At 45.9% G+C, this 57,090-nt stretch carries 58 protein-coding genes; 34 read left to right on the forward strand and 24 right to left on the reverse strand.

What is annotated here, in order from left to right:
• Window positions 1-159 precede the first annotated feature (159 nt).
• A complete protein-coding gene (locus tag VF685_RS10130; protein ID WP_075166960.1) occupies window positions 160-378 on the forward strand; it encodes a hypothetical protein in 219 nt (72 codons plus the stop codon).
• A gap of 101 nt (window positions 379-479) precedes the next feature.
• Here the strand turns inward: VF685_RS10130 and VF685_RS10135 are convergent, their stop codons facing one another.
• Window positions 480-662 carry a hypothetical protein gene (locus tag VF685_RS10135; RefSeq protein WP_005179103.1) on the reverse strand — a complete coding sequence of 61 codons (183 nt, stop codon included), beginning with the start codon at window positions 660-662 and terminating at the stop codon, window positions 480-482.
• Window positions 663-1,321: 659 nt separating this feature from the next.
• Between VF685_RS10135 and VF685_RS10140 the strand changes: the two genes are divergently transcribed.
• Window positions 1,322-1,540, forward strand: a complete 219-nt coding sequence (locus tag VF685_RS10140; RefSeq protein ID WP_005179101.1) for a hypothetical protein — start codon at window positions 1,322-1,324, stop codon at window positions 1,538-1,540.
• Between the two features lie 42 nt (window positions 1,541-1,582).
• On the opposite strand, the gene VF685_RS10145 is transcribed toward VF685_RS10140, so the two are convergent.
• From VF685_RS10145 to VF685_RS10160, 4 genes are all read right to left on the reverse strand, one after another.
• Complete coding sequence (locus tag VF685_RS10145) at window positions 1,583-1,873, reverse strand: hypothetical protein (protein WP_005179099.1); 291 nt, start codon at window positions 1,871-1,873, stop codon at window positions 1,583-1,585.
• Between the two features lie 132 nt (window positions 1,874-2,005).
• A complete protein-coding gene (locus VF685_RS10150; RefSeq protein ID WP_163141620.1) occupies window positions 2,006-2,356 on the reverse strand; it encodes a hypothetical protein in 351 nt (116 codons plus the stop codon).
• 216 nt (window positions 2,357-2,572) lie between these two features.
• A complete protein-coding gene (locus tag VF685_RS10155) occupies window positions 2,573-3,268 on the reverse strand; it encodes a hypothetical protein (protein WP_163141623.1) in 696 nt (231 codons plus the stop codon).
• Between the two features lie 86 nt (window positions 3,269-3,354).
• Window positions 3,355-4,053, reverse strand: coding sequence for a putative quorum-sensing-regulated virulence factor (locus tag VF685_RS10160; protein WP_440203627.1), 699 nt, complete (start codon window positions 4,051-4,053; stop codon window positions 3,355-3,357).
• 251 nt (window positions 4,054-4,304) lie between these two features.
• On the opposite strand from VF685_RS10160, the gene VF685_RS10165 reads away from it, so the two are divergent.
• The 7 genes from VF685_RS10165 to ahpF all read left to right on the forward strand — a co-directional run bounded on the left by VF685_RS10165 (window position 4,305) and on the right by ahpF (window position 12,462).
• Window positions 4,305-5,564, forward strand: coding sequence for an alpha/beta hydrolase (locus VF685_RS10165; RefSeq protein ID WP_127799574.1), 1,260 nt, complete (start codon window positions 4,305-4,307; stop codon window positions 5,562-5,564).
• A gap of 175 nt (window positions 5,565-5,739) precedes the next feature.
• Complete coding sequence (gene glyA, locus VF685_RS10170) at window positions 5,740-6,993, forward strand: serine hydroxymethyltransferase (RefSeq protein WP_005179092.1); 1,254 nt, start codon at window positions 5,740-5,742, stop codon at window positions 6,991-6,993.
• Window positions 6,994-7,159: 166 nt separating this feature from the next.
• On the forward strand, window positions 7,160-7,564 hold the full coding sequence (gene rnk / locus VF685_RS10175) for a nucleoside diphosphate kinase regulator (protein ID WP_005179090.1): 405 nt from the start codon (window positions 7,160-7,162) through the stop codon (window positions 7,562-7,564).
• Between the two features lie 231 nt (window positions 7,565-7,795).
• Entirely contained in the window at window positions 7,796-8,584 is a 789-nt protein-coding gene (locus VF685_RS10180; protein WP_104470294.1) for a tellurium resistance protein, read from the forward strand.
• Between the two features lie 20 nt (window positions 8,585-8,604).
• Complete coding sequence (locus VF685_RS10185) at window positions 8,605-9,738, forward strand: toxic anion resistance protein (RefSeq protein WP_045794839.1); 1,134 nt, start codon at window positions 8,605-8,607, stop codon at window positions 9,736-9,738.
• Between the two features lie 43 nt (window positions 9,739-9,781).
• Window positions 9,782-10,696 carry a hypothetical protein gene (locus VF685_RS10190; RefSeq protein WP_168400247.1) on the forward strand — a complete coding sequence of 305 codons (915 nt, stop codon included), beginning with the start codon at window positions 9,782-9,784 and terminating at the stop codon, window positions 10,694-10,696.
• A gap of 200 nt (window positions 10,697-10,896) precedes the next feature.
• Window positions 10,897-12,462, forward strand: coding sequence for an alkyl hydroperoxide reductase subunit F (gene ahpF / locus VF685_RS10195; protein WP_163170263.1), 1,566 nt, complete (start codon window positions 10,897-10,899; stop codon window positions 12,460-12,462).
• Window positions 12,463-12,597: 135 nt separating this feature from the next.
• Here ahpF and VF685_RS10200 read toward each other — a convergent pair whose 3' ends face one another.
• The 3 genes from VF685_RS10200 to arsC form a co-directional block, all read right to left on the reverse strand.
• Window positions 12,598-12,852 (reverse strand): YfhL family 4Fe-4S dicluster ferredoxin, encoded by a 255-nt coding sequence (locus VF685_RS10200; protein WP_005179080.1) that lies wholly within the window; start codon window positions 12,850-12,852, stop codon window positions 12,598-12,600.
• Window positions 12,853-12,855: 3 nt separating this feature from the next.
• Window positions 12,856-14,247, reverse strand: a complete 1,392-nt coding sequence (trhP, locus tag VF685_RS10205; protein ID WP_160242989.1) for a prephenate-dependent tRNA uridine(34) hydroxylase TrhP — start codon at window positions 14,245-14,247, stop codon at window positions 12,856-12,858.
• A gap of 144 nt (window positions 14,248-14,391) precedes the next feature.
• The gene (gene arsC / locus VF685_RS10210) at window positions 14,392-14,820 is read right to left on the reverse strand and encodes an arsenate reductase (glutaredoxin) (protein WP_163170262.1); all 429 of its coding nucleotides are present in this window, start codon (window positions 14,818-14,820) and stop codon (window positions 14,392-14,394) included.
• A gap of 84 nt (window positions 14,821-14,904) precedes the next feature.
• Between arsC and VF685_RS10215 the strand changes: the two genes are divergently transcribed.
• The 4 genes from VF685_RS10215 to arsH are packed head-to-tail and all read left to right on the forward strand — an operon-like array spanning window position 14,905 to window position 17,457.
• Window positions 14,905-15,222 carry an ArsR/SmtB family transcription factor gene (locus VF685_RS10215; RefSeq protein WP_005179068.1) on the forward strand — a complete coding sequence of 106 codons (318 nt, stop codon included), beginning with the start codon at window positions 14,905-14,907 and terminating at the stop codon, window positions 15,220-15,222.
• 4 nt (window positions 15,223-15,226) lie between these two features.
• Window positions 15,227-15,700: an arsenate reductase ArsC gene (locus tag VF685_RS10220; RefSeq protein WP_016659186.1), complete on the forward strand. Its 474-nt coding sequence runs from the start codon at window positions 15,227-15,229 to the stop codon at window positions 15,698-15,700.
• A gap of 3 nt (window positions 15,701-15,703) precedes the next feature.
• On the forward strand, window positions 15,704-16,753 hold the full coding sequence (arsB, locus tag VF685_RS10225; RefSeq protein WP_127799995.1) for an ACR3 family arsenite efflux transporter: 1,050 nt from the start codon (window positions 15,704-15,706) through the stop codon (window positions 16,751-16,753).
• A complete protein-coding gene (gene arsH / locus VF685_RS10230) occupies window positions 16,753-17,457 on the forward strand; it encodes an arsenical resistance protein ArsH (protein WP_034598177.1) in 705 nt (234 codons plus the stop codon). The genes arsB and arsH overlap by 1 nt, the downstream gene beginning before the upstream one ends.
• Here the strand turns inward: arsH and VF685_RS10235 are convergent.
• Window positions 17,438-17,863 (reverse strand): MerR family DNA-binding protein, encoded by a 426-nt coding sequence (locus VF685_RS10235; RefSeq protein WP_005179057.1) that lies wholly within the window; start codon window positions 17,861-17,863, stop codon window positions 17,438-17,440. The genes arsH and VF685_RS10235 overlap by 20 nt on opposite strands.
• Window positions 17,864-17,937: 74 nt before the next feature.
• Here VF685_RS10235 and VF685_RS10240 point away from each other — a divergent pair, with 74 nt between their 5' ends.
• Window positions 17,938-18,555 (forward strand): cation transporter, encoded by a 618-nt coding sequence (locus tag VF685_RS10240; RefSeq protein WP_127799997.1) that lies wholly within the window; start codon window positions 17,938-17,940, stop codon window positions 18,553-18,555.
• A gap of 709 nt (window positions 18,556-19,264) precedes the next feature.
• A complete protein-coding gene (locus tag VF685_RS10245) occupies window positions 19,265-20,500 on the forward strand; it encodes a reverse transcriptase domain-containing protein (RefSeq protein ID WP_286385165.1) in 1,236 nt (411 codons plus the stop codon).
• A gap of 42 nt (window positions 20,501-20,542) precedes the next feature.
• Here the strand turns inward: VF685_RS10245 and VF685_RS10250 are convergent, their stop codons facing one another.
• The gene (locus VF685_RS10250) at window positions 20,543-21,322 is read right to left on the reverse strand and encodes a ferredoxin--NADP reductase (protein WP_005179053.1); all 780 of its coding nucleotides are present in this window, start codon (window positions 21,320-21,322) and stop codon (window positions 20,543-20,545) included.
• Between the two features lie 105 nt (window positions 21,323-21,427).
• On the opposite strand from VF685_RS10250, the gene tsaA reads away from it, so the two are divergent.
• Window positions 21,428-22,147, forward strand: a complete 720-nt coding sequence (gene tsaA, locus VF685_RS10255; RefSeq protein WP_005179050.1) for a tRNA (N6-threonylcarbamoyladenosine(37)-N6)-methyltransferase TrmO — start codon at window positions 21,428-21,430, stop codon at window positions 22,145-22,147.
• Here tsaA and VF685_RS10260 read toward each other — a convergent pair.
• On the reverse strand, window positions 22,134-23,399 hold the full coding sequence (locus VF685_RS10260) for an MgtC/SapB family protein (RefSeq protein WP_035363234.1): 1,266 nt from the start codon (window positions 23,397-23,399) through the stop codon (window positions 22,134-22,136). The genes tsaA and VF685_RS10260 overlap by 14 nt on opposite strands.
• Before the next feature lie 191 nt (window positions 23,400-23,590).
• Between VF685_RS10260 and VF685_RS10265 the strand changes: the two genes are divergently transcribed.
• The 4 genes from VF685_RS10265 (at window position 23,591) to VF685_RS10280 (ending at window position 27,941) form a co-directional block, all read left to right on the forward strand.
• Window positions 23,591-25,348, forward strand: a complete 1,758-nt coding sequence (locus VF685_RS10265; RefSeq protein WP_104988409.1) for a GspE/PulE family protein — start codon at window positions 23,591-23,593, stop codon at window positions 25,346-25,348.
• A gap of 111 nt (window positions 25,349-25,459) precedes the next feature.
• Window positions 25,460-25,816, forward strand: coding sequence for a NirD/YgiW/YdeI family stress tolerance protein (locus VF685_RS10270; protein ID WP_005179042.1), 357 nt, complete (start codon window positions 25,460-25,462; stop codon window positions 25,814-25,816).
• Window positions 25,817-25,934: 118 nt separating this feature from the next.
• The gene (locus VF685_RS10275) at window positions 25,935-26,600 is read left to right on the forward strand and encodes a response regulator transcription factor (protein WP_016659177.1); all 666 of its coding nucleotides are present in this window, start codon (window positions 25,935-25,937) and stop codon (window positions 26,598-26,600) included.
• Window positions 26,601-27,941, forward strand: coding sequence for a sensor histidine kinase (locus VF685_RS10280; protein WP_163141644.1), 1,341 nt, complete (start codon window positions 26,601-26,603; stop codon window positions 27,939-27,941).
• Between the two features lie 117 nt (window positions 27,942-28,058).
• Here VF685_RS10280 and hemP read toward each other — a convergent pair whose 3' ends face one another.
• On the reverse strand, window positions 28,059-28,229 hold the full coding sequence (gene hemP / locus VF685_RS10285; RefSeq protein WP_016659175.1) for a hemin uptake protein HemP: 171 nt from the start codon (window positions 28,227-28,229) through the stop codon (window positions 28,059-28,061).
• A gap of 138 nt (window positions 28,230-28,367) precedes the next feature.
• Here hemP and VF685_RS10290 point away from each other — a divergent pair, with 138 nt between their 5' ends.
• Window positions 28,368-29,291 carry a thiamine phosphate synthase gene (locus VF685_RS10290; RefSeq protein WP_168405739.1) on the forward strand — a complete coding sequence of 308 codons (924 nt, stop codon included), beginning with the start codon at window positions 28,368-28,370 and terminating at the stop codon, window positions 29,289-29,291.
• Here VF685_RS10290 and VF685_RS10295 read toward each other — a convergent pair.
• Together VF685_RS10295 and mrcB are read right to left on the reverse strand one after the other, a co-directional pair.
• On the reverse strand, window positions 29,288-29,842 hold the full coding sequence (locus tag VF685_RS10295) for a tetratricopeptide repeat protein (RefSeq protein ID WP_180074294.1): 555 nt from the start codon (window positions 29,840-29,842) through the stop codon (window positions 29,288-29,290). The two genes, VF685_RS10290 and VF685_RS10295, sit on opposite strands and share 4 nt — an antisense overlap.
• A 16-nt stretch (window positions 29,843-29,858) precedes the next feature.
• On the reverse strand, window positions 29,859-32,261 hold the full coding sequence (mrcB, locus tag VF685_RS10300) for a penicillin-binding protein 1B (RefSeq protein ID WP_286385166.1): 2,403 nt from the start codon (window positions 32,259-32,261) through the stop codon (window positions 29,859-29,861).
• 189 nt (window positions 32,262-32,450) lie between these two features.
• Between mrcB and VF685_RS10305 the strand changes: the two genes are divergently transcribed.
• Together VF685_RS10305 and VF685_RS10310 are read left to right on the forward strand one after the other, a co-directional pair.
• Window positions 32,451-33,359, forward strand: coding sequence for an NAD(+) kinase (locus VF685_RS10305; RefSeq protein WP_005179018.1), 909 nt, complete (start codon window positions 32,451-32,453; stop codon window positions 33,357-33,359).
• Window positions 33,359-33,628, forward strand: a complete 270-nt coding sequence (locus tag VF685_RS10310) for a YeaC family protein (protein ID WP_005179016.1) — start codon at window positions 33,359-33,361, stop codon at window positions 33,626-33,628. Before VF685_RS10305 ends, VF685_RS10310 begins: the two co-directional genes overlap by 1 nt.
• 69 nt (window positions 33,629-33,697) lie before the next feature.
• Here the strand turns inward: VF685_RS10310 and VF685_RS10315 are convergent, their stop codons facing one another.
• Window positions 33,698-34,699 carry a glycosyl transferase family protein gene (locus VF685_RS10315; protein ID WP_160241175.1) on the reverse strand — a complete coding sequence of 334 codons (1,002 nt, stop codon included), beginning with the start codon at window positions 34,697-34,699 and terminating at the stop codon, window positions 33,698-33,700.
• Window positions 34,700-35,127: 428 nt separating this feature from the next.
• Between VF685_RS10315 and VF685_RS10320 the strand changes: the two genes are divergently transcribed.
• Entirely contained in the window at window positions 35,128-36,477 is a 1,350-nt protein-coding gene (locus VF685_RS10320; RefSeq protein ID WP_005179011.1) for a dicarboxylate/amino acid:cation symporter, read from the forward strand.
• A gap of 152 nt (window positions 36,478-36,629) precedes the next feature.
• Entirely contained in the window at window positions 36,630-37,772 is a 1,143-nt protein-coding gene (locus VF685_RS10325; protein WP_104495098.1) for an acyl-CoA dehydrogenase family protein, read from the forward strand.
• An 81-nt stretch (window positions 37,773-37,853) separates the two neighbouring features.
• On the opposite strand, the gene VF685_RS10330 is transcribed toward VF685_RS10325, so the two are convergent.
• The gene (locus VF685_RS10330) at window positions 37,854-38,375 is read right to left on the reverse strand and encodes a type 1 glutamine amidotransferase domain-containing protein (RefSeq protein ID WP_163141659.1); all 522 of its coding nucleotides are present in this window, start codon (window positions 38,373-38,375) and stop codon (window positions 37,854-37,856) included.
• A 486-nt stretch (window positions 38,376-38,861) separates the two neighbouring features.
• On the opposite strand from VF685_RS10330, the gene pheA reads away from it, so the two are divergent.
• From pheA to VF685_RS10350, 4 genes are all read left to right on the forward strand, one after another.
• Entirely contained in the window at window positions 38,862-39,971 is a 1,110-nt protein-coding gene (pheA, locus tag VF685_RS10335) for a prephenate dehydratase (protein ID WP_005179005.1), read from the forward strand.
• A gap of 64 nt (window positions 39,972-40,035) precedes the next feature.
• A complete protein-coding gene (hisC, locus tag VF685_RS10340; RefSeq protein WP_075166937.1) occupies window positions 40,036-41,127 on the forward strand; it encodes a histidinol-phosphate transaminase in 1,092 nt (363 codons plus the stop codon).
• 3 nt (window positions 41,128-41,130) lie between these two features.
• The gene (locus VF685_RS10345; RefSeq protein ID WP_163141664.1) at window positions 41,131-43,377 is read left to right on the forward strand and encodes a bifunctional prephenate dehydrogenase/3-phosphoshikimate 1-carboxyvinyltransferase; all 2,247 of its coding nucleotides are present in this window, start codon (window positions 41,131-41,133) and stop codon (window positions 43,375-43,377) included.
• Between the two features lie 96 nt (window positions 43,378-43,473).
• On the forward strand, window positions 43,474-43,839 hold the full coding sequence (locus VF685_RS10350) for a hypothetical protein (RefSeq protein WP_016659168.1): 366 nt from the start codon (window positions 43,474-43,476) through the stop codon (window positions 43,837-43,839).
• Between the two features lie 114 nt (window positions 43,840-43,953).
• On the opposite strand, the gene VF685_RS10355 is transcribed toward VF685_RS10350, so the two are convergent.
• Entirely contained in the window at window positions 43,954-44,586 is a 633-nt protein-coding gene (locus VF685_RS10355; protein WP_005178998.1) for an alpha/beta hydrolase, read from the reverse strand.
• Between the two features lie 135 nt (window positions 44,587-44,721).
• On the opposite strand from VF685_RS10355, the gene yaaA reads away from it, so the two are divergent.
• Window positions 44,722-45,501, forward strand: coding sequence for a peroxide stress protein YaaA (yaaA, locus tag VF685_RS10360; RefSeq protein ID WP_005178997.1), 780 nt, complete (start codon window positions 44,722-44,724; stop codon window positions 45,499-45,501).
• Window positions 45,502-45,518: 17 nt separating this feature from the next.
• The gene (locus VF685_RS10365; protein WP_242911817.1) at window positions 45,519-46,163 is read left to right on the forward strand and encodes an HD domain-containing protein; all 645 of its coding nucleotides are present in this window, start codon (window positions 45,519-45,521) and stop codon (window positions 46,161-46,163) included.
• A 76-nt stretch (window positions 46,164-46,239) separates the two neighbouring features.
• On the opposite strand, the gene slyD is transcribed toward VF685_RS10365, so the two are convergent.
• The 3 genes from slyD to VF685_RS10380 all read right to left on the reverse strand — a co-directional run bounded on the left by slyD (window position 46,240) and on the right by VF685_RS10380 (window position 49,582).
• Complete coding sequence (slyD, locus tag VF685_RS10370; RefSeq protein WP_005178991.1) at window positions 46,240-46,722, reverse strand: peptidylprolyl isomerase; 483 nt, start codon at window positions 46,720-46,722, stop codon at window positions 46,240-46,242.
• A 134-nt stretch (window positions 46,723-46,856) separates the two neighbouring features.
• A complete protein-coding gene (locus tag VF685_RS10375; protein WP_163141670.1) occupies window positions 46,857-48,143 on the reverse strand; it encodes an NAD(P)/FAD-dependent oxidoreductase in 1,287 nt (428 codons plus the stop codon).
• A gap of 128 nt (window positions 48,144-48,271) precedes the next feature.
• The gene (locus VF685_RS10380) at window positions 48,272-49,582 is read right to left on the reverse strand and encodes a D-alanyl-D-alanine carboxypeptidase family protein (RefSeq protein ID WP_286385167.1); all 1,311 of its coding nucleotides are present in this window, start codon (window positions 49,580-49,582) and stop codon (window positions 48,272-48,274) included.
• A 179-nt stretch (window positions 49,583-49,761) separates the two neighbouring features.
• Here VF685_RS10380 and VF685_RS10385 point away from each other — a divergent pair, with 179 nt between their 5' ends.
• Window positions 49,762-51,465, forward strand: coding sequence for a M61 family metallopeptidase (locus tag VF685_RS10385; RefSeq protein ID WP_163170254.1), 1,704 nt, complete (start codon window positions 49,762-49,764; stop codon window positions 51,463-51,465).
• Between the two features lie 95 nt (window positions 51,466-51,560).
• Here the strand turns inward: VF685_RS10385 and paaI are convergent, their stop codons facing one another.
• Complete coding sequence (gene paaI / locus VF685_RS10390; protein WP_005178971.1) at window positions 51,561-51,953, reverse strand: hydroxyphenylacetyl-CoA thioesterase PaaI; 393 nt, start codon at window positions 51,951-51,953, stop codon at window positions 51,561-51,563.
• Between the two features lie 177 nt (window positions 51,954-52,130).
• Window positions 52,131-52,916, reverse strand: coding sequence for an rRNA large subunit pseudouridine synthase E (locus tag VF685_RS10395; RefSeq protein ID WP_045794865.1), 786 nt, complete (start codon window positions 52,914-52,916; stop codon window positions 52,131-52,133).
• A 406-nt stretch (window positions 52,917-53,322) separates the two neighbouring features.
• Between VF685_RS10395 and icd the strand changes: the two genes are divergently transcribed.
• Window positions 53,323-54,579: an NADP-dependent isocitrate dehydrogenase gene (gene icd, locus VF685_RS10400; RefSeq protein WP_440203628.1), complete on the forward strand. Its 1,257-nt coding sequence runs from the start codon at window positions 53,323-53,325 to the stop codon at window positions 54,577-54,579.
• 288 nt (window positions 54,580-54,867) lie between these two features.
• Here the strand turns inward: icd and VF685_RS10405 are convergent, their stop codons facing one another.
• Complete coding sequence (locus VF685_RS10405; protein ID WP_168379929.1) at window positions 54,868-55,038, reverse strand: hypothetical protein; 171 nt, start codon at window positions 55,036-55,038, stop codon at window positions 54,868-54,870.
• A 217-nt stretch (window positions 55,039-55,255) separates the two neighbouring features.
• Between VF685_RS10405 and VF685_RS10410 the strand changes: the two genes are divergently transcribed.
• On the forward strand, window positions 55,256-55,825 hold the full coding sequence (locus VF685_RS10410) for a M23 family metallopeptidase (protein ID WP_286385170.1): 570 nt from the start codon (window positions 55,256-55,258) through the stop codon (window positions 55,823-55,825).
• Window positions 55,826-55,831: 6 nt separating this feature from the next.
• Here the strand turns inward: VF685_RS10410 and VF685_RS10415 are convergent, their stop codons facing one another.
• Window positions 55,832-57,010, reverse strand: a complete 1,179-nt coding sequence (locus VF685_RS10415; RefSeq protein WP_286385171.1) for a YbfB/YjiJ family MFS transporter — start codon at window positions 57,008-57,010, stop codon at window positions 55,832-55,834.
• Window positions 57,011-57,090: the final 80 nt, after the last annotated feature.

A 57,090-nucleotide genomic window follows, 5' to 3' on the forward strand; every position in this document is an offset into this window, starting at 1 on the left:
CTATATGATTTTAAAATATTTTTTCTTTATATGACTGGCATTGAGATGGCATATCAAAAATAAGCATAACTGTCGGATGAATTCGCCATAGCCGGAAGCGATTTTTCAGCCTATAAATGTCGCAGGGTAAATTATTAAAACACCATAAGAGTCAGAACAATGGGTTATATCGTTAAATTAATTCCTGAAGAAGTCTATTTTGTGCCGAATGATCATGAAATTGGCATGACAGAATCGCGTGAAAAAGCAATTGCAGAGGGTCTGTTTTTTGAATATGCCAATGCGCGGGCAAAAGTCAGGCTGTTTAATAAAGACCTGGTTGAAAATATTGATTACATCATTGAATCGACCAGCGAAGATCCGGTGCAACTTAAGTAAAGCTAGACATAATCCAAGAAAAATAGTCAAAGAAAAAAGGACGCTGAATTGAGCGTCCTTTTGATAAATAGGGGATCAATGAGTCGTATCTAGCTTATTCATTATGGATGATTCGGTTCCTGATACACAATCAGGGCCGTTAAAATAGGAACTGCGAAGGCTGGAATTAACAGCATAATCCAGTACTCGACGCTTGGCATGTTGCTCAAGAATTGATACACGATAAAACCTAGACCTAAAACTGCAAACAGGCAGAATGCAAACAGAATAATAAATTTTTGCATCTTCAATTCCTCTTTTAATTTAATGTCTCAAGTTCACTATAACGGATAACGCAGAATTTAGAAAAAGACTTATGTTTCATTCTGTTGCCGGCGATTGTTTGCTATCAATCTAGCGATAGAGCAGGGTGAAAATGAGAACAGATGCGATGAAAAAAATAAGGCTGAATTTCACGACAGCAATATAATAAGTCTGATTGAGTTTTGTTCAATAGTCTTTTTACTATACAAATGCTGAGAAATGTTAGAAGGCTTGCCAAGCTGAAGCGAAGGGGACTATAGTGAACCTACAGTAGGTCGCAAAACAAAGACGCTACGATGTAGTTGGACGGATCAATGACAGCTTGTTGAGTTTGTAACTCCGGTTCAAACAATAGATCTAGCACTAGCCTTCCAACATAAAAAAGCTCGCAGCAATGCGAGCTTTTTCTTGCTTAAAATAACGATGAATTGAGCGTCACATTGAGCAAATTGTTAAGAATAAGAAAAATCGGATAAAATGTTAAACCATAAAAATCAATCACTTATTTTTAATTATAATGACCTAATAAAGCATAGAATTAACATTGTCAAACAAATTAACAACTCTGTTTAGTCAAACTTGAATCAGCTATGCTATAACAAATTGTCTTCAAGAAAACCAATGATAAGAGGAAATAATCATGAGCCAATTAATTGATATTAAAGTAGAAGATCAGTATCAGCACCGTTATGATGCCAAAGCACAGCTGCGTCAGATTGCTGAAAATGCCAAAACAGCTGAATTGCCGTTATTTAAGAAAATTGACCATATTATTGTCGAGGATGAAATTATCCTGCCAAGTATTGAATTATTTTTTGAAAGCCAGAAGAGCAATAATATTTATAAAATTATTGAATAGAAAGAAACTTAGCATTTGCTAAGTTTCTTGTTTTAAGCTGGCCTAAGCGGTTTCAAACTGATTCAGCACATGCGCCAACAGTTGATAAAGCGCCAGACGATTTTTATTGGCCTGCTCAACTTCTGTTTTATTTAAGCGGATTTCTTTTTTCAAACGACCTTGTGTACGTTGTTGTACACAGACATGCTGCGAAGATACCGGATCATTTTTAAGCGTTAATTGTGGGCCTTGATGATAATGAAACAAGGCATGCAAACATTGATCCAAGCTCGGATAAAAATGAGAAATGGTTAAGGCGGTGAGGTTCGCAGACTTAGGGATATGCCGACTCATACGTCTTTACTCTTTATTTATAAGTGACCTGATTCTAAAAGACTTGTGCCCATTTTGCATGCATAAAGTTGTAAAAAGTGATGCTTGATCTTCAAGGACTTCAAAACAGGTGATGATTTTACTCTAACCGCTTTAAATCAGGCCGACATCAACATCGTATTTATGGAACTCCTGCAAAATATTGCGCAGCATCTGTTGGGCGGTTTCATCTGCGGCGTTCAGGATGATTTCCTGATTGCGAGTGCTGTCGAAGCATTCAATCGCCTGAATCAGCCAGCGCTGTTCATGTTCGGTGTTGTGAATGATGATACGGCGGGGCTGTAACTGTGCGGAAACCTGACGTGGAATGACATGGGTAATGGCCAGCTGAATCTGCTTGAGTTCGTCTTTAGGACTTAAAAAGGTGATGACCCAGTTACCAACTTTGCTGAGTTGCATCGGATTATCAAAGGGTTCAAATTGCAGGTAGTGCAGGGCAGACATGCTTCATTCCCAACAGAATACAGAGCTGTTGTTATGCCGTGCTGTGGCCAATCTCACTATTGGTCTTAAGTCTTAGTGTTTTAAGAAAGGATTGCTTATTTTTAATTATTTTTCTAAAAGATGAACAATAACCGCTATTTATAAAGGTTTTTAGCGTATATAAAGAAAATTCTTAGATGAAAAAAGACTTAAAGCGAAGCAAAATTATATGAATCTTCAGGTGCTTTGCAGGCTTTGCAGCGAAAAGTTAATTTGCTGTAAAGCATGGTTCAGTTCTTTTGGTGGCAAACGCGATTCCTGTAATTCGGTGATCCACTGCATTTGGCACAGTTTCAGGCTACGAATATCCGGTGCAGCCTGAATGCAGAGAATAAGCTGCTTGGCCATTAGGCCACAATAACGCTGCAACAAGCTGGCCATTAATTGCTTGGTGTCTTCAAAGCTCAAGGCAACCAGCGGTTCTGGCTCTGGCTCCACTTCTGGTGGTACTTCAATTTCCAGGACCGGAATTTCTGGAGCAATCGCGGCGGGTTCGGCTTCAGCCACTTTGGCCGCTGAAGACGGGGCAATAATATGTTCGACCCATTTTTCCACCAGTTTTGGTACCGGCGTATTTAAGGTGGTTTTAATTTCTGAACGTAGGGTAGAGGCTGCTTCACTTTGCGGTTCGGCTTGAGCTGGCACCAAAATTTCTGCTTCGGCTGGCTCGGTCGCAGCAGAGCTGATTAAACCCATCTCCAGCAATTGTTCAATTAATTCTGGCGTAGCAATACGCTGTTTAAACTGGTCGCCCAATTGCTCGAAATCTTCGGTTCCAATTAGCACCAGAAGACGGCGTTGACGTGCATTCAATTGCAGCTGGCGTTGTTGCAGGGCGTCAATGCCCAACTGTGTTTTATGATAATGAATCATGCCTTAATTTATTCCCCAAATAAATTAAGGCTGACTATAAAGAATGAAAATTACACTAATATGAAGGGTTTATGACATTGTTGGGCTTAGAGTGTGACGATGTTGGCGTTCTCAAGGGCTTTTCTTAAATAAGGGTCAATTTCATCCTGACGCAGCAACCATTGGATATAATCATTTGGTAAATCGGCAATGGCCGTACCACGATGCTTACCAAAACTCATGACGCGTGGAATACGGGCGTCTTCAGATGCAGCATATAAGGCTTCAATACTGTCAATTTGCAGATGATGCACAATATGCATCAGGATATTGGCGGTCAGAATAATATCCATATCGGCCCGATGGGCTTTTTTAATCATATCGCGGGCTTTTTCGCTGCCTTTGCTAATCATGTAAATTAAGGCAGAAATGTTGTGTGCTTCAACATCGGGCCAGACCAGACGCGCCAGAGCAAGGGTACAAATCGCCTTAATATGAGAAGTATCAACACCGCATTTTTGAATAGCGCGAATGTCATAATCAATATTGTGACCAATGATATACAGCGTTTCTTCAGGTAGGCAGAAGCTGGTGTAATGCGGCTGATCAATCAGGTCGGATTCCAGAATATGATGCACGGCCATCGCGGCATAGGAAATCGGTTCATCGACCTGATAAAACTGGTCAAAAATTTGCGATTTATCCAGGCTGATTTTGCCCTGTTGTAATTGAATGGGCGCATAGGCAACTTCGATCGGATAACCATTCAGGGTATGGGTTTCAGTGTCGAGAATAATCGCGTGCATGTGCTCATTCGCTTGTTAAGGGATTTAAAAAGCAATCTAACACTATCATGTTGAAAGTTACAGGGCTGTCGGGCGAATAATCGGCATTTGTGGGCCGTTCAGCTTATCTATTTTAAAGATAAGTGACTCTATTTTAATACAATACACTTATATATTAATTGCACTGATATTGCCTGAGCGCAGCAAACAGCGTAAAAGTGAAAATTGCGAAGGACGCAACTTTAGAATAATACCTGTATAAGGATAATCAGATGAGAAAAATATGGCTTAGCGTGGCGTTGGCCAGCAGCAGTTTATTTTTAACGGCATGTAATGATGACAATGACAACAGCGCAGTCATCATTGATGATGGTATTCCGAAGCATAATATTAGCCAGCCAGTAGTAAAAGCTGAACTTTATTTAGACCAGGATTCCAATGCGAATATGGTCTTACAGTCGGTTAGTGCTTCACAAACCTTGATGACGTATAAAATGCTAGGAGTGAATGGGCAGGAAACACAAGCTACGGCCTTGCTGTTTGAACCCAATCAGCCTAAACCGGCTGGTGGATGGCCCATTGTGGTCTGGGCACATGGCACCACGGGCGTCGCCGATATTTGTGCACCAAGCCGTCAGGGCCTGAAAGGCAATGAATATTTTATTGCGCGCCTGCTGGCTGAAGGTTATGCCGTGGTCGCTCCAGATTATGAAGGGCTGGGCGAACCGAGTGGACAAGAGCTGCATCCGTTCTTGAATTTAAAAAGTCAGGCTTACTCCATTACCGATGCGGTTGTGGCGGCACATCAACATTTTAACAATAGCACTGAAACACGCTGGACCGTGGTCGGTCATTCCCAAGGTGGACAGGCGGCTTTAGGTGCAGCGCAATATGCATCCCGGGCGCAATTAAATTATAAAGGTGCGGTAGCCATAGCGCCGGCATCTTCCCTGAGCATGATTCTTAGCGGTGGAGAACAGCAGGCAGCAGTAGAACCGGATCTGAGCAAAAAAATACAGATTCTGGCTCCATTAGATACTTTCACTGCATTAATTACGGCAGGTCTTAGAAATAGTCATCCAACCCTGCAATACTCTGAAGTGTTCAAGAACCCGACAGACCTGCTCGCGGCAGAAGCTGAGTCGCTGTGTAATGCCGATCTTGGCGCAGCATTTGGTGGAGAAATGGTGAAGTATGCACAAACCTATGGCAACTTGGCCGCTTATCCACGTACTCAGACCGACTTTATGACTACGGTTCCTGAAATTAAAGATTTCCTGACTCAGGAATCACAGCCATTAACCGTTAAGATTTCAACGCCTGTGTTTATTTATCAAGGCTCTGCCGACCCGACCATTCCAAAACAGGTCACTGATTTTCTGGTGCAGTCTGCACGCCAGCAGGGAACCAGAATTCATTATGTCACCGATCAGGATTTACCTATAGATCAGAAATGGGATCATGGCTCTGTATATGTCGATAATTGGGATGAGATTGTGGCGGATGTGAAATCGATCATGCCTACCCAATAATTTTTTCAATTCCGGTAAAGATAGAATTAATGATATAGCTCATGTTTTTATAAAAACATGGGCTATTTTTATGCAAAACTGATTAAAGTTGATGGGTAAAAAATATAAAGTTCATGTTACAATATGCGCCAATCTTAGCACGGCTTAAAAGCCCTACATGAATAGGACCTCGCTAATGTTTGCCAATATCTCTATTGCTGACTTTGATCCAGATTTAGCTCAAGCAATCTCTAATGAAGATGCGCGTCAAGAAGCACATATTGAGCTAATCGCTTCAGAAAACTATTGCTCACCTGCAGTAATGGAAGCTCAAGGTTCAAAACTGACCAATAAATATGCAGAAGGCTACCCAGGCAAACGCTATTACGGCGGTTGTGAATATGTAGACGTTATTGAACAATTGGCTATTGACCGTGCTAAAGAACTCTTTGGTGCTGACTATGCTAACGTTCAGCCACACGCAGGTTCTCAAGCAAACTCTGCAGTTTACCTGGCATTACTGAACCCGGGCGACACGGTTTTGGGTATGAGCCTGGCTCACGGTGGTCACTTGACTCACGGTGCAAAAGTTAGCTTCTCTGGTAAAACATATAACGCGGTTCAGTACGGTTTAAACCCTGAAACTGGCGAAATTGACTATGAAGAAGTTGAACGTCTGGCTTTAGAACACAAACCACGCATGATCGTTGCTGGTTTCTCTGCATACAGCCAAATCGTAGATTGGCAGCGTTTCCGTGACATCGCGGACAAAGTAGGCGCTTACCTGTTTGTGGATATGGCACACGTGGCTGGTCTGGTTGCTGCAGGCGTTTACCCGAACCCGGTACAAATTGCTGACGTTACTACAACCACTACCCACAAAACACTACGTGGTCCACGTTCTGGTTTAATCCTGGCTAAAGCTAACGAAGAAATCGAGAAGAAATTACAATCTGCTGTGTTCCCAGGCAACCAGGGTGGTCCACTGGTTCACGCGATTGCTGCAAAAGCAATCTGCTTTAAAGAAGCAATGGCGCCTGAATACAAAGCCTATCAACAACAAGTTGTGAAAAACGCACAAGCGATGGCTGAAGTGTTAATCGAACGCGGTTACGATGTGGTATCTGGCGGTACGAAAAACCACTTGTTCCTGTTATCTTTAATTAAACAGGACATCACCGGTAAAGATGCGGATGCTTGGTTAGGTGCTGCTCACATCACTGTGAACAAAAACTCTGTACCAAACGATCCACGTTCTCCATTCGTCACTTCTGGTATCCGTATTGGTACACCAGCAGTAACCACACGTGGTTTCGGCGAAGCTGAAGTACGTGAACTGGCTGGCTGGATCGCTGACATCCTGGACAGCAAAGGGGATGAAGCTGTAATTGCTGATGTCAAAGCAAAAGTTGAAGCTGTTTGCGCGAAATTCCCGGTTTACGCGAAATAAGCCCGCACTTGAGAAAAAGCTCCCTCAAGGGAGCTTTTTTTATAGGTGCTAAAAAACAAATTGCAATTATTCAGCCGGATTAAATTCTGCTATAACAGTTGCATAGCACTTGTGAAATAGATCAATTATTTTTATTTTTTGGCTGATAATGATAAAGGAACAAAGAATGGATAAACCGACAATTATTTTGTCTGAACAAGACTTGCACCGTTTAGAAACCATGCTTGAACATCAGTCTAAACTTACCCCGACCATGGAACATCTGGAAGATGAGCTGGCGCGTGCCGAAGTGGTTGCACCGCAAGATGTGCCAAGCAATGTGGTGACCATGAATGCCCGCGTGCTGGTGACCATCGCACCTTTCCCGGAACCAACCGAAATTACGCTGGTGTATCCGCATGACTTCCGTGGCGATAAAGGCCAGGTCAATGTACTGGCACCTGTCGGGGCGGCTATTTTAGGGCTGGCTGAAGGGCAGGAAATTGAATGGCCACAACCGGATGGTCATATTATGAAAGTCCGTATTGATAAAGTGTTGTATCAGCCGGAACGTGAAGGTGATTATTTATAATCTCCGCTGCGTGAAAAATTAAAGCCCTCAGTTGAGGGCTTTTGTGTCTTTGCAGTTTGGCTTAAAAATTTGATAAGTATGCGCGAAAAGGAGAGGATTCACTCTCTGTCATTGATCAGTAAAATATTGTTAATTTTAAATATTCCGCTTTTACTGCATTTGCAAAAAGCTACAGCTTGCTTTATATAAAAGTCTTAGTATAAAAAATGATTTGATCAAGCTGATGATGTTATGCCGCAAATAGATGTGTTAGAACCATTAACAGAGCTGGAGCTGAACCGGGATACCATTCTCTCGATCAAGCGTCATGAGCTGGTGCCGGTATTAAATGACCAGTACAAATTAAATCATTATGCCGATGCCCTTATTCAGTCGCAGGCAGTGCTGTTAAACGGGATTGATCCGCACATGACCCAGCAGCTCAGTCAAACCATTGAAGAACTAATTCGCATGCTGGCGGATTCCAAAAAATATCTGAAAAAACGCAAATTTAATGCGCTGCAAAAATGGCTGGGGATTGATCTGGAATATGGTTCCAGTCAGGTGGAATATTATAAAAAGCTGGACCGCTTACTCGATCAGGCCAATCATTTAAGCCAGAAATTACAGATCGAAATTCAGAAATCTCAAGCGCGTTTTCAGCAGTTACGTGGCTTAAGAGAGCAGATGGCGCAGCATATTGTCGCCGCTGAAGAATTTTTGACTGAATATCCAAGTTTTGTGAAACATCAACATCCTTTAGATAACTTCTCGGAACGATTATCTAAAAAAATAAATACACTGCGCACACTGCAGGCGAGTAATGATATTGCCATTACCCAGATGCAGCTGAGCCAGCAGCTGTCATTTACCTTGTTGGACCGGTTTAAGGAAGCGCAGCAGGTGCTGATTCCGGCCTGGCAATATCATGTCAAACAAAGTCAGCAAAGCAGCTCGACAAGTGAGCTGGAAAAGCTTGATAATAGTCGGGAAAATCTGATTAAAACGCTAAAAAAATCACTCGAAAACAGCTCTAAATAGAATCAAATATAAGGTGACGTATGACCCATCCTGAACAGGTAAATGCCGTGGTGGAAGCCACAACCGAAGAAAATCAGCAGAAATTCCAGGCGCTCAATTTACAGGAAATTGGCTTGCAGCCATCCGATTTCAATGAGGTCATGGCCGCGCGTAAAGAACTGGCCGACTTAAGCCATAATTCGGTGGCGGAATATGGGAAAAATATTGCCACCAAAACTTCGACTTATACTGATGAACTGCTTCATCTGGTGCAGAATAAAGATCTGGATGCGACCGGGCAAAAGCTGAATCAGGTGGTACAGGTGGCGCAGCAGTTAAATACCAGCAGTATTCTCAACAAATCGAAAAGCTCCGGTTTTTTTGGCAGCCTGATCAGCAAGTTTAAAGGTGCCAAGCAGAATTTTGACCAGCACTTTAACAGCACCAAAGAACAGATTGATGTACTGGTCAAGGAAATTGAAACCTCGCAAAACGGCTTAAAAACCCGTGTCGATACCCTGGATAAAATGTTTGAAGGCGTGCAGGAAGAATATAAACAGCTGGGGATTTATATTGCCGCTGGCCAGCTCAAGCAGCAGGAAATCCAGCAGCAGATTGGCCAGTTAACCACGCAGGAGCAGGACCAGAGTACCACCCAGAAAGTTTATGATCTAAATCATCTGGCCAATAATCTGGAAAAACGCGTCAGTGATTTACAGGTGTTGCAGCAATCGGCCATGCAGACCTTGCCGATGATCCGGATTATCCAGTCCAATAACCTGATGCTGGTCGACAAGTTTTATGCGATTAAAAACATTACCTTACCGGCCTGGAAAAACCAGATTAGTCTGGCAATTTCCTTAAATGAGCAAAAGAACAGTGTGCAGCTGGCCAACAGTATTGATGATGCCACCAATGAGCTGCTACGCCGTAATGCCGACCTGCTGCATCAGAACTCGGTCGATACCGCCAAAGCCAACCAGCGTTCAGTGATTGATATTGAAACGCTTGAACATGTGCAAAACACCCTCATTAAAACAGTCAATGATGTGATTCAGGTGCAAAAAGAGGGAATGCAAAAGCGTGCCGAAGCAACCACGCGTTTACGTGTGCTGCAAGATAACCTGAATCATCTGGTGCTTGAATCAAGTTCGAGCGGTTCCAATCCTTCCTGAGTAAACGCTGGCTCGGGAGTATTGCAAACGTAAGGAGAATACATTGCCCTTAGATGATTATGCGGTACCGACCGAGCACATCAATAGCGGTGTGCTGGCGCTGAAAAAGCGTCAGCGCAATCTGATGTTGCTGGGTATAACTTCCAGCACGGTGTTCATTGCCTCCATCATTGCTTTTTTTGTACAGCAAGATTTTGTCTATGGCTTTTTTGGCCTGACCACGCAGGTTGAACAGCTGCACATTCCTTTAAGTGTTGATGCAAACCTGGCGATTTTAGAGCAGCAACCGGATTATTTTCTGGGGCTGTTGTCCTGGTTTGGCTGGCTGTTTCTGAAATTATTGCTGTCGTTTATTGGCGCCTTTTTTGTGGTGCATTTTCTCAAGAAAATCCGCTTTTTCTATGTGCGCTTTCAGTCCTTTATCCTGAAGTTTGTCGGCTGGTTAATTGCCTTTATCATGCTGTGGTCAGGTCTGACCTATCTGCAATATGACCTGAAAAATGATGACTATGATGCGCAGCAAAAAATTGTCTATTACGACAAGCAGCTGGCAGAAAGTGAGCTAGCGCGTTATCTGGCAGATGCACCGCTGGATACACCAGTCAAATCCTATTTGCTGGCGCAAACCGCTTTGTTGCATCAACCACCGGATAAAGCCGCAGCTATTCCGCATGTGTTGAATCTGGTGAAAGCCGAGCAGCAGAATCCGGACTTTATTCAATATGGCTTTAAACCGGAACAGCTCTGGTCAATGCAGCAACAGGTCTATGGCAAAACCCTGACCCCAATGGCAGAAAGCGTGAATAAACAGGTGGTTCAAGCTGAGCGTTTAAGCCAGTTTGTACAGATTCTGGTGATTGCAGCGGCGATTGTGTCAGCCATTTTCAGCCTGATTTTCTTTGTGTTGGCACAGAGTTTTAAAAAGCGAGCATTAAGAATTGAGCAGCGGATTTTTTAATGCTGATGATGAGGCTCCTGTGGGAGTCTTTTTCTGGTAGATGATTTTTATCGTGTTGTTACAATTTAGATTAATCTATCCATAAAAGATAATGATTTATAAAAACGATCATTAATATAAAAACAAACTGTTTTATCTATTTTCAAATTTGGCCTATGATAGCAGTATTGAAAAATTTGACTCCTTAGGAGACGTTAGCAATGTTAGATCAAAATACTACAGCCCAATTAAAAGCCTTATTAGAACGCCTTGAAGGTCCAATCGAATTAGTGGCCACTTTAGATAGCTCTGACAAATCAGACAAAATCAAAGAACTGGTAACTGAAATTGCCGCCCTGTCTGATCAGGTGACTGCACGCTTCGATGGCAACAACAAACGTGCACCAAGCTTTGGTGTCGCCAAAGCCGGTGAACAGCCACGTGTATTCTTCGCAGGCTTGCCAATGGGTCATGAATTCACTTCTTTGATTCTGGCATTGTTACAAACTTCAGGTTATGCACCAAAAGTGTCTGATGAAGTATTAGCTTCTATTAAAGACTTGGGCATCCAATCGGACTTTGATGTGTTTGTATCGTTAAGCTGTCACAACTGTCCAGATGTGGTGCAGGCATTGAACCTGATTGCGATTTACAACCCCGGCACTACTGCCACCATGATTGATGGTGCATTCTTCCAGGATGAAGTGGAAGAACGTAAGATCATGGCGGTACCTATGGTATTCCAGGACGGTAACCACATCGGTCAGGGTCGTATGACACTGGAAGAAATCATTGCCAAATTGGATACTAACTCTGCAGCCAAAGAAGCAGAAAAGCTGAATGCCAAAGCGGCCTTTGATGTACTGGTGATTGGTGGTGGACCTGCTGGAAACACTGCAGCGATTTATGCAGCACGTAAAGGCATTAACACCGGTATCGTGGCGGAACGTTTTGGCGGTCAGGTGATGGACACCATGGACATTGAAAACTTCACTTCAATCAAGAAAACCCAAGGTCCAAAATTTGCCGCTGAAATGGAAGCACACGTACGTGAATACGGTGTCGACATCATGAACCTACAACGTGTATCTGACATTAAAGGTGCAGATGAAACAGCCAACGGTTTAGTTGAAGTGACCTTGGAAAACGGTGCCAAGCTGGAATCGAAAACTGTGGTGCTTTCAACCGGTGCTCGCTGGAGAGAGATGAACGTTCCAGGTGAAGCAGAATACCGTACCCGTGGTGTGGCGTATTGCCCGCACTGTGATGGTCCTTTATTCAAAGGCAAACGTGTTGCAGTCATTGGTGGTGGTAACTCCGGTGTAGAGGCCGCAATTGACTTGGCCGGTATTGTTGAGCATGTGACCTTAGTAGAGTTTGATACCAAGTTACGTGCGGATCAGGTATTGCAAGACAAGCTAAACAGCTTGCCAAATACCACAGTGATTAAAAATGCACTTTCAACAGAAGTGGTTGGTGATGGTTCACAAGTGACAGCACTGAAATACAAAGACCGTGCAACAGATGAAGAGCATACGGTTGAACTGGCAGGGATCTTTGTACAGATCGGTTTATTACCAAATACCGATTTCTTGAAAGACACCCAAGTTGAGCTAAGTAACCGTGGTGAGATTGTGATTAACGAGCGCAACGAAACCAACGTCAAAGGTGTATTTGCTGCCGGTGACTGTACTACAGTGCCGTACAAGCAGATTATTATTGCTACAGGTGAAGGCGCAAAAGCATCCTTATCTGCCTTTGATTACATCATCCGTTCAGGACAGTAAGCAGAATTAGAATAGGGCCTGAGTTCCCCAATACCCAGGCCCTATATGCGGTAAAATATCAAAAAATAGTTATTGTTTTTTTACAGGAACTGAGATCGCTAACAGCTCAGTTCCTTTTTTTGTTGTACCCCAGTTTTAAGGGTGAAGCAAGTTTAAGCGCTTGAACTTCTCAGTCAGTTCTTCCGGACTTTCCCGGTGTTCAGGATGCGGCACAATACATTCAATCGGGCACACTGCAACACAGGTTTGATGATCATAAAAACCAACGCACTCGGTGCAGCGGCTGACATCAATCTCGTAGATTTTGTCGCCTTCATAAATGGCATCATTCGGACATTCCGGCAGGCACATATCACAATTGATGCATTTATCGGTAATCAGCAGCGCCATGAGTTAACCTGCCTGATAGGCCAAGGAGGATGCTGAAATATCAGCAGTCGAATTCGGTAAATTACGGATCAGCAGGGCATAGCGCATATCAACATCAGCCGGGACCGGAATTTCCACAATATGACCAGAGCCTTTGGCTTCCTCAATTGAATTGCCTTTTTTGTCTTTGATCTCGGTGAGGATAAAGCTGATATTGCCTTTGGTGGTCATCAGTTCTAAAGAATCACCCACGACAAAACGGTTTTTGACATCAATTTTAATGTAGTCGCCATTGCGCTCCAGCACTTCGCCGCAGAATTGCTGATGATCAAAACTGGATGAGCCATTTTCATAGTTTTGATATTCGCTATGCACATGGCGGCGCAGGAAACCTTCGGTATAACCGCGATTGGCCAGACCTTCGAGCTGGGTCATCAAGGATGGATCGAACGGTTTGCCGGCTAAAGCATCATCAATCGCTTTACGGTAAATTTGCGCGGTACGGGCGCAGTAAAAATAGGATTTGGTGCGGCCTTCAATTTTCAGTGAATGTACGCCAATTTTGGTCAGACGTTCTACGTGTTGGACCGCACGCAAATCTTTGGAGTTCATGAAGTAGGTGCCGTGCTCATCTTCTTCGGCGGCAAACATATCTTCTTCATTGCGTTGTAACAGCACCGGTTCATTAAACTGGTGCTGGGCTTGCATGTGGAGCGCATCAGCATCTTGCGAGCAACAGCCTGCGTCCAGATTTTTTACCGGAATTACATCACCGGTTTCATCCTCGGCGGCATCCAGCACTTTGTATTCCCAGCGGCAGGCATTGGTGCAGGCACCCTGGTTGGCATCGCGTTTGTTCATATAGCCTGATAGCATGCAGCGGCCGGAATAGGCCATGCACAGGGCACCATGTACAAAGACCTCAATTTCCATATCGGGAACCTGGGTTTTGATTTCTTCAATTTCGTCAATGGACAGTTCGCGCGACAGAATCACCCGGGTCAGGCCCATATTTTTCCAAAACTTGACCGTGGCCCAGTTGACTGCATTGGCCTGTACCGACAGGTGGATGTCCATGTGCGGGAAGTGTTCACGCACCATCATAATCAGGCCCGGATCGGACATGATTAGCGCATCAGGCTGCATGGCCACGACTGGCTCAAGATCACGGATAAAGTTTTTCAGTTTAGAGTTATGCGGCTGGATGTTGACCACCACATAGAATTTTTTGCCTAATTCATGTGCTTCTTTAATGCCAATAGCCAGATTGTCATGATCAAACTCGTTATTCCGGACACGCAAACTATAACGCGGCTGCCCGGCATACACGGCATCTGCTCCATAGGCAAAGGCATAGCGCATATTTTTTAAAGAACCGGCAGGAGAGAGAAGTTCGGTAACAGGATGAAGATGCATGATCAATCAAAAAGGCATAAAAAAATTGTGGCTTTATTGTAGGGATAAAATTTTTCGATTCAACCTAGTAAAAAACTCGGGATTATCAGGCACTCAGCCTGCTAGCGCTGAGGGATAGGCGGCAGCAGGCGAGAGGAAAATAAGTTAATTGACACGCTGACCGTGCTCATCAATTACCAGTTCACCATCTTCTTTACGGAAGGCGTTGAGCTGCGGCTGGGTCAATAAATCCAGTACCAGTTCAGAAGGTCGGCACAGTTTAACGCCGCGTTCAGTCACCACAAAAGGACGGTTAATCAGCAGTGGATGTTGTACCATTAAAGCAATCAGTTCTGCATCGCTCAGATCACGCTCGGCCAGTTGCAGGGTTTCATACGGCGTTACATTTTGACGGATCGCCTCGCGTACGCTTAAACCGACCTGCTGAATCATGTCGGCCAGCACTTCGGCTGTTGGTGGATTTTTTAAATATTCAATAATTTCAGGTTCTTGTCCGGTATTACAGATTAAGGCCAAAGTGTTGCGCGAAGTGCCGCAGTCAGGATTGTGAAAGATTTTAATTGGAGCCGCCATAGTGCTAAAACTCAGGTAAAAGAGGGATATTGCTTTTATATATGGATATACGTATATTCGCAAGTATAAATATGGGGAAGCTGTATGAATCAAACTGATTTTTTTAAATGCCTGTCCGATCCGACCCGTCTGGATATTTTGAAACTGGTGCTGGCCAAACAGAATATTTGTGTCTGCGAGCTGACCGAGGCATTAAATTTAAGCCAACCTAAAATTTCCCGTCATTTGGCTTTGCTGAGAAATTTATCGGTTTTACTGGACCAGCGTCAGGGGCAGTGGGTGTATTACCGCCTGAATCCAGATTTACCCGAGTGGGCAGTGAGTGTGCTGAATATTATCGCGGAGCAAGATGTCAGTCCGATGAATTCGCTGACAGCAACGCTTTCAAGTTATTGTGAGTAAAACCATGAAATTCCTCTTTTTATGTACCGGAAATAGCTGCCGCAGCATTTTATCTGAAGTGTTATTTAACAGTCGTGCTCCAGAAGGCTGGACAGCCTATAGCGCCGGCAGCAAACCGACCGGTCGTGTCCATCCACTGACGTTAAAGACGCTGGAAAATCTGGGCCTGTCGACTGAAGGGCTCTCCAGTAAAAGTATTGATGACTGTGAGCAGTATCAGCCCGATGTGGTGATTACCGTATGTGATGCGGCTGCCCAAGAAGCCTGTCCTTTGTATTTGGGCGGCGCGATTAAAGCGCATTGGGGACTTGCCGATCCATCGCATCTGGATTTGCCGGAAGCGGCCAAGTTGCAGGCCTTTTTAGAAACAGTCGCGCATATCAACAAGCGTCTGGATGCACTGTTTGCGTTACAGCCTGAGCAGATGACCCGTCCCGAACTGATTGCTGCCATCAACAATATTTCCCATATCGAGTAAGTCATGGCCAGCACCCGTAAACTTTCCTTTTTAGACCGCAATCTGACACTGTGGATTTTTATTGCCATGGCGCTCGGGATTGGCATTGGGCTGTATTTCCCGCAGGTGTCGAGCAGTCTGGACCAGATGAGTATGGGCAATGTCAATTTACCGATTGCTATTGGCCTGATTCTGATGATGTATCCACCGCTGGCCAAAGTGGACTATGCCGCTTTACCGCAGATTTTTCAGGATAAACGCACGCTGCTGTTGTCGCTGGTACAAAACTGGCTGATTGCACCGTGTTTGATGTTCGCACTGGCACTGATTTTCCTGCAGCATTATCCGGAATATATGACTGGCCTGATTCTGATTGGACTGGCGCGCTGTATTGCCATGGTACTGGTCTGGAATGATCTGGCCTGTGGCGATAACCAGTATGTCGCTGCCTTGGTGGCCTTTAACAGTATTTTCCAGATTCTGTTTTTCAGTACCTATGCCTGGTTGTTCTTAAGTGTGTTACCGCCTTATTTTGGTGTGGCCGGTCAGGTGATTGATGTCAGTTTCTGGACCATTACCCATGCGGTGCTGGTCTATCTGGGCATTCCGTTTTTGCTGGGCTTTCTGACCCGGCTGATTCTGGTGAAAAACAAAGGACTGGACTGGTATCAGCAGCGTTTTATTCCCAAAATCAGTCCACTTAGCCTGCTGGCGCTGCTGTTTACCATTGTCGCCATGTTTAGCCTGAAAGGGGCCGATGTGGTTGGGTTACCTATGGATGTACTGCGCATTGCCATTCCATTGACCATCTATTTTGTATTGATGTTCTTTGTCAGCTTCTTGATGAGCAAGTGGATGGGCAATGACTATCCGCGTACCACAGCCATTTCTTTTACCGCGGCCGGCAATAATTTTGAACTGGCTTTGGCGGTGGCGATTGCAACCTTTGGTCTGGCCTCGCCGGTGGCATTTACCACCATTATTGGCCCGCTGGTGGAAGTGCCAGTGTTAATTGCCCTGGTGAGTGTCTCGCTGTGGCTGAAACGTAAATTTTATAATGGAACAGGTGGATGATGTCACTTCCCAATCTTGATGTAGACTTAATTGAACAGCCGAGTTTTGAGCAGGTTCAGGCCAGAGCATTGCCGCATCCGCCGCGAATTTTATTGCTGTATGGTTCAAACCGCGAACGTTCCTATAGCCGTTTGGCGGTGATGGAAGCCGGCCGGATTCTGGAGCACTTTGGCGCAGAAGTTAAAATTTTCCATCCCAAAGGTTTACCATTGCCGGAAGATGGCGATGCTTCACATCCTAAAGTTCAGGAATTGCATGAATTGCTGGCCTGGGCAGAAGGCATGGTCTGGTGCAGCCCGGAACGTCATGGTGCCATGAGTTCTATTTTGAAAGCACAGATTGACTGGATTCCTCTGGCTGCCGGTGCCATTCGTGCGACCCAAGGTAAAACTCTGGCGCTGATGCAGGTCAGTGGTGGTTCGCAATCCTTTAATGCGGTGAATCAGATGCGTATTTTAGGGCGCTGGATGCGGATGATCACCATCCCGAACCAGTCCTCGATTCCGAAAGCCTTTTTGGAGTTTGATGAAGCCGGACGTATGCAAGCCTCTTCCTTATATGACCGGATTGTCGATGTCATGGAAGAGCTGTACAAGTTCACTTTATTGACCCGCGGGCAGGCCAGCTATCTGACCAACCGTTATTCCGAGCGTAAGGAATCGGCTGCGGAACTGTCGAAACGGGTTAATCAGAAGTCGATTTAGGCGTTTCATCGGCCTCTAGCTGTTTTAAAATCTGGCAATGGTCGATAGTGGTTCGGGCATTGCAAGACTGCCGTAATTGCTGCAGTTGCAGCTGAAAATGCTGTAACTCAGCAATTTTGCTTTCGATTTGTACTAAATGATGATCAAGCAGTTCATTTACCGCCTGACAGTCCTGATCAGGCTGCTGTTCCAGTGCAATCAGGGTTTCAATTTCTTTTAAGGATAAATCCAGTGCGCGGCAACGTTTAATAAAAATTAGCCGTTTTAAGGTGTCATCATCATAATAACGATAATTATTTTCGGCCCTTAAGGTGGGTTGGATGAGCGCTTTCTTTTCATAAAAACGCACCGTGTCTGCACTCAGACCGGTTTTTTTGACCAAATCCCGAATCAGATAATGTGCCATGACTTGACCTTGGAGTTAGACCATAGTTTCTAATGAGCATAATACAGTCATAGAAAAATGCAACAGGAGGCTTTATGGCCTGTCAATGTCAGCCTGCACCGGTCAAACCTGATGGCCGTTTTCGTACCGCACTCTGGATTGCCCTGATTATTAATTTGCTGATGTTTGTGGTGGAACTGTTTGGCGGGATGTATGCCCATTCGGCAGCACTCTGGGCCGATGCGCTGGATTTCTTTGGCGATGCCGCCAACTATGCCATTTCACTGGCTGTGCTGGGGATGAGTCTGTACTGGCGTGCTACCGTGGCTTTATTAAAAGGCATTACCATGGCTACGTTTGGCTGTCTGGTGTTGGCCAAAACGGTCTATAACTATATGCAGGGTATTCCCCCGGAAGCGATTACCATGGGGGTAATTGGTGGATTGGCCTTGGTGGCCAACGTGGTGGCAGCCGTGATTCTGTATCGCTTTCGTGATGGCGATTCCAACATGAAATCCGTATGGTTGTGTAGCCGCAATGACGCGATTGGCAATGTCGCAGTCATTCTGGCAGCAGTTGGCGTCTTTGGCACTGGCAGTCTATGGCCAGATATGATTGTGGCGGTGATTATGGCAGGTCTTGGATTAACTGCAGGTTATCAGATAGTGAAGCAAGCTTTGACAGAACGAGCATTAGGGCATGAGACTACTTAATTCTCGTATTCGTTATAAAGCAAAGCTGCCGAAAGGCGGCTTTATAACTGGGGGAGAAATTATTAGGATAAAAAGTTGCATAAGGCAAAATTATTTTTTCAAAATATACTTGAAATTTAAGAATATAACCCCTAAATATAATCTAGATATTTTTATGCTCTTTCGAGCACCCAATCGCACCTAGAGTCACAGGACGCATCATTGTGTTCCGAGTACTTGGCAATGGCGACCGACAAGGTTTCATCGTTGAGTAAGACGAATAGGAAGCGATATGCTGCTTCTGTCATGGCGAAAACTTGGAAGCATGTAGGCTGTTTGAAAATTTGGAGCGTAAATATGATCGATAAAGTCACAATCTATTTGGCTGATATCTGTTTGTCAGTTTATTTGGGGTTGACCGTGTTCATTGGTTGGGATGTTGGAAATATTTTAATACAAATATTGTTAATTTCCACGTGCTTATACACAATAACACAACACAAGGGACAGTTATTTTCTGATATAATAATATGGGGAATGTGTCTAAAAATGGGCTCGATTTTGAAATTTGAAAATATAAATCAGAATGATATTTCGAGCACCCAATCGCACCTAGAGTCACAGGACGCATCATTGTGTTCCGAGTACTTGGCAATGGCGACCGACAAGGTACAATCGTTGAGTAAGACGAATAGGAAGCGATATGCTGCAACTCTGAAACTATGTGACCATGACCTTGCAAGAGCATAGTGAAACGGGAATGGAATTTTATCAATATTGTCAGCAAGAGTTTGATGCTGAGCTAAGTAAATTCAAAACAAAATTAGGTAAGAAAAAATCAGCTTTAAAATATCATTCAAAATATATAACAGTAGATGAATTTTTTGAAGATAGAGAAAAATATAAAGTAGAAATAATAAATTCTATTCAATTAAACAAATTTAAATTTGATCCTCTCACTCCAATTTTTCTTCCAAAAGATAAAGACAGTTACCGTATGGTATGTGTGCCTTCAGTAAAGGATAGATTGATTCAGAATTTATTTATGTCTTATTTAAAAGAGGTTCATTCAAATCAATATAAGAGATTTGCTACCAATGATTTTTCTTTAAAAGGTAATGGTGGTGTAAAGGCTGCACATGACAAATTAATAAATTTAAGAAAGAAATATAAATACGCATTAAAAACAGATATTTCCTCATTCTTTGATGAGTTAAATAGGCAAACTATTTTACATTTATTTAAAACAAAAATAGCAATTCCAAATCTCGATAATTTTTTCAAAGAGATGATCAATGCTGATCCAAATTATAAATTTCTTCAAGCAACATCAGAAGATCAATTCAAAAAATTTTCTGAAATTTTAAAAGTTAAAAAAGGTAAAGGAATTAGACAGGGCATGCCAATAGCTTCTTTGCTGGCTTCATTTTATTTACAAGATTTTGAAGCAATATTAGCAAAAGAAAATATAAATTATATTCGATATGCAGATGATCTTGTGGTATTTGCTAATAAAAGAGAGGAAATTAAAAAATACTTTGATCTTATAAGGGCCGAATTATTAAAAATACAATTACATATACCTGATATTGGAGTAGGCAAATCAGAAATTTATACTCAATCTCAAACTTTGATATTCTTAGCACTTGAGCTTAAGAAAATTAATAATGAATATAGATTATTTATTCCTCATAAAGCATTTACTGAGTTAAATAAAAAAGTTATAGAACTACAAGGCTATAAAAAGAATATAAAAGCTAATTTAAACTTTTATAAGACCTGCCAAAAAATGGATCAGATTTGTAATGGTTATCTAGTTTGTTATGAGTTTACTGCTAATTTAGATGACTTTAAAAAATTTGTAGAAGAAAGAAAAACATTTGTTTATAAGAGATTACTTGCTCCTTTAGGAATTGATTACACTAAACTTTCCTCTGAAAAGAAAAAATATTTTTTTAATGAATAAAAAACCAGGCAATTTTGCCCGGTTTTTTAGATTCAAGGAATCTTATTTTTCAACGAATGCACGTTCAATCACGTAATCACCTAAAACGCCCATACGTGGTGATTCTTTTAAGCCGTGTTGATCAAGCAGCGCAGCAACATCATCCAGGAAGGCTGGGCTACCACACAGCATCGCGCGGTCAGTTTCCGGGTTAAAACGTGGTAAACCGATTTTCTCGAACAATTGACCAGATTCAATTGCAGTGGTGACACGACCTTGAGTATGGAAATCTTCACGTGTTACCGTTGGATAATAAACCAGTTTTTCTTTCGCGCCCAGTTCCGAGAAGAATTCGTGGTTTGGAATTTCGTTCAGAATCAGGTCCTGATACGCCAGTTCAGAAATATAACGTGTACCATGAACAACAATGATTTTTTCAAAACGTTCATAGGTTTCCGGATCACGAATCACCGACAGGAACGGTGCAAGACCGGTACCTGAAGACAGCAGGTATAAGTTTTTACCCGGATTTAAGTCATCGAGTACCAGAGTTCCGGTTGGTTTGCGAGAAACCAGCAGTTCATCGCCCACTTTAACTTTTTGCAAAATCGAGGTTAATGGACCATCTGGCACTTTAATCGAGAAGAATTCCAGCTCTTCTTCATAGTTGGCACTTGCAATCGAATATGCACGCATCAAAGGCTTACCATTCACTTCAAGACCGATCATTACAAATTGACCGTTTTTAAAACGCAGTGCAGTGTCACGAGTCGTTTTAAAAGAGAATAAAGTGTCATTCCAGTGGTGGACGTGAGTAATCTTTTCGACGTTAAAAGCAGCCATTAAAGGTCTCAATAAATTATCAAATTAGAACAGGTTGCTATTCTAATCTAAATTCATACTCGATAAACTGAATATATTTAATTGAGCTTATCAAAAAAAGTGATTATGACTGATCTGACCTTGCCCATTATCGGGATTATGAAATCTCCTTATAAAGAAAAGTTTGGCATCCCGCGGCAGCCGAATCTGGTTCAGGTCGAATCCTATATTGACATGCTGGAACCTTATAACGATTTGCTGGCCTTTGAGGGCATTGAAGCATTTAGTCATTTGTGGTTGCTGTGGCAATTTCATGACAATAAAAACCAGCAGCAGACAAAATTCCGTGCTCAGGTGCGGCCGCCGCGTTTGGGTGGTAACCAGAAAATTGGAGTATTTGCGACACGCAGTATGTACCGGCCGTCACCGGTGGGCTTGTCAGTGGTGCAATTAAAACAGGTGAAAAAAGTCGGCAAGGCAGTACGGGTTTATGTGACCGGGAGTGATTTACTCGATGGTACACCGATTTTAGATATCAAGCCTTATATCCAGTATTCTGATGCGGTCATGGAGGCGCAAAGTGGCTATGCGCAGGATGAGCCTGAACGTAAACAGGTGGTGTGGACAGAGCAGGCCGCTGTACAAAAACAGCAATTGTTGCAGCAGCATAAAATTAGCGCGCAGATGCTGAGTGAGCTGGAACAGGTGTTGTCTTTAGACCCGCGTCCGGCTTATCAGGAGGATGAAACCCGGCTCTATAAAATGCACTTTGCCAATATTGATGTCGGATTTCTAGTACAGCCAGATCAGGTGCTGATTCAGATGTTAGCGCTTAAGCCGGCTTAAACATAAAATAAGCCATCGCAATCAGCACCGCCATATGCAGAATTTGGGCCGGTGCAAAATACAAGGCAAAGCGTGGTCCGCCAATTAAAAAGGCATTCACGCATTTGGCCAGTGCATGTGCACCCAGACCCAAAATCAGCGCATAAAACAGGGTTAAATTGCTGGGCGAGCCTTGGGTAATTACCGCGGCAGCGGCAGCGTGAATTTCAAATAAGGATGCCAGGAAGGTTCCGGCAATTAAACCGGTGCTGCCCAGTGCCTGATCCAGTCCGTAGACCATGGCTTGAATCAGGGTGAGCGTGACCACAATAATCGCGGCCTCTTTGAGGCTAAACATGCGGCTATCGGCTTCTTTGGCTTTTTGCTGTGAGCCGGTATTTTTTCTGAGCAGCCAGTAACCCACCGCCACCAGAATCATAATCGCCACTGCACTCGGTACCACAAATACCTTAAACCAGGACAGATTAATCCCCACAATAATAATCAGAATCTGCAACAGTGTCGCCACGCAGGACATGAGCGCCGCGCCCGCATTAATCTGGGCATCGCCGCGGCCGGAACGCACTTCCATGCCTAAACTGGCAATGGTGGCGGTACTGGACACAAAGCCGGACGCAATTGAGGATAGCATCAGTGCATTATTGGTGGACAGCAGGCGCTTGGCGATATGCGCCAAAGCCTGTACCGATAAAATCAGAATCAGCAGTTTTAAAATCACATAAGGATTGAGCACATTGCCCCATAAGGGGGTATCTGGCGTCAAAGGCAGGGCAATCAGAACCAGTGCCAGCAGGAACAGACCATCACGCAGCTCTGCTTCGGTAATCCATTTGCTGACAATGCCGTGCATCAGGTGTTTGGTCATGAGCAGACCGGTTAAAATAACCGCCAGACCAGCCGCCAACGGAATATTCCACAAACAGAGCGCGCCAATAAAATAGGTCATAATAAAGGCCAGTTCGGTGGTCGCACCCGGGTCTTCAACCTGATTTTTAAGCGAAAACAGCCCAACTCCGCCAATAATCACGGCCCCGACAATACCAAAAACTGGCCCTAGCAAAAAGCAGATCGCACCGAGCAAGGCACACACGGCAAAGGTGCGCACCCCGGCAAAATGATGGTTGGCTTCATTGTGCTTGCTGCGTTCACGTTCCAGACCAATTAACAGGCCACAGCCAAGTGCGGCTGCAAGCATAGTCATCAGCTCCTGAAAAGAGGTACTCAAGATTGAAGGGGCAGTTAAAAATTCCATCTTTATATCCCGCGGCAGTGGGGCGACGTCTCCATCATATAATTGATTCTGTGAAGATTGCTATGCGGAACTGTATGTTTAATTTGCAGGAGCTGCGCTTGATGCGTATCTGCATCAGATTTTCCAGTGGCAAAGGCAGGCGGGAAAAATAAACTCTGCTATAGTGTGCTGATGTTGGGGGAACAAAAACAATGAATTTTAATTTTGAAATTGATACCACCTGGTGTTTAGAGCAATTATTAAAAGATGGCCGGATCAGCGAACGCGATAAAATGCTGGTACAGACCACGCATCGCCAGCGTGAGCAGCTGAAATGGCATCCGTTGCAATGGATTGCGCATTTTAACCTGACCGATCAGCAACATCCCCAAACCACATTGACACTGAACCGTTTATGTCAGTGGCTGGCAGAAAAGACCGAGCTGCCTTTTTATGTGATTGATCCGTTAAAGGCCGATGTGGCCGCTTTAACCGCGGTGATGTCCCAGGAATTTGCCCTGCGCAATAAAATTCTGGCGGTAGAGATTCAGCCCGATGCGGTGTTCATTGCCACCGATCAGCCGTTTATGACCGATTGGGTCGCCAATTTAGAACACAGTTTATTGCCGCGTAAAATCCAGCGCGTTCTGCTGAGTCCAGAGCAGTTACAGCGTTATCTGGTAGAATATTATCAGGTCAGTCGTGCGGTCAGTGGTTCACAAAAAGCCGCAGCACATGACCGTGAAAATAAAGGTGTCGAAGCCTTATTACAGCTGGGCGATACCCAAAACCCCGATGCCAATGACCAGCATATTGTTAAACTGGTGGACTGGGTGCTGCAGTTTGCTTTTGAACAGGGTGCCAGTGATATTCATCTGGAGCCACGTAAAGACAAGGGGAAAATCCGTTTCCGGATTGATGGCGTACTACATACCATTTATAACATGCCGGCCAATACCTTAACTGCGGTCATTTCACGGATTAAAATTCTCGGTCGCATGAATGTGGCAGAAAAACGCAAACCCCAAGATGGTCGTTTAAAAACCCGTACTCCCAAAGGTCAGGAAACCGAATTACGTTTATCAACCTTACCGACCGCATTTGGTGAAAAACTGGTGATGCGTATTTTTGACCCGGAAGTGCTGGTACGCAGTTTCCAGCAGCTCGGTTTTGAAGAACGTTTATTACAGGGCTGGCAAAGTCTGACCAGTCATAGTCATGGTATTATTCTGGTCACGGGGCCGACCGGCTCCGGTAAAACCACTACGCTGTATTCATCACTGAAGCAGCTGGCCACCGATGAAGTCAATGTCTGTACCATTGAAGATCCGATTGAAATGATTGAGCCGAGCTTTAACCAGATGCAGGTCAATCAGGGCATTGAGCTGGGCTTTGCCGATGGTGTACGCGCGCTGATGCGTCAGGACCCGGATATTATTATGGTTGGGGAGATTCGTGATCAGGATACGGCCAATATGGCCATTCAGGCGGCATTAACCGGTCACCTGGTGTTATCGACCTTGCATACCAATGATGCGCCGTCCAGTCTGACCCGTTTGCATGATTTAGGTGTGCAGCCTTTTTTAACTGCGGCCACCATTCTGGGGGTATTGGCGCAGCGTCTGGTGCGCAAGCTGTGTCCGCATTGCAAACAAGAAGGCATGATTAATGCCAATGAATGGGAACATCTGACGTTTGACTATGTCATGGAGATGCCGGAAAAAGTCTATAAGCCGGTGGGCTGTGAAGCCTGCCGTCAGACCGGCTATAAAGGCCGGATCGGGATTTATGAGTTTATGCCGCTGAGTCTGGACACCAAACAACTGATTGGTGCCAATGCTGATCTGACTCAGTTACGCCAGCAGGCCAAAAAAGAAGGCATCGAGCCACTACGGATTGCCGGGGCGCGTAAAGTCATGGCCGGTATTACCACCTTGGAAGAAGTACTGCGGGTGGTACCGTTAAACTAAAACCCAAAAAAGTGAAAAATTTTTGAATATGAGGAAATCTTAAGATTCAGCTCATCTTGCTTTGTTTTAATGACTACATCGAAACGAACAACACTGAATGAGGAAAGACAGATGAACCTATTTTCAAAAGCACTTTTAACTGCAGGTCTAGTGGGCGCAACTACATTTGCTGTTGCAGATACCGCAGTGAACCAGTCTGCACTGGCGCAAGCAACCACGGTGAAACAGGCGTTAACCATGAAAGATGACAGCAATGTTCAGCTGAAAGGTTATATCGTAAAAGCCATTGGTGATGAAAAATACCAGTTCCGCGACAGCACTGGCACCATCACAGTAGATATTGATGATGACCTGTGGAATGGTAAAGCGATTTCTGCCAAAACTCCAGTGGTGATTACCGGTGAAGTGGACATCGATTATAAACCATCTAAACGTGTTGAAATTGATGTCGAGCAGGTTCGTTTCTAAGCCGACCTTTTAATCAGATTGATTGCAGCTCCACGCAAAACCACATGCTCCATGCATGTGGTTTTTTTGAATCTTGTGAAAAATCAGGCATGATGTAAAAAAGGCTAGAGTAGAACCAATGCGTATTTTACTGGCAGAAGATGACGCCTCTCAGGCAGAAAGTATTAAAACCTGGCTGGAAATGGACGGTTATAACGTCGATTGGGTCGAGCGTGGCAATCATGCCATTTTGGCCATTGAGCAGCATCACTATGATTGTGTGCTGCTGGATCGTGGCCTGCCGGGCAATACCGGCGATGAAATTCTGACCGCTTTGCGCCGCAAACAGTTGGATACCCCAGTGATTTTTATTACCGCCAAAGACAGCATTCAGGACCGGGTCGATGGACTGGATTTAGGCGCCAATGACTATCTGGTCAAGCCTTTTAGTCTGGAAGAACTGTCAGCACGGGTGCGCAGCCAGTTACGTACCCGGCAGACCCAGCCCGATCATCAGATCCGTTTTGCCAATTTGCTGTTAGATACTCAAGCCAAAACCTTAACCCAAGATGGCCACGCGGTGAATTTAACCGCCAAGGAATTCCAGATTCTGTATAAATTAATGCAAAAGCCCGAGCATATCGTAACCCGGGAACAGCTGGAAGAATCGCTGTATGCCTGGGGTGATGAAATTGAAAGCAATGCCATTGAAGTGTTTATTTATCAGCTGCGTAAAAAAATTGGCAGCCATTTAATTAAAACCATTCGCGGTTTGGGCTATCGCATGCAGCAGGAACAGGCGTAAATGAAGCAAACGGGTGCGGTTTCTTTACAGAAAACCCTGGTCAAAACCTCGGTACTGAGTTCGATGATTGCCGGCCTGCTGGCACTGGTGCTGCTGTTTGCCGTGTCAATTTATCAGACCATGCAGCTGCAAGATGAAATTATGGATGAAGCGGCCGATATGCTGTTATTGCAGGATATTAGCAGTGGCGCTGGCGAGCAGGTTGATGAACTCACTGAACAGTTCAAGATGCATTATCAGCTGCGACTGGGTCAGCAGACCTTGACCGAAACGGAAGATTTTCCCTTAGCACCAGCTACAATCACACAGCAGGAAGAGGGGTTTTCCTTTGTCTGGGCGGATCAGCGTTTATGGCGTGTTTATGTGGCCAGTGATGATGATTTAAGCGTACTGATGACCCAGAAAATGAATGTGCGTTTCCAGGAAATCTGGGCCACAGGTCTGGGCTATGCCGCGATTTTAATTTTATTGTGGCTGATTCAATGGGGCATTGTACATTTTGCTATTCGTAAACAGTTCCGCTCTTTACAGGCTTTGTCTGCGCAAATTGCGCAAAAGCATGTGCAGGACCTGAGTCCGGTACAAAGTACCCAGCCAGAATTACTGGAATTACAGCCGATGGTGCAGCAGTTAAACCGTTTGCTTAGCCGGCTGGAACATTCTTTAGAAGCCGAGCAGCGTTTTACTTCTGACGCCTCACATGAACTGCGTTCGCCGCTTTCTGCCATTCAAATGCGCTTGCAGGTGTTAAAACGCAAATATCAGGATCAGCCGCAATTAGCGGAAGATCTGGCCCAGATTCAGCGCGATGTCAACCGCGGCACTCAGGTATTGGAGAATCTGCTGTTACTGGCGCGTTTAGACCCGGCACATCTGCAAGACTTGCCTATAACCGAGGTTGATTTACAAAAGCTGGTGCTGGATGTGCTCGAGGCCTTGGCACCGTTTAGTCTGGAAAAACAGATTAAACCGCGCTTGCAGCTACAACCGGCGATCATTCAGGCCAATCCGGAATTGCTATATACCTGTATCCGTAACCTGATCGACAATGCCATCCGCTATGCCACGCAACAGGGTGAGGTGGTGGTCAGTATCAATGGTGATGCTGAACAGGTGCAGCTGTGTATTGAAAATAATGGTCAACAGATCAGTGATGAGGTGTTACAGCGTTTGGGTGAGCGTTTTTATCGGGCGTTGGGCACACAAACCCAGGGCAGTGGTCTTGGCATTTCGATCTGTAAAAAGATTATCAGCCTGCATCAGGGCCAATTGCAGTTTAGCCGTTCAGCTTTAGGCGGTTTACTGGTGGAACTGAGTTTGCCCGGTGTGAAGCAAAAATAACAAAATCGAAAATAACAACATTGAGTTCAATCTTGAGATACGCATGGGCAGTTAAAAAGCAGTATGCGCTGATTCATACTGCTGCTTCCCACGATTATTATTATTCAGATGTTGTTCTTATTTGGTGAGAATAAGGCGATTATTACGGGTAAGGCGTAGGCGGTATTCTTCTCCGGCATGCATGATGCGAATTTCACGACCGAGAGCAAACAGGTTATTAGAATGTAACATTGGTAAGGCATGCTGTTGATCTGCATTACGGCTAAACAGGCTAAATGGTGCGTTCATTCCTTCGACTCCGTGGTGTATGTTGAACGATATAAATGATAATCATTATCAAATATATCTGTCAACGCTTGATTTGGGGAATTTATAAAAAGTATAAATTTGCTTACACTTGCTCATATTTCAAAAACAGGACGTTTCATGTCAAAGCCACATCTACATATCGCGATTGGGATTTTATTGCATCAGACCCAGGTCCTGGTCGGCTGGCGCGAGGCCAAACAGCATCAGGGCAATAAGCACGAATTTCCCGGTGGTAAGGTAGAACAGCATGAAACGCCGGTGCAGGCCTGTCGCCGTGAAGTGCGCGAAGAAGTAGGCATTGACCTGACCCAGTGGTATGAGTTTGATTTTATCCGGCATGAATATGAAGATGTGATTGTCAATTTGCATGTGTTCCATGCCTTTGTGCCGGCGGCGTTGCTCTCAGACATCCAGCAACCGTGGACCTGGTATAAACGGCAGGATTTGGCTCGTTTGAATTTCCCGCAAGCCAACCAGCGTATGCTGCAACGCCTCTACTGGCCTGAATGTATCAAAATTAGTGAAGACTTAAACTGTCTGGATACCCCGGATACCCAGCAACTGCTGTACTGGCGTGTCGCACCCGCACCGGAACGCAGTATTGAACTGGCTGAGCAGAATATTGGCTGTTTAAAATCATTAATTGTTAATCTGGAACTGTGGAAGCAGCTGAATAGCGTGCAGCAGGTCTCGGTCGCTGCCATCCATTTAAAGCAGCAACAATGTCTGCAATTGCACAAGGGCAGCCTGCAGGCCGGTCAGCGTTATATTGCTGCCTGTCATGATCTGGAATCGTTACAACATGCGCAGAATATTGGCTGTGATGCTGCAATTTTAAGTCCGGTGCTGCCAACAGCTAGCCATCCGGATACTCCGGCATTAGGCTGGGCACAATTTCAGAACTGGGCCAAACAGGTCGATATTCCGGTGTTTGCCTTAGGCGGGATGCATCGGCAGGACTTGGCGCAGGCCCAGCAACACCATGCCTATGGTATTGCTGGGATCCGCTTTATGGATGCGTTGGATAGCGCTTCAGCCTAAAGTTGTTTCAGCGCTTGCTGTGCCTGTTGCACGGTACGGCTATTGTTTTGTAGCTGGCCGGCTTTTTGAATAATCAGCCATAATTGGCGTTTCATCGCCGGTGTTTGTGCATAGCTCAGACCACGGCGGGCCAGGGCTTCTGCATTTTTCGGCTGTTTTTTCTGGTTCGCCACCAGCCCTAAATACATATAGGTTTCAGCCGATTGCGGTGCCAGACGCTGTGCCTGTAAGGCGGCAGCTTCGGCACGCGGCCATTGTCCCTGACGATAAGCCGTCTGGGTCTGCTGCATCAGTTTCTTAAACGCTGGTAAAGAGCGGCCATCTTCAAAACGCTGCTGTACTTTTTGTTCAGGAACCACGACCTGTAATTTCTTGCGCTGAATTTCTTCCTGTTCATAAGGATGAATCACCACGCCGGTGGGTGTGCGAATGGTTTTTCGTTCAGTCGTTTTTTCTTGGTCCGGTTGCGGTGCCGGCTTGGATTCCGGCAGGCTTTGACAGCCCACCAGTCCAGCCAGTCCCATCCCCAAGATCAGATATTTCAAGGTCATTTAATTAAGGGTCCACTTATTGCGTATAACTGCCGCTTGAAATGATGCGTGCATCATTTTCGGAAAGTTGTCTTTCCATCTCGGCTTCACTTTCCTGGATATAATTCTCGATACTGTCACTGCTTTCAGGTACAGCTTGGTAATATTCGGTATCCGGATTGTAAACCGGCTCAACCTGATAATGCGGTAAACCACAGGCGGTGGCCTGACGCGGCACATGATTACGATAAATCGGAATATACATCGCACCGGCACAGCCTTGAGCCGACAAGTGACCAGAGTCACGGTCAATCCAGTGCCACTGCACGCTGTCCGGCTGGCGCAGATTTACCGGCTTCTGGCGCAGTTGACGCATCACGTTACTCCACACCGGCAGGGCACCCGATGAACCTGTCAAACCGGTGACTTTGTTATCATCCAGCCCTAACCAGACCACACTTAAATAGTTGCCCGAATAACCGGCAAACCAGGAGTCGCGGGTATCGTTGGTGGTGCCCGATTTACCGGCCAGTTTTAAATCGCTGGACAGGCTGTTATAGGCTGCACGTCCGGTTCCTGCACTCATTACCTGTTGCAGGCCATAATTCAGCATATAGGCCGCAGACGGTTCAATGGTCTGCTGTACCGACAGGCCATAACGTTCGAGCAGACGACCATTAGAATCGACCACCGCGCGAATGGCTTTGGTTGGATACTGGAACCCACCGGTGGCAAAGTTGCCATAAATATTCATCACCTGCATAGGCGATAAATCGACTGCGCCTAGATAAATGGACGGATACTGTGGAATATTTTCGCTGCTGACGCCAAATTTAATCAGATGGTTACGGAAGGTTGATAGACCAAATTCCTGACCTAAACGTACCGCCGACAGGTTATAGGAATTGGCCAGCGCTTGCGCCATCGGGACCACGCCATGTTCGCTGCCGCTGTAATTACGTGGTGTCCAGGACTTGCCGGCAGATGGAATACTGATTTCGGTATCCTGTACCGGACTGGCCCAGTTATAGCGACCCGATTCCAGCGCGCTTAAATAGATGACTGGCTTCAATAGCGAGCCGACCTGACGTTTGGCATCCAGCGCACGGTTAAAGCCGGTAAAGTCTTGGGTAGAGCCGACTGCAGCCACCAGTTCACCATTTTCAGGATGGGACACCAGCACCGCACCTTGCAAATCTTTTAAACGGCGCGGATTGGCATTGGCCAGACGGTTTACTGATTCTTTAAATGCACTTTGTACCTTGGTCTGTGCAATTGGGTCTAAAGTGGTAAAAATCCGTAGTCCCTGATTGGTCAGATCACCTTCTTGATATTCAGCACGTAACTGACGGCGCACAATGTCCAGAAAATCTGGGAAGCGGGCAGGGCCCATGGTCGGTTTGGCAATCACATTTAACGGACGCGCGGTTTCGGTTTCATACTGTTCCTGAGTTAGATAACCCATCACCAGCATATTGTTCAATACAATATTGCGGCGTTTTTCGGCCGCTTCCGGATTACGCCATGGATTATATAAAGACGGTCCCTGTACCAGACCAACCAGAAAAGCCTGCTGGGCAATATTCAGTTCACGCAGCGGCAGACCAAAATAGAACTGTGAGGCCAGACCATAACCATTAATAGAATAGTTACCGTTTTGACCCAGGTTCACTTCATTTAAATAGGCTTCCAGAATTTCATCTTTGTTATAATGCAGCTCAATTAGCATCGCCATCAGCGCTTCATTGGCTTTACGCTTTAATGTACGTTCCGGGGTCAGATAAAAGTTTTTTACCAGTTGCTGGGTCAGGGTCGAACCGCCCTGACGTTTCCCGCCGGTAATATTGCTGACAATGGCACGCGCAGTCCCACGAATCGACACGCCATGATGCAGATAGAAATTACGGTCTTCGGTGGCAATTAAGGCTTCAATTAACGGTTTTGGCACCCGGTTCAGTTTAATTAGCACCCGGTCTTCATTGTGCTGCGGATAAATCCCGCCAATCAGCATTGGCTCTAAACGGGCAATACCGGTAGTCGATGGTTTGGTTGCACTGACTTCAGCAATCTGGTTATTGGCAAAGCTGACTTTGAGCACCTGTTCCGGTTCAACACTTTCACCAAAATCGAAGCCGCGGGTATGTACAAACAAGGTATCACCCGCATCGACATAGCTGCCGGTTTTGTTATAGCTTTCTGCGCTTTTATAGCCTAAAAGTTTTAATTCCTGCACGAAATCGGCTTTATTGAGCGGTGCATTGGTATAGATTTCCAGCGGACGAGCAAAGACCTTGGCTGGAATGTCCCAGCGCTGTCCTTCAAATTTATCTCTAACAATATTATCTAATCGAATCAGGTAGATACTTAATGCCAGAAATGCCCCAATCACCAGTATACAAAATAGAAGTGCAATAATACCTATGCCACGTTCAGACTTCATAAATCGCAATAAAACCCTAAGAAATTAGGCTAATCATGCGAAGCTTTTACATAATTTGCAATATTTAATCTGTGAATGAAGCGGCCAATCGAGGAGAAAAAACGGTTGGATTCAGATTTCTAAAGTTTTTTTAAAACATTCGGGTTAGTGCTATTATAGTCAACGGATCGTAGCGGAGCGATGTCGTAGGTGCAAATTTCACACAAGAACTTTCGTAATATCGGATTGATTGGACGTCCTGGCAAAACTTCGGTCGTAGAAACGCTCAGTTTAATTCATGATCATCTGCTGAATTTAGGCCTGCATCCGGTATTTGATGCAGAAACAGCAGAACTGGTCCCTTATCCGAACACCCAAACCGTCAGCCGCGCCTTGCTGGGCGAAGTGGTTGATCTGGTGATTGTGGTCGGCGGTGATGGCTCGTTGCTGCATGCAGCGCGCGCGCTGGTCAAATACAATACGCCGGTCATCGGGGTAAACCGTGGTCGTTTAGGCTTCCTGACCGATATTAAACCCACGGAAGTCATCTTCAAGCTGGATCAGGTGTTAAAAGGCGAGTTTCAGCTGGACCGCCGTTTCCTGCTGGAAATGGAAGTGCGCTCCAAAGGTGAAGTCATTTATGAAGCGGTGGCTTTAAATGATGTGGTGCTGCATTCCGGTAAATCGGTACACATGATTGATTTTGACCTGAATATTGATGGTCAGTATGTTTATCGTCAGCACAGTGACGGTTTAATTGTATCCACGCCTACTGGTTCTACTGCCTATGCCTTGTCTGGTGGTGGCCCGATTGTGCATCCGAGTATGGATGCGATTGTGCTGGTGCCGATGCATCCGCATACCTTGTCTTCACGCCCGATTGTGGTGGGTGGACAAAGCGAAATTAAAATCCAGATTCGTGAAAACCGTGTCTTGCCAATGGTCAGTGCCGATGGTCAGCACAGTGTTTCACTCAGTGTCGGGGACAGTTTGCATATCCGCAAGCATCCCTATAAGTTAAACCTACTTCATCCACCGGGTTATGACTTCTATATGGCATGTCGTACCAAGCTCGGCTGGAACCAAGATTTTGATTCTTTGCAACAGCAGGATTTATGATGAATATTGAACAGATGCTGGCCGTACTCAATCCTGAAATTGTTGGTCGTCTAAAAACCGCGGTAGAGATTGGTAAATGGCCGAATGGCGTGGCGTTGACCAAAGAGCAGCGCGAAATTTGTATGCAGGCTGTATATGCCTGGGAAATCCAGCATTTACCGGAAACCGAACGCAGTGGTTATATTGACCGCGGCACCAAGGAAGAAGGTGAACAATGTGATGATGATCATCACAAAAATGAAGATTTCCAGCCAATCAAGTTTATTTAAACTTTAAGAGCAGATTCATACAAAAAAGGTAAGCCGCGGCTTACCTTTTTTATTGGCTATTTTCGTGGCTTAAGCATTTAAACGCGCAGCCCAGAACTGCTGTGCTTTGTCCATGGCTGCTGCAAAACTGTCACAGACGCCCATGGTATACAGCGCAATGCCCATGGTTTCCACCACCGCCACTTCACCATATTCATGCGATTGCTGGCCTTCCCAGACGGCTTTAAATACCGCCAGGTCCAGTTCTTCTTCAATCGGGCTGCGGTTATCAGTGAGTTTTGGCAATTCATGTTCATACAGCTCGCCGTTACGAATGCCACAAATTAAGGTTTTGGCATCCGGATTCCGTTCAAACTCGCCGCCTTCACCTTTAATCACCGCACTGTTCAGATAGCCCAGTTTAAACGCCGACTGTTGATGGGAACTGCGATAGGCCGGATGGAAAATGGCCTGCACGGTGGCTTTGGCATTAAAGGGGTTAATCAGCCGGGCAAGAGTATGAATAGGTGAACGCAGGCCCATTACATTCCGTAGTGCAATCAAATCGGCCAGCACCGGAGAAATCACGTCTAAAGGCAGATAGGCAAAATGACGCTGCTGTAATTGCTGTTCGACTTCCGTATCTGACTGGCAGATTGGATAGCCTAAGTATTCCAGCACCTGTTCGGTATAGACCCGGTTAATGGTATGCCCAGCAGCGCCGTGCATGACAATATTAAAACCCTGTTTGGCCAGAGTCAGCGCGGCCAGTAAAAACCACGGATAATGTTTGCGTTTCCCGGCATAGGAGGACCAGTCCAGATCTACATCTAAAGCTTTAAACTGCAACTGGTCACGGGTGGCCTGAACAAAGCCGGCCAGTTCATCGACCGATTCTTCCTTGACCCGCAGCAGCATCAGAAAAGCGCCGAGCTGAACATCCAGTACCTCCTGTTTCAGGATCATGGAAAAGGCCTGATAGGCTTCTTCATAGGTGAGGGAACGTGCACCATTTTTGCCTTTTCCCACAATACGCACGTACTGGGCAAAAGGATGTTCAACGTCTTTATAAATGTTTCTTTTCGTGCTCATGTAACTGCCTGAATCTCAAATAAATGGCGCCGGTCGCTTCCCACAATATACACATTTTCGTGGCTTTTTAAAAACCGTATACTTTGCTCGGATTTAGACTAATGTCTAAGCTGCTTCTGCTTTAAAGTTCGCCAGTTCTCGCTGTTTTTAGCAGCACTACATTTGAATTTTAGGTAAAATTCGCAGCGTTTTATATTGTTTTTTATTTTTACTCATCTCCTGTTCTAAAAAGCCGCTTTTGCGTTTGAGCCTGTTTATTCTGGCGGCTCAAAGTAAGCCCGACTTTTGCTGATGAAAATAAAGCGTTGAATGTTTTGAGCTATCGCTCAAGGCAGTGTATGCCTGTTGTTTTAAAAACAGGCAGAACAGGTCGTGGGTAAAAAATCAAGGGTATTTGTCCTCGGGACAAGAACAAAAGTAGATCTGTTATGGCCAAACAACCTATTTATAAATCCCTGTACTTTCAGGTGATTATTGCAATTATTGCAGGTATTCTCGTCGGTCATTATTCTCCTAGTGGCACACAAATTATTAATGGCGTGGAACAGTATGTTCCAGGTCTGGGTGAGCAGCTGAAACCCTTAGGTGATGGCTTCATCCGTTTAATCAAAATGATTATTGCGCCGGTGATTTTCTGTACCGTGGTGAGTGGTATTGCTGGTATGGAAAGCATGAAATCGGTCGGTAAAACCGGTGGCGTGGCATTACTGTATTTTGAAATTGTCTCTACCATCGCCCTGATTATTGGTCTGGTGGTGATTAACGTCTGGAAACCAGGCGTTGGCATGAACGTTGATCCAGCTTCTTTGGATACCACCGGTATTTCAAAATATGTAGAAACTGGTGAAGCACAATCTACAGTCGAATTCCTATTAAATATCATTCCAAATACCGTGGTCGGTGCCTTTGCCCAGGGTGAAATCCTGCAGGTGCTGATGTTTGCCATCCTGTTTGGTTTTGCCTTACACCGTTTAGGGCCAGCAGGTAAGCCGGTCTTGAAACTGATTGATCAGATTTCGCATGTGTTCTTTAACATTGTTAACATGATCATGAAAGTTGCGCCAATTGGTGCTTTCGGTGCGATGGCCTTTACTATTGGTAAATACGGGATTGGCAGTCTGGCGCAACTGGCGCAGTTAATTATCTGCTTCTACCTGACCTGTGTGCTGTTTATTTTTATCATACTCGGCAGTATTGCGCGCATGACCGGTTTCAGTATCGTAAAAATGATCCGCATGATTCGCGAAGAATTACTGATTGTATTGGGGACCTCATCTTCAGAATCAGTACTACCGCGTATGTTGAAGAAACTGGAAATTGCCGGCTGTGAAAAATCGGTGGTGGGTCTGGTCATTCCAACGGGTTATTCCTTTAACCTGGATGGTACCTCGATTTATTTAACCATGGCCGCAATCTTTATTGCTCAGGCCACCAATACACCTTTAGAACTGCATCATCAGATTACTTTATTGCTGGTGCTGTTGATTTCCTCTAAAGGCGCAGCAGGGGTGACCGGTTCAGGCTTTATTGTGATGGCGGCAACACTGGCGGCTGTGGGTCAGATTCCGGTGGCCGGTCTGGCGCTAATTCTGGGTATTGACCGCTTTATGTCTGAAGCACGTGCCTTGACCAATCTGGTGGGTAACTCATTGGCAACCATTGTTGTAGCGAAATGGGTCGGTCAGCTGGATCAGGAAAAGCTGCAATATGCATTAAATAATCCGGAAGAAATTGACCGCAAGATGGCAGAACAAAACCAGCAATCTGCTTCGGCTTAACAGCAGGGCGGTGACTAAAGGAAGCTTCGGCTTCCTTTTTTTATTACTTGGCAGTCAATAAAAAAGCCGGGAAAAGCCATGACAGTACGCTTAAAAATGCATAGCATGGGGCTGAATGTAAAACAAGAATGTATACCCTACAAGGATCGACTATGCTGGCTTATGATGCAGATTTAGAATTATTCCGTGACAACTTCCGCCGCTTTATGAGTGAACAGATTGCCCCGCATTATGAACAGTGGGAACGGGAAGGGATTATGCCGCGCTCGGTCTGGAACCAGCTGGGTGAAAACGGCTTTTTATGTGTAGATGTACCGGAACAGTATGGCGGCTATGGCGTACCGACCCATTATTCGCTGATGCTGGTGGAAGAATCGGCACGTGCTGGTTATAGCGCACTGTCTACCGGTATTTCCTGTCATTCAGAAATTGCTGCGCCGTATATTTTAAATATTGGTTCAGAAGAACAGAAACAGTACTGGCTGCCAAAAATGGTTAGCGGTGAAGTGGTCGGTGCGATTGGTATGACCGAGCCGGGTGCTGGTTCTGACCTGCAAGCCATGCGCAGTCATGCCATTTTGCAGGGCGATCATTATGTCCTGAATGGTTCTAAAACCTTTATTTCCAATGGCCAACATGCCGATCTGGTGGTGCTAGCAGTAAAGACCGATCCGCAGGCACGCGCCAAAGGTGTTTCTTTATTGCTGGTCGATACCCATCTGGATGGCTTTAAGAAAGGCACCAACCTCGATAAGATTGGCCTGCATGCTCAGGACACCTCGGAATTATTCTTTGATAATGTAAAGGTACCCAAAGAACAGTTACTGGGCCAGCCGGGACAGGGCTTTGCCTATTTAATGCAGGAATTGCCACGTGAACGAACTGCGATTGCCGCCACCGCCTTGGGCGCTATCCGCGGTTCAATTGACATCACCACGCAATACGTCCAGGAACGTCAGGCTTTTGGTCAGAAAATTGGCCAGTTCCAGAACAGCCGTTTTGTTTTGGCACAGGCTAAAATTGATGAGCTGGCCACGGCTGCGTTTTACAACCAGAATGTTGAGCTGTATATGCAGGGAAAATTGGATGTTGAAACCGCGGCAGCACTGAAAAGCTTCTCGACCGATATGCAGATGAAAGTGGCCGATCAGCTGCTGCAGCTGTTTGGTGGTTATGGTTATATGACCGAATACCCAATTTCTCGTTTCTTTGTCGATGCCCGTATCCAGCGAATTTATGGCGGCACCAATGAAATTATGAAAGAGATTGTGGCGCGCGGTTTATTGGGCCGTTAAGTCTATACATCAGACCAATGCAAACACCCGCCCAGCATCGACTGGGCGGGTGTTTTTGCGGGTATGTTTCTGAGACTGATTTTAATGCAGGCTGAGCACATGCAGACTTTCCCGAATAAAAATCGGCAAGTCTGTTGGTGAGCGTGAGGAAATATACAGGTTATTGTCATTTACCACCGCCTCATCAAAATACACGGCGCCGGCATCCATCAGTTCCAGCATCACCGGGGCAATGCTGGTCATACGCCGGCCTTTGACCACGCTGGCATGAATCAGCAGTTGCGGACCATGACAGGTGCTCATAATTGGTTTCTGGGCATTGGCAAAGTTTCGGACAAAATCGACAAAACGCAAATCATCACGCAGTTGCGCCGGAGATTGGCCGCCGGGAATCAGCAGCGCATCAAAATCATGAATGGTCACATCATCTATACTTTGGTCGATGGTCACCGAGCTGCGCCGTTGATAACCATAGACAATATTGCCGGCCTTGTTTTCAACATTTACCACGCTATGCCGCGCTGCACGGAAGGCGTGGATCAATTCTGGATAGTCTGCATCTTCATAATCATGGGTAATCAGCACCGCGATTCTTTTTGACATTATTATTCTCCGAATTGCTTTAAATAAAAGAGTAAAGGGGAAAAAGCAAAATTTCATTGCTGCTTTGTAACCAGTTTTCTTATTTCTTTTTCAAGTTAAAATTTCTGGAATTTTATTCAATATTTATGGGCGTAATTTTCTATGTAAGTAATTATGACGCCTGTTCAGTTTACGCAATAAACTTGTAAAATCCTATCATTATTCATCGAATTCAGATGCAAAAGCTATCGGTTGATTGGAAAAAGACCCTGTTTCATCTGCTTAAATTCGCTACACTCTGGATGGAAAAACAGGCAAAGTGTCGTGACTTGTTCAGAATTATTCATGAGTCATAGCTGCTCAATTGATAAACAGTCTCATAAGTTGCAGAGAGTTTAACCAACTGTTTGTTTTTAAGACTGAATCAATCAAAGTTGTATTGCGCAACATTTGAAAGCTAACTATTGTTATACTGTTTGCATACCGTTTATGAAGGGCGACATAACAATGATCAACGACGATCAAAATACAACGACTTCTCTTGACCTGAACAATATTCGTGAGGAAATTGACTCTGTTGATATGCAGATTCAACAACTGATTAACCGTCGCGCACGATTGGCAGAAGCGGTGGCCAAAGCCAAATTTGCCGCTGAAGAGAATCCGCTGTTTTACCGTCCGGAACGTGAAGCACAAGTTTTACGTAATGTTATGGATCGCAATGAAGGCCCATTGTCGGATCAGACCATGGCGCGTTTATTCCGTGAAATCATGTCGGCCTGTCTGGCACTGGAAGCACCGCAAAGTATTGCCTTCCTGGGGCCTGTTGGGACTTATACCCATTCTGCGGTACTCAAGCATTTCGGTCATGATGCCCTGGTGCGCCCTTTACAAACCATTGATGAAGTCTTCCGTGAAGTAGAAGCGGGCAGTGCGCATTATGGTCTGGTACCGGTAGAGAACTCCTCTGAAGGGGTGGTGAACCATACCTTAGACTGCTTTAAAACTTCGAATTTGAATGTGATTGGCGAAGTTGAATTGCCAATTCATCATCAGTTCCTGATTTCTGCAAATACCCGTAAAGATAGCATTAAACAGATTTATGCTCACCAGCAAACACTGGCACAGTGCCGTAAATGGCTAGATGCACATTATCCTGGGGTGGAGCGTGTGGCTTTAAGTTCCAATGGTGAAGCGGCGCGCCGTATTCGCAATGAATGGCATTCTGCGGCCATTGCTTCTGAAATTGCGGCAACCATTTATGATCTTGAAATCATGCACAGCAATATCGAAGACAACCCGGAAAACACCACGCGCTTCCTGGTGATTGGCCGTGAGAAAGTGCCACAAAGCGGCAATGACAAAACTTCATTGCTGGTGTCTGCACATGACCGTGCCGGGGCCTTGCTGGAAATTCTGGCGCCATTTGCCAAACACAACATTAGTCTAACCAGTATTGAAACCCGTCCGGCTTTACCTGAAAAATGGGCCTATGTGTTCTTTATTGATCTGGAAGGTCATATTGAGCAAGACAATGTTAAAGCTGCGATTGAAGAAATCCGTCCATTGGTGAAAGAAGTCCGTGTACTCGGCTCTTATCCGGCGGCAGTTTTATAAAATTCTCTGGTGGCCGTGTGCGCTGCATGCAGCTGCTTTTCACCTGTAAATCTGGAAGTAAAAAATGTCGTTTGTCCCAGCCAATGAAGGCATCTCTAAGTTAAAGCCATATCAACCAGGTAAGCCGATCAGTGAACTTGAGCGCGAATTGGGTATTACCGATATTGTGAAATTGGCATCCAATGAAAACCCGTTGGGCTGTTCAGACAAAGTCAAAGAGGCCGTGGCTGCCGAGCTGGCAGAAATTGGCCGTTATCCAGATGGTGGTGGTTTTATTTTAAAAGACCAGATTGAAGCACAGTTTGGTTTTGGTCATGAACGGATTACTTTGGGTAATGGTTCAAATGACCTGCTGGAAATGTTTGCGCGTGCTTTTGTGTCCGAGCAAGATTCAATCGTATATAGCCAGCACGCCTTTGCGGTTTATGCGCTGGTGACTCAGGCCATTAATGCGCAGGCCATTGAAGTGCCAGCCAAAGGTTTTTCACACGATTTAGATGCGATGGCTGCGGCTATTCAGGCCAACACCAAGCTGGTGTTCATTGCCAATCCGAATAACCCGACCGGCACCTGGTTTGAAGAAGCTGAATTTGAAGCCTTCATGCAGAAAGTACCGGCCAATGTAATTGTGGTGCTGGATGAAGCCTATGTGGAATACTTCCCGGAAAACTTCAACAGCCTGAAGTATCTGGATCAGTATCCAAATCTGATTGTTAGCCGTACTTTATCGAAGTGCTATGGTCTGGCAGCGCTGCGTGTTGGTTTTGCCTTGGCTTCTGTACAGGTGACTGACTATTTAAACCGTATCCGTCAGCCATTTAACGTGAATCATTTAGCCATGGTGGCAGCCGTGGCAGCGCTGAAAGATGAAGCCTTTATCGAAAAATCACGTGAAGTGAACAAGGCTGGTATGGCGCAGCTGGAAGCAGGCTTTAAAGCACTGGGCCTGAATTATGTACCTTCACGTGCCAACTTTATTCTGGTTGATGTACAGGCTGATCCAGCACAAACCTTTAATGCCTTGCTTAAAGAAGGTGTGATTGTACGTCCGGTTGGTATTCCAAACCATCTTCGTGTATCCATTGGAACAGAAGCAGAAAATGCCAAATTCCTGACTGCACTGGCGAAGGTGTTAGGCCTGGACGCAAAGGCATAAGCCATGACGCAACCCCTGTTTGAAAAAGTCGCTTTTATTGGACTTGGGCTGATTGGCTCAAGTCTGGCGCGTGTGATTCAGGCTGAACAGCTGGCTCACGAGGTGGTGGCATCGACCCGTTCGCAAAAAACGCTACAAGATGCCAAAGCCTTAGGGTTAATTGCTGCCGGTTATAGCGATCCGGTCGAAGCGGTGAAAGATGCTGATCTGGTGGTACTGGCCTTGCCGGTACGTGCCACCGAATACGTATTGCAGCAGATTAAACCGTATTTAAAACCTGATGCAATCCTGACCGATGTCGGCAGTACCAAAGGCAATGTGGTCGATGCAGCCAAAGCGGTGTTTGGCGAAGAGCTGCCTGCCGGTTTTGTGCCGGGGCATCCGATTGCCGGAGCCGAGCATACCGGCGTCCATGCCGGTAAGGTTGATTTATTCGCCAATCATAAAGTGATTTTGACTCCATTACCGACCAGTGCGGATTGGGCGGTCAATAAACTGATTCAACTGTGGGAAGCAGCCAAAGCGGAAGTGATCTGTATGGATGTGGACAAGCACGATGAAGTGCTGGCACATACCAGTCATCTTCCGCATTTAATGGCATTTAACCTAGTGGAGCAACTGGCTAACCGGGAAGACAATTTAGATATTTTTCGCTATGCTGCAGGCGGCTTTCGTGATTTCTCGCGAATTGCAGCCAGTGATCCACAAATGTGGCACGACATCTTCTTTGCCAATAAAAAGGCAATTTTGAATGCAGTCGATGGCTTTGAACAACAGCTGGCAATCTTGCGCCAGCTGATCGAACAGGAAAACTCGCAGGCTTTAATGGGCCTGCTGGGACATGCTCAAGCAGCGCGTCAGCATTTTAATCATATGCTGGCCAAAAAACCGTTGATGGAGAACAATAAAGTGACACAACAATTTACGATTTTACCGGGCTCTAAAAATTTCCAGGGTAAATTTACTGTGCCAGGTGATAAATCTGTGTCACATCGTTCAATCATGTTTGGTGCAATTGCAGAAGGCACCACCCATGTCACCGGCTTTTTGGAAGGTGAAGATGCGCTGGCGACCTTGCAGGCTTTTCGCGATATGGGTGTCAGTATTGAAGGCCCGAAAAATGGTGAAGTGACCATTCATGGTGTTGGTATGCAGGGCCTCAAAGCTCCAGCCGGTGCACTGTATATGGGGAACTCTGGCACCTCCATGCGTTTGCTGTCAGGCATGTTATCGGCGCAGGCCTTTGATTCGGTGATGACCGGTGATGCATCCTTGTCCAAGCGTCCAATGGAGCGTATTGCCAAGCCATTACGTGAAATGGGGGCGCAAATCCAGACCACAGGTGAGCGTGGTACGCCACCGGTGTCAATTACGGGCAGCCAGCAGTTAAAAGGCATTCAGTACGATTTACCAATGGCCTCTGCACAGGTGAAATCAGGAATTTTACTGGCCGGTTTGTGGGCCGAAGGTGAAACTGCAGTAACTGAACCGGAACCAACCCGCGACCATACCGAGCGTATGCTGCGTGCTTTTGGTTATGAAGTGAAAACCGAAGGTAACCGTATTTCCCTGCAAGGCGGCGGTAAACTGGTGGGAACCAATATTCAGGTGCCTTCAGATATTTCATCTGCAGCGTTCTTTATGGTGGGCGCGGCCATTACTGAAAATGCCGATGTCACTTTAGAAGCTGTGGGCATTAACCCGACCCGTACTGGCGTGATTGAAATCCTCAAACAAATGGGTGCAGATATTACTGTATCCAACGAGCGTATTGCCGGTGGTGAACCGATTGCCGACATTCGTATTCAGGGCAGCCGTACCTTAAAAGGCATTCATATTCCGGAAGATCAGGTGCCACTGGCGATTGATGAATTCCCGGCGCTGTTTATTGCAGCAGCCTGTGCGGAAGGTCAGACTGTATTGACTGGTGCAGCTGAACTTCGCGTCAAAGAATCTGACCGGATTCAGGTGATGGCAGATGGCTTGAAAACCATGGGCATTGACTGTACCCCAACTGAAGATGGCATCATCATTGAAGGCAAGGGCAAAGCAGGTGACTGGTCGCCTGTGTTCACCGGCGGTGAAATTGAGTCACATCATGACCACCGTATTGCCATGAGCTTCTCGATTGCCGGTTTACGTAACTCGGAAGTAATTAAAATTGTGGGTACAGAAACGGTCGCGACCAGCTTCCCGACCTTTAACCAATTGACCGCTCAGGCCGGTCTGCAGATTGAAGTGACCGAATAAAGAGAAAAATAACCCAAAACAGCCAAGCTTTTGCTTGGCTGTTTGCTTTATATTGCTTATGCTAAAAATACAACAAGAACAGCAGTAGGGTCGTTTATGAAAACACTCCAGTTTACCGCACAATGTGATAACAAGGCCGAATTACAGGACTGTAAGATTGCCCAGAACTATGTGGCAGATTTGCTGGCCCGACAGTTAAACCAGCACGGCTTTGAAACCCTGCCGCAAAGTGGCGCACAAATTGCGGTTAGTGTGGAAGATCATCCTTTGCCCTTAAGCGTGAGCTGTGAAAGCCGCGATGCCGAAGGACGACTGGTGTGTGAAATCCTGTCTTATCCGGAAGAAGAGCAGGACTGGTTTGACCGGATTGAATCGCAAAGCTTGCTAAATCAGCTGGCCCAGGCGGTCGAGCAGACCTTAAAACAGGATGAAAACTTTACGGCCTTTGAATGGAAAAATTAAAACAATCCCAGATTGGAATTGCGAAGCCATTTCGTCTGTATCCATTTTAAAATTAACAGTACCGTCACTGATCTCCTCCCATAAAAAAACCCATCAGCAGATGGGTTTTTGTCTTTAGCCTAAGGCCAGGAAGCGGGTAATTGCAATCCGCAGCTGTTTTAAATAGCCGGTAAAGAAATGGTTGGCACCCGGTAAAATGGTAACCAGATGACGCTGTGGTTTGGCCCAAGTAATCATGTCCGAGAGCAGGGTCACATCATCAGCTTCGCCATGAATAAACAGGATGTCACCTTTAATTTCAGGAGTTACATAGTGACGTACACCAGCTACTGTCGCAGTCGGCAAGCCGCATAAAATGGTCTGTTTTGGCTGTAATTCAACCGGTAGCGCTGCATAACTCTTTGCCATCACATGCGCACCAAAGCTGAAACCGCCGGCATAGAACGGCAGGCCAATGTGCTGGCTGCGCGCATATTTGATGACTTCTAGAATATCGTCCGTTTCGCCAAAGCCTTCATCATGCACACCTTCACTCTGGCCTGAACCGCGGAAGCTTGGGCGATATACCACGCAGCCGCGCTCAAGGTACATTTGTGCTAATAATGCAGGAACTTTGTGTTGCGGGGTGCCGCCTTGCAATGGATGGGGGTGGCTGACAACCGCGAATCCTTTCACTTCACCCTGTGGATAATCTACGAAAACTTCAATTCGACCCACAGGACCTGGAATGAAAATTTGCTCGGACATAAGATAATCGAATAATGGCAGGAGAATCGATTATTTTACCGATTATGTTTAGGAAAAACACAGATTGGCATTAAAATAAGCTGACTGTTATAGTTTGATTAATTATTTTTTAACCACTTTTTGATCAGGATGTGTATGCTCGCCTTAATTTCTCCTGCTAAGACTTTAGATTATGAATCTGCATTACCCACCGACAGCCACACCTTACCAAGACTATTAGCGCATTCACAAGAACTTATCGACGTTAGTCGTACGCTATCTGCTTCAGAAATCGCCAATTTAATGAGTGTGAGCGAAAAAATCGCCAATTTAAACGTAGAACGCTTCCGCGACTGGCAGGCCGATTTTGATTTTTCCAATGCGCGTCAGGCGCTGTTTGCCTTTAAAGGTGATGTCTATACCGGTCTGGATGCCTATAGCCTGAAGGATCAGGACATTGATTATGCACAGCAGCATTTGCGCATGTTATCAGGTCTGTATGGCTTATTGCGCCCGCTGGATTTAATGATGCCGTATCGTCTGGAAATGGGCACCAAGCTGAAAAATCCGCGTGGCAGCAATTTGTATGAATTCTGGGGCACCATCATTACTGATCTGATCAATGAAGATCTGGCTGCGGCCAAGTCTGAATTGCTGGTGAATATCGCTTCGGATGAATATTATAAATCGGTGAAAGAAAGCAAGATTCAGGCAGAAATCATCAAGCCGGTATTTTTAGACCAGAAAAATGGCAAATATAAAGTCATCAGCTTCTATGCCAAAAAAGCCCGTGGCCTGATGGCACGCTATATCATCGAAAATAAAATTGAACGCGCTGAAGATTTAAAAGGCTTTAATAGCGATGGCTATTATTTCGATGCTGACAGCTCCCTAAAAGGTGAGCTGGTGTTTAAGCGAGATGAGCAAGCCGCATAAACAGGGGAGTGCGTGCCATGCAACCAGAACTTGCTGATTTTCAGTTGTATTGGCAACGCTGCGCTCAGCAGTTTTCTCTGAATCGCTGCCAGACGCAGCAGCTGTATGCGCGGCTGCTGGCGGCCTATAGTGAGCCACAGCGGCACTATCATGGCGTGCAGCATATTCTGGAATGTCTGCAGCATTTCGACCAGATTCGGGCGCAATTACAGCAGCTATCGCTGGTCGAGCTGGCGCTCTGGTTTCATGATGCCGTTTATGACCCTAAAGAGCAGGACAATGAAGCGCAAAGTATAGTGCTGTGCCAGCAGTTATGCGCAGATTTTTTAACAGCAGCACAACTCGAAACCGTGAGCCGCTGGATTCTCGCGACCCGGCAGCATCAGCCCAGTGATGAGCCTGACTTAAATGCCTTGCTGGATATTGATCTGGCGATTCTGGCTGCGCCGCCAGCACGTTTTGCTGAATATCAGCAACAGATTCATCAGGAATATGCCTGGGTCGAGCAGAATCTTTATCAGCCCAAGCGCCGTGCGGTATTGATGCAGTTTTATCAGATGCAACCGCTATATCAGACCCGGTATTTCCAGCAGCATTATGAAGCACAGGCCAAACACAATCTGGCCCAAGCCTTGTCTGCAGCGGGCGAATTAGCATCGTGATGGTTTATTCACCCACTAAAATTCAGGCATAAAAAAAGGCAAAGTCAGACTTTGCCTTTTCCATCTTGTCACAAGATTAGTGGTGATGACCGCCAACACCGTGTACGTGACCGTGGTCTAACTCTTCTTGAGTCGCTTCACGGATTTCTACGATTTCAACTTCAAAAGTCAGGTCTTGACCAGCAAGCGGGAAGTTGGCATCAACGATTACGTTTTCGCCTTCAACTGCTTTAACCGTTACGATCTGTACGCCATCATCAGTTTGTGCTTGGAACTGCATGCCAGGCTGAATGCTGTCTACGCCTTGGAACATTTGCGCTGGAACTTCTTGAACCAGGTCAGGGTTGTATTCGCCATAACCTTCAGCAGCAGGTACGTTTACAGTGAATTTTTCACCCACAGTTTTACCTTCTAAGGCTTTTTCAAGACCAGGGATGATGTTACCCGCACCATGCAAATAGGCAAGTGGTTCACCTTGAGATTGGTCGAGAGTTTCACCCTCTGCGTTAGTCAATGTGTAGTGGAAAGAAACCACGAGGTCATTTGCAATAGCAGTCATGTTATAGATCCATTTAGTTTTCTAAGGGTACATCATAAAGTGAAAAGGCAAATTTGTTGAATACTTTTACTCAAAAAACTCACATTTGGCTTTTTTATGACATTTTCCCAGATATTGGGGCAGTCGATAAAATTTCAATGCAATTTTATTTTAGGGCCAATTTTTCTGCCGAGCATGTCTTTGGCGGTCAGCACCCCGGCATGGGTATAGCCATGAATGGTGGCCTGATGCAGCCGGTATAAAGACACATACATCGACTTGGCGACTATGCCCTGTACATTGACCCGACCGAGTAATTCACCCACGGCCGTATGCTGGCTTAAAGAAATCAGCGAGCCTTTGTCGGAGAATTTAAACATCGGCAGTGGTTTCCCATTCACGTGCTGGCTCAGGGCACGAACCAGAAAGCTGGCCTGCTGACTGGCCACCTGCGCACGCGGACCCAGCACCGGTTCATCGGCTTTGGGTTGACAATGGGCACAATCGCCAAAGGCAAAAATGTTGGGGTCGGTATAAGTCTGTAAGGTGGCATAGACTTTTAAACGGTGCAGATGATCTTTTTCAAAATCATCCCACTGTTTAAAAATTTCCGGGGCCTGAATTCCGGCAGCCCAGACTTTAATTTCTGCTTCCAGTGGATTGCCTGCAGCAAAATAAACCTGTTCTTCATCGACCTTGGCCACCCGATGCTGGGTCAGCACTTCAATACCAAAGCGCTCCAGCTGGACTTGGGTATGCCGGGAAATTTGCTGCGACAGCGCTGGTAAAATCCGGTCGGCAGCTTCAATGAGCGTAATCCGAACCTGCTGCGGGTCAATCCGGTTTAAACCATATTGGGCAAAGGTCTGTTTGGCCTGATACAGCTCTGCCGCCAGTTCAACACCGGTGGCACCGGCGCCGATAATGGCAATATTCAGGGCACGGCTTTGCGGCTGATTTTGGGCTTCTAAATACAGGTGCAGCAAGTCCTGATGAAACACCGTGGCTTGGGGCAGACTGTCCAGAAAATGACAGTGCTGTTTCACCCCTTCGGTATGAAAGTCATTGGAAGTGGAACCCAGCGCCAGCACCAGTGTGTCATAATCCACGTCGATCTGCTTCGGTGGCTGTTCTTTTTTGGAAAATTGCGGTGCCTGCAACTGAATCTTTTTCTGGGTCCGGTCAAGGCCAACCAGTGTGCCTAATGTAAACTGATAATGATGCTGGGCAGCATGGACAAAATAGTTGGTTTCTTCCTGATGCGGATTGAGCGTGCCGGCTGCAATTTCATGTAGCAGCGGTTTCCAGATATGGGTCAGTTTCTGATCGACCAGAGTAATCTGTGCTTTGCCCGATTTACCCAGACGATGACCGAGTTGGGTAGCAAGCTCCAGACCGCCGGCGCCGCCACCGACAATCACAATATGATGTAAGGCTGACATGATGAACCTATATTGTTATTTTTAATGCAAGAACAGGCTCAATTTATGCCATCTCCCGGTCAGGAAAATGGCTCAGATTGTTCGACAACTTACATCATGTAGCATTTCCACTGTGCTTGTTCACATGATTAAACCAGCGGATAAGTTTTGGCTGCGGTTTCATCCTTGGAGGAAAAGCTAAACAGGCTTTTTAGCCAGATCAGCAATTTTTCAAACAGGCTGGCTTCGGCAATATGTACTTCTTCTTCCAGATGAATGGTATTGATCAGGCGGTTATTCTGATAAACATGCACAGTGGCCAGCTGCATCACCTGTGCCAGCGGGGCCGTCAGTAATTTTTCTTTTAGCTCGACATTCAAATGGGTTTCGGTCTGGGTTAAAGGTTCAATCAGCCGGGTTTGACCGAAGGCATCGTTAACAAACAGGCGCTGCTGGGTCACATCAAACTGTTTTAAATCAATCGCGCTATTTTCGCCATATAAAGACGTGGTGACAATTTTCGGTTGCTGCACTTCAACCTTGAACATTTTCAGGGTCGACTTTACCACTGGCAACTCAGCAATCAGCTGCTTGTTTTTTAAAGCCACTTCGTTGCGGGTGTAGGCATAACTGATGTTCATCAGTTGCTGGGCAATTTCAGCGCGTTTAAATGCACTTTTGGCACCCAAAACCACCACAATTAAACGCCGGTTCGGATCATCAAAATTCTGGGTGAGACGGTTGGCCGTCAGTGCCAGGTTATAACCGGCGGCACGGGTATAACCGGTTTTCAAGCCATCCACCGTTGGGTCCTGTTTGAGCAGAATGTTAGTGGCGCGGTGATAACGCTGGTTATAGGTAAAACTGGTCTGTTTGGAATAAGCGAGATAATCCGGAGTGTCATTGACGACCGCCTGTGCCAAACGGGCCAGATCGGCCGCGGTAGAATAATGTTCCGGCATGGTAATCCCGGCCGGATTCTGGAAATGGGTATTTTGCATTCCCAAGGCCTGTGCTTCCTGATTCATACGTGCCACGAACTGCGGTACGCTGCCAGAAATCCGTTCGGCCAGGGTTAAGGCGGCATCATTGGCAGACATCACAATTAAACCGGCTAGTAGCTGATCAACAGAAATCTGCTCACCTTCTTTCAGGTACATCTGGGATTCATCCCACATCACCTGTTTCACCACCGACGTTGCGGTCAGCACATCTGCCACGTTCAGCTTGCCGGCCTGAATGTCCTTGAGCACAATATAGGCCACCATCATCTTGGTCAGCGAGGCCGGGGCGCGCTGAATCTGGCTATTGTGTTCTGCAATGACCTGACCCGATTGTGGATCAAGCACGGTCCAGGCTTCTGCTTCAACCGTTTCAGGATTAAAAGATAATAAGGTGGCATGCGCAAGCGAGCTGCATAGCCAGCACAGCAGCGCAATCAGGTAGATGACACGTTTCAAGGGGATTCCTTTTTTAACCAGTCCGTTGGTCATAAACATAAAAATTTTAGGCATGCTATGCTTTTTTTTGCCGCCTGACTAGCGATAATTTTCGACAATGAAGACGACTGCGCATTGCATGACAAAAAAATGTTAAGCTAATTGATAAGTTATCTCTTTGATCTTTTATATCGCCCATTATGTTGCATTATCAAATCGAATTTGACGATTATCGTCAGCATCTTATTCATGTCACTTTGCGCTTTTTGGCCAATCCGACACAGGTTCTAGCTTTACCGACCTGGATTCCGGGCAGCTATCTGATTCGTGAATTTTCCAAACATATTGAAGCGGTCAAGGCTTATGATGAAGCCGGGCGTATTTTAAAAATCCAGAAATTTGAAAAGAACAAATGGCGTTTGTTTAATACCGATCATGAACTGATTACGGTGGAATATGATGTTTATGCCTACGACCTGTCGGTGCGTGGTGCCTATGTTGATCAGACCCGGTTATATGTCAATCCGGCCTGTGCCTGTTTAGGACTGGAAGGTCAGGAAGATAAAGCGATTGAAGTCGAAGTGTTCCTGCCAAACGAACTGAAACATTTCCAGCTGGCGACCGGACTGGTGGCCAAAAGTCTGGTGAAAGGGCGTTATACCTTAAAAGCCAAAAACTATGCCGAACTGATTGATGCGCCGTTTGAGCTGGCCGAGCAGACCCGTTTTAGTTTTGATGCAGCAGGCATTCCACATGAATTTGTGGTGTCGGGCAAACATGCCATGAATGCTGCGAGAATGCAGCAGGACCTGGAAAAAATCTGCGCCACTGAAATTGCCATGTTCGGTTCTGCACCGTTTCAGGATTATACCTTTATGACCATGGCGACCGGGAACAGTTATGGTGGTCTGGAGCATCCAAACAGTACCAGCCTGATTACCCCGCGCGATGACTTGCCAAAAGCCAATGAGCCGGAAGAGCCGTCGAAAGAATATCAGCGTTTTCTGGGGCTGTGCAGCCATGAATATTTCCACTCCTGGCTGGTGAAATTTATCCGTCCGGACAGCTTTGTCAATTATGACCTGAACCGGGAAGGTTACACCTCTTTGTTGTGGATTTTTGAAGGTTTCACCTCATATTATGATGACCTGATTTTATTACGCAGCGGTGTGGTTAATCAGGAGTCTTATATTGCTTTATTAAAAGCGCAGATTGACCGTTATTTGCAAAATCCGGGTCGGGCAATCCAAACCGTGGCTGAATCAAGCTTTGATGCTTGGGTGAAATTCTACCGTCAGGATGAAAACTCCAACCATGCCGGCACCAGCTATTACAACAAGGGCTGTCTGGTGGCCTTATGTCTGGACCTTGGTTTACGTCTGCGTGGCTCCAGTCTGGATGCGTTAATGCGCAAGCTGTATGACAATGCGCAGCAGGGGATTCAGGTGCATGAGCGCACGATTTATGAATTGTGTCAGGAATTAACCGGTGATAGCTGGGCTGAACAGATTAACCATCTGATTAACACCACCGAAGAATTACCGCTGGATCAGCTGTTCCCGGAATTTGGTCTGAGCTACAGCTTAAAAAATGACAAGCGTTTGCCATTGGGGCTAAAACTGGCCGATAAACCGGAAGGCGTACTGGTACAGGTCGCACGCCGTGATGGTCAGGCAGCGCAAGCCGGTCTGTCGGCGCATGATGTAATCATTGCCATTGATGGCCTCAAAGCCAGCAGCAAACTGATCGAACAGTATGCCAAACAGAGCGGCAGCTTTACAGTACATGCTTTCCGCCGTGATGAACTGATGCAGTTTGAAGTGAATGCAGCAGGTTCTGAACTGACTGAAGTTGAATTAAAAGTTGAAGATCAGGCCAAACTGGATCGCTGGTTAAAAGTGTAAAATCACAGTCTGAAATCTATACTATAAAAAACCGATGCTCAGGCATCGGTTTTTTTATGCAGATCTATCGTCATAAACCCTATCGTAATCACACCTTATTTGATGATCAGGCGGGAAGTACCGCGAAACTCCGCCACAATCTGCTGCTTCTGGTTCGTGACCCGAATATCATAAATGCCGCTGCGGCCACTGCTGGCTTTATGTTCTGCCACCGCAGTCAGGGTATCGCCGAGCAGGCCCGGTTTTAAATAATGAATACCGCAGTGCTGACCCACCGCCGGATGTTCGCCGGTGTTGCAGGCAATGGCAAAAGCCGCATCCGCCAGCGCAAAAATCACCGCACCGTTACAGGTTTGATGGCCTTGTAAATGCTGCTCGGTAATTTTTAATTCAATCTGTGCGCTGTGTTCACCAAACGACACCAGATGGGCGCCCAGATGCTGCATTAATCGGTCCTGATGAAACATGGGATTAACTTGCTGATCCATAGCAGACTCCTTTTTTAAGATACGTTTTATTTTAAATTTAAAATTATGTGAATCATAAATAGCATTGTGATGCTGAAAATACAAGCAAAAAAATAAGGCCCCGTTGGAGCCTTATTTTCATCGTCTATTCAACGCATCTTTGCAACAGCTTTTTTAGCTGAGCAGATGCCAGCCCCATTAACGGGCACGACGACCACGTGATTTGGTGTTGGGACGGGTGGTGCCATTGGTCTTGCGACGTGGCTTTTCACCTTCTTCCATTTGCCAGATGCGTGGTGTGCCGGATTTTTTCTTGGCGGTACCATCTTTGTTGACTTTTTTCTGCATCGGTTTGCCACCAGTGCCGCCCGGTTTCTTCACATAAGAACGTGAGCGATACGGCTGTTCGGCTGGTACATCTTTAAAGTCGCTATAGAGCAGTGGTTCAATTTCACGGGTTTCACCCGGTTGCAGGCCCAGCTGAACCAGATCAATCGAACCGATTTTGGTGCGAATTAAACGCAAAGTTGGGAAGCCGACCGCAGCGGTCATGCGGCGCACCTGGCGGTTACGGCCTTCACAAATTGAAATTTCAGCCCAGGAGGTCGGCACCGAAGCACGGTAACGTACCGGCGGATGACGTTCCCATAACCACTCCGGTTCAGCCACTTTAATCGCTTTGGCCGGCAAGGTCATGCCATCATTCAGTTCTACACCTTTACGCAGCTGTTCCAGCGCTTCTTCGGTAATGTCACCATCGACCTGGACCAGATAGGTTTTAAACTTTTTATTGGCCGGGTTGGTAATAAACTGGTTTAAACCGCCATGATCGGTCAGGAACATTAAACCTTCTGAATCCATGTCCAGACGACCGGCAATCCGTAAATCCGGATCATCAATGAAGTCGGCCATGGTTGGGTGCTTTTCATCGGGACGAAACTGCGACAGCACATCATAAGGCTTGTTAAGAATAACTATTTTCACTGTAACCTGCTAAAAAATATAACAAAATCTGGGTGTGGTTCTTATGCTACCTGTAATAAAACCCGGCATGGGAGAGAAAGGGTGACAATGAGCAAAAAGAAGGTCCACAATATCCGGCTACTATAGCAGATTCTGTCTGATCTGCCTGAACTTTATGGCAAAGCTGAGCAGATGATTTTGATTGGAAATGTAAAACTTGCTGAGATATGGCACAGGATATATGCCGATTTATTAAGCACAGAAATAAGGCCATTTCCCTTATAAATCCCGGGCTGGTTAAATTTTGATTAAACTGAAAAGATCATCGAGTTAAAAATACAATTAAGCAGACAGCCAAAAAAGACCGGTGCCGGGCAAGAATAGTATGGATTTGCCCGCCCACCAATCACAGGGAGTAGCAAGGATTATGGGTTATCAGAAAATCGTCGTGCCTGCAGATGGCAGCAAAATTACGGTAAATGCAGATTTATCCCTGAATGTGCCGAACAATCCGATTATCCCTTTTATTGAAGGTGACGGGATTGGGGTGGATATTACCCCGACTATGAAAGCCGTGGTGGATGCGGCAGTACAAAAAGCCTATGGTGGCAAACGTGCGATTGAATGGATGGAAGTGTATTGCGGCGAAAAGGCCAACAAGATTTATGGCACCTATATGCCGGAAGAAACCTTTGAGGTCTTGCGTGAATTTGTGGTGTCGATTAAAGGGCCGCTAACCACACCAGTTGGTGGTGGGATCCGCTCATTGAATGTGGCCTTGCGTCAGGAACTGGACCTGTATGTCTGTGTGCGTCCGGTACGCTGGTTTGAAGGCGTGCCTTCACCGGTGCAACATCCGGAACTGACCGATATGGTGATTTTCCGGGAAAACTCGGAAGATATTTATGCCGGGATTGAATGGAAAGCCGATTCACCGGAAGCGAAAAAAGTCATTAAATTCCTGAAAGAGGAAATGGGTGTCACCAAAATCCGCTTTGAAGAAAACTGTGGTATTGGGATTAAACCGGTCTCCAAAGAAGGCACTCAGCGTCTGGTGCGTAAAGCCATCCAGTTCGCGATTGATAATGACAAGCCGAGTGTGACCTTGGTACATAAAGGCAACATCATGAAATATACCGAAGGCGCCTTTAAGGAATGGGGGTATGAAGTGGCGCTGGAGCGTTTTGGCGGCGAATTGATCGATGGCGGGCCGTGGGTGAAGCTGAAAAATCCGAAAACCGGCAAAGAGATTATGATTAAAGATGTAATTGCCGATGCCTTTTTACAGCAGATTTTAATGCGCCCGGCAGATTATTCGGTCATTGCCACCTTAAACCTGAACGGGGATTATATTTCCGATGCACTGGCGGCAGAAGTCGGCGGGATTGGCATTGCACCGGGAGCCAATATTGGCGGGGCAATTCATATGTATGAAGCCACCCATGGCACTGCGCCAAAGTATGCTGGGCAGGACAAGGTCAATCCGGGGTCGATTATTCTGTCTGCGGAAATGATGCTGCGCGATATGGGCTGGACTGAAGCGGCCGATCTGATTATTCGGGGTGTATCCGGTGCGATTGCAGCCAAAACGGTGACATATGATTTTGAACGCCTGATGCCAGATGCCACCTTGCTGCGCTGCTCTGAGTTTGGTCAGGCGATTATTGACAAGATGGACCAATAAAACGCTATCTATTTGATGCAACCGCCCGCGTTTAACGCGGGTTTTTTATGCCTTATCTTCTCATCCATTTGTGTCAATGTAATGACAAGTAACCACAGTGATGCTTTGGGTGACTAAGGTAAAATAGTAAAACTATTTTCACTTAATTTGTAATGGATAATCCTGTGCCCAATTACATTGAGGCAATTTGATACAGCTTATGACTTGGGCAAAAAACAAAACCCGGTAGAGTAATACCTGTACATATTGTGCGACATATCGAACTGATACAGGAGTGATATGAAATGGCTAATCAACAAAACCAGCAGAATCAACAGAATCAGCAAAACCAACGTCAACAAAATCAGCAGCAGAATGACAATCAACGTCAACAGCAGCAACAGCCTCAGCAACAAAATCAAAAACAGAAAAACCAACGTCAGCAATGATGTCGCACCCCCAATTTAAAAACTTTTTCATCGCCTAAAGGCGCATATAGGTTTTTAAATTGATTTACTGACAAAGGCTCTCATGATGAGAGCCTTTGTCATATCTATATAGCCCATGACGATCTAGATCGGAAAGCAGCAGAGGAATCATCTCCAAACCCAGATCAGCAAAACCTGTACAAAAACCGTGTTTTATCTACCCCTGAGCAGACCTTAAGATCAAGTCATCCCTTGATGATGCAGGTGCCATGAATATCTTGATTTCTAAACGGCTCGCCGGTCTAACACTTGGCATGAGTTTGAGTGTGCTGCTGGTCGGCTGTCAGCCACCGCCTTCGGGTGATGCCGCCGGTATGCGCTATCCGATGCTGTATCTGAAATTGCAACAGCAGGAATTCATGGCGCCTTTACCGGTCCCGGTAGAAGGTGTGCAGGCCAGGCAGATCAGTGATACCTGGGGTGCGGCGCGCAGTGAAGGGCGTCGGCATGAAGGCACTGATATTTTTGCCAAACGCGGCACGCCGGTACGCTCGACCACGGCTGGAATTGTATCGCGGGTGGGCACCAACAACCTTGGGGGTAAAGTGGTCTGGGTGATTGGTCCGGGCTTAAGCCATCATTATTATGCGCATTTAGAGGATTATGCAGCGGAGATTCAGGAAGGCGACTGGATTGAAGCCGGTGAAATCATTGGTTATGTCGGTAATAGCGGCAATGCTCAAAATACACCGCCACATTTGCATTATGGGATTTATCTCAGTGGTCAAGGCGCCGTGAATCCTTATCCCTATTTGGTACAAGAGCTGACCGATGAATAAGCTAAATCAGTTTACCTCGGCTGTGGAAACCGGTGTTTTGGTGGCCGGCAGGCTGCAAATAAAATATAGATTTCCCAGTGCCAGAACCGCACCGGCCAGTAAAAACTGCTGCGGATAAGACCAGCCGGCGACTTGTAAGCCGCTAAAGCTTAAGCCTCCTATCAGCTGCGCGCTGGCAAAGCATAAAGTGGCCATGCCCCATAACTTTTTATAGGCTAGGCCATAGAGCTGGAGCAGGGTATAAGAGGTCAGAAACACCACCGCCGGATTCAGCAGGCCGGTAAAAAAGGAAGACAGAAAAGTCATCACTGACCAAGGCGCGATTGCCGCTAAAATGGCCGCCACATACAGGCAATACAGGATTTTCAAGGCTTTGAAATTGCCGAGCTGTTTTGCCAGAAAATAGGCACAGGCCGCTCCGCAGGCACTGCCCAGACCATATAAAATCCAGTGGCTATTGATCCTGAACAGGCTGAGTTGTTGCACCTGACTTAAATAGTCAATCCAGAAGAGTGAGTGTGGTACATAGGAAAACGCGCTACAGCTATACACCAAGAGCAGGCTGGCAAAGACCTTTTTATTGATGGGCACAGCAGCAGCGCTTTGAGGCTGGCTTTGGATGTTAACCGGTAGGGCTTTGGGTTTGAGCAGGATTAAACCCAGACTGCACAGCACGGCAAAGGCACATAAAATCAGCCAGGCGCTTGAGGTGGAGATATGATCTAAATAGGGCAAAAATAATGTGGCGAGCAGCACACCAAGTCCGATGCCACTAAAACCAATCACATTAATTTTAAACCGATGCTGCAATTCACAGTGCTGCGCAACCACGCTCGGCGCCAGAATCATCAGCCAGCCACCGCAGATGCCGGACAATATTCGCCAGAACAGATACCAGCTGCCCTCAAAACCGGCGAACGCACAGCAGAATAAACTTAAACTGCCGAGAAAGGCCGCGGCCTGAATCCAGCTTAATAGCTGCCGGTTTAAGCGCATGGCCCAGACCGCACCAATTAAATAACCGAGTAAATTGGCGCTGCCTAACAGGCTGGCAAACTCGCTACTCCATTCAAAAGCCAGACGGGTACTGGGTAATAAGGCGGTATAAGAAAAACGAAAAATACCGATACCTAAACAGGTGGCCAGCAGTAAAAACAGGCTGAGGCGGCGTTGCTGTGCATCCATGCAGATTCCTTGCGCTTTTTATTATGCGTAAAATATTGTTGTATGGCGCGCGGGCTATTACAGTTGCGCGCTGATCTGGC

It is taken from the genome of Acinetobacter sp. Brlt_5 (assembly GCF_051949055.1).
GTDB classification, from domain to species: Bacteria; Pseudomonadota; Gammaproteobacteria; order Pseudomonadales; family Moraxellaceae; genus Acinetobacter; species Acinetobacter indicus.

Coding starts and splice junctions, on each gene's coding strand:
- VF685_RS10130 (WP_075166960.1), top strand. CDS start 160: ATGGGTTATATCGTTAAATTAATTCCTGAAGAAGTCTATTTTGTGCCG.
- VF685_RS10135 (WP_005179103.1), bottom strand. CDS start 662: ATGCAAAAATTTATTATTCTGTTTGCATTCTGCCTGTTTGCAGTTTTA.
- VF685_RS10140 (WP_005179101.1), top strand. CDS start 1,322: ATGAGCCAATTAATTGATATTAAAGTAGAAGATCAGTATCAGCACCGT.
- VF685_RS10145 (WP_005179099.1), bottom strand. CDS start 1,873: ATGAGTCGGCATATCCCTAAGTCTGCGAACCTCACCGCCTTAACCATT.
- VF685_RS10150 (WP_163141620.1), bottom strand. CDS start 2,356: ATGTCTGCCCTGCACTACCTGCAATTTGAACCCTTTGATAATCCGATG.
- VF685_RS10155 (WP_163141623.1), bottom strand. CDS start 3,268: ATGATTCATTATCATAAAACACAGTTGGGCATTGACGCCCTGCAACAA.
- VF685_RS10160 (WP_440203627.1), bottom strand. CDS start 4,053: ATGCACGCGATTATTCTCGACACTGAAACCCATACCCTGAATGGTTAT.
- VF685_RS10165 (WP_127799574.1), top strand. CDS start 4,305: ATGAGAAAAATATGGCTTAGCGTGGCGTTGGCCAGCAGCAGTTTATTT.
- glyA (WP_005179092.1), top strand. CDS start 5,740: ATGTTTGCCAATATCTCTATTGCTGACTTTGATCCAGATTTAGCTCAA.
- rnk (WP_005179090.1), top strand. CDS start 7,160: ATGGATAAACCGACAATTATTTTGTCTGAACAAGACTTGCACCGTTTA.
- VF685_RS10180 (WP_104470294.1), top strand. CDS start 7,796: ATGCCGCAAATAGATGTGTTAGAACCATTAACAGAGCTGGAGCTGAAC.
- VF685_RS10185 (WP_045794839.1), top strand. CDS start 8,605: ATGACCCATCCTGAACAGGTAAATGCCGTGGTGGAAGCCACAACCGAA.
- ahpF (WP_163170263.1), top strand. CDS start 10,897: ATGTTAGATCAAAATACTACAGCCCAATTAAAAGCCTTATTAGAACGC.
- VF685_RS10200 (WP_005179080.1), bottom strand. CDS start 12,852: ATGGCGCTGCTGATTACCGATAAATGCATCAATTGTGATATGTGCCTG.
- trhP (WP_160242989.1), bottom strand. CDS start 14,247: ATGCATCTTCATCCTGTTACCGAACTTCTCTCTCCTGCCGGTTCTTTA.
- arsC (WP_163170262.1), bottom strand. CDS start 14,820: ATGGCGGCTCCAATTAAAATCTTTCACAATCCTGACTGCGGCACTTCG.
- VF685_RS10215 (WP_005179068.1), top strand. CDS start 14,905: ATGAATCAAACTGATTTTTTTAAATGCCTGTCCGATCCGACCCGTCTG.
- VF685_RS10220 (WP_016659186.1), top strand. CDS start 15,227: ATGAAATTCCTCTTTTTATGTACCGGAAATAGCTGCCGCAGCATTTTA.
- arsB (WP_127799995.1), top strand. CDS start 15,704: ATGGCCAGCACCCGTAAACTTTCCTTTTTAGACCGCAATCTGACACTG.
- arsH (WP_034598177.1), top strand. CDS start 16,753: ATGTCACTTCCCAATCTTGATGTAGACTTAATTGAACAGCCGAGTTTT.
- VF685_RS10235 (WP_005179057.1), bottom strand. CDS start 17,863: ATGGCACATTATCTGATTCGGGATTTGGTCAAAAAAACCGGTCTGAGT.
- VF685_RS10240 (WP_127799997.1), top strand. CDS start 17,938: ATGGCCTGTCAATGTCAGCCTGCACCGGTCAAACCTGATGGCCGTTTT.
- VF685_RS10245 (WP_286385165.1), top strand. CDS start 19,265: ATGACCTTGCAAGAGCATAGTGAAACGGGAATGGAATTTTATCAATAT.
- VF685_RS10250 (WP_005179053.1), bottom strand. CDS start 21,322: ATGGCTGCTTTTAACGTCGAAAAGATTACTCACGTCCACCACTGGAAT.
- tsaA (WP_005179050.1), top strand. CDS start 21,428: ATGACTGATCTGACCTTGCCCATTATCGGGATTATGAAATCTCCTTAT.
- VF685_RS10260 (WP_035363234.1), bottom strand. CDS start 23,399: ATGGAATTTTTAACTGCCCCTTCAATCTTGAGTACCTCTTTTCAGGAG.
- VF685_RS10265 (WP_104988409.1), top strand. CDS start 23,591: ATGAATTTTAATTTTGAAATTGATACCACCTGGTGTTTAGAGCAATTA.
- VF685_RS10270 (WP_005179042.1), top strand. CDS start 25,460: ATGAACCTATTTTCAAAAGCACTTTTAACTGCAGGTCTAGTGGGCGCA.
- VF685_RS10275 (WP_016659177.1), top strand. CDS start 25,935: ATGCGTATTTTACTGGCAGAAGATGACGCCTCTCAGGCAGAAAGTATT.
- VF685_RS10280 (WP_163141644.1), top strand. CDS start 26,601: ATGAAGCAAACGGGTGCGGTTTCTTTACAGAAAACCCTGGTCAAAACC.
- hemP (WP_016659175.1), bottom strand. CDS start 28,229: ATGAACGCACCATTTAGCCTGTTTAGCCGTAATGCAGATCAACAGCAT.
- VF685_RS10290 (WP_168405739.1), top strand. CDS start 28,368: ATGTCAAAGCCACATCTACATATCGCGATTGGGATTTTATTGCATCAG.
- VF685_RS10295 (WP_180074294.1), bottom strand. CDS start 29,842: ATGACCTTGAAATATCTGATCTTGGGGATGGGACTGGCTGGACTGGTG.
- mrcB (WP_286385166.1), bottom strand. CDS start 32,261: ATGAAGTCTGAACGTGGCATAGGTATTATTGCACTTCTATTTTGTATA.
- VF685_RS10310 (WP_005179016.1), top strand. CDS start 33,359: ATGAATATTGAACAGATGCTGGCCGTACTCAATCCTGAAATTGTTGGT.
- VF685_RS10315 (WP_160241175.1), bottom strand. CDS start 34,699: ATGAGCACGAAAAGAAACATTTATAAAGACGTTGAACATCCTTTTGCC.
- VF685_RS10320 (WP_005179011.1), top strand. CDS start 35,128: ATGGCCAAACAACCTATTTATAAATCCCTGTACTTTCAGGTGATTATT.
- VF685_RS10325 (WP_104495098.1), top strand. CDS start 36,630: ATGCTGGCTTATGATGCAGATTTAGAATTATTCCGTGACAACTTCCGC.
- VF685_RS10330 (WP_163141659.1), bottom strand. CDS start 38,375: ATGTCAAAAAGAATCGCGGTGCTGATTACCCATGATTATGAAGATGCA.
- pheA (WP_005179005.1), top strand. CDS start 38,862: ATGATCAACGACGATCAAAATACAACGACTTCTCTTGACCTGAACAAT.
- hisC (WP_075166937.1), top strand. CDS start 40,036: ATGTCGTTTGTCCCAGCCAATGAAGGCATCTCTAAGTTAAAGCCATAT.
- VF685_RS10345 (WP_163141664.1), top strand. CDS start 41,131: ATGACGCAACCCCTGTTTGAAAAAGTCGCTTTTATTGGACTTGGGCTG.
- VF685_RS10350 (WP_016659168.1), top strand. CDS start 43,474: ATGAAAACACTCCAGTTTACCGCACAATGTGATAACAAGGCCGAATTA.
- VF685_RS10355 (WP_005178998.1), bottom strand. CDS start 44,586: ATGTCCGAGCAAATTTTCATTCCAGGTCCTGTGGGTCGAATTGAAGTT.
- yaaA (WP_005178997.1), top strand. CDS start 44,722: ATGCTCGCCTTAATTTCTCCTGCTAAGACTTTAGATTATGAATCTGCA.
- VF685_RS10365 (WP_242911817.1), top strand. CDS start 45,519: ATGCAACCAGAACTTGCTGATTTTCAGTTGTATTGGCAACGCTGCGCT.
- slyD (WP_005178991.1), bottom strand. CDS start 46,722: ATGACTGCTATTGCAAATGACCTCGTGGTTTCTTTCCACTACACATTG.
- VF685_RS10375 (WP_163141670.1), bottom strand. CDS start 48,143: ATGTCAGCCTTACATCATATTGTGATTGTCGGTGGCGGCGCCGGCGGT.
- VF685_RS10385 (WP_163170254.1), top strand. CDS start 49,762: ATGTTGCATTATCAAATCGAATTTGACGATTATCGTCAGCATCTTATT.
- paaI (WP_005178971.1), bottom strand. CDS start 51,953: ATGGATCAGCAAGTTAATCCCATGTTTCATCAGGACCGATTAATGCAG.
- icd (WP_440203628.1), top strand. CDS start 53,323: ATGGGTTATCAGAAAATCGTCGTGCCTGCAGATGGCAGCAAAATTACG.
- VF685_RS10405 (WP_168379929.1), bottom strand. CDS start 55,038: ATGAAAAAGTTTTTAAATTGGGGGTGCGACATCATTGCTGACGTTGGT.
- VF685_RS10410 (WP_286385170.1), top strand. CDS start 55,256: ATGAATATCTTGATTTCTAAACGGCTCGCCGGTCTAACACTTGGCATG.
- VF685_RS10415 (WP_286385171.1), bottom strand. CDS start 57,010: ATGGATGCACAGCAACGCCGCCTCAGCCTGTTTTTACTGCTGGCCACC.